This is a genomic window from Hydrogenophaga sp. OTU3427, from assembly GCF_038440225.1.
GTDB lineage: Bacteria > Pseudomonadota > Gammaproteobacteria > Burkholderiales > Burkholderiaceae_C > Hydrogenophaga.
Genome location: NZ_JASATI010000038.1, coordinates 1 through 43,987 on the forward strand (window position 1 = coordinate 1; position 43,987 = coordinate 43,987).

The window sequence follows — 43,987 nt, forward strand, 5'->3', positions numbered from 1 at the left end:
ATCCTGTGAGGCGTCGTCGGAGGTCTGGCCGTGGGGGCGGCGCCCCCCCCGCGCCCCACACGGGGGGGAGGGCCACACCCCCCCCCCCCCCCCCCCGCCCCCGCCCCCCCCCCCCCCCCCCCCCCGCCCCCCGCGCCGGCGGGGGGGGGGCTCGGGGGGGGGAAGGAGGTGCGGCGCCAGCCAACCCGAAACGAACCCCACCGACGCAATGCAAGCAAGGAGCAAAGAATGAAAAAGCTCCTCATCGCCAACCGCGCCGAAATCGCCCGCCGCATCATCCACACCGCTCACCGACTGGGCATCGCCACCGTGGCCGTGTTTTCCGACCCAGACGCCCAGGCCCAACACGTCAAGGAAGCCGGCCAGGCGGTCGCGCTGCAAGGCAGCGCCTCGGCCGACACCTACCTGCGCACCGACAAGCTGCTGGCCGCTGCCCAGCAGACCGGCGCCGACGCCATCCACCCAGGCTACGGCTTCCTGAGCGAAAACGCCGACTTCGCGCAGGCCGTGATCGACGCCGGCCTGACCTGGGTCGGCCCGTCACCGGCGGCCATCCGCGCGCTGGGCAGCAAGTCGGGCGCCAAGGCGCTGGCGCAGCAGCAGGGCGTGCCTTGCCTGCCCGGCTACTTCGGCGCCGACCAGCGCGACGAGACCCTGCTGCGCGAGGCCGAGCGCATCGGTTTTCCCGTCATGGTCAAGGCCGTGGCCGGCGGCGGTGGGCGGGGCATGCGCCTGGTGCACGACCGTTCCCAGCTGCCGGCGGCCCTGCAGAGCGCGCGCTCGGAGGCCCTCAGCGGTTTCGGCAACAGCGACCTGTTGATCGAGCGTGCGCTGCTGAACCCGCGCCACGTGGAGGTGCAGGTGTTGGCCGACGCGCTGGGCCACTGCATCCACCTGGGCGAACGCGACTGTTCGGTGCAGCGCCGGCACCAGAAGATCATCGAGGAAGCGCCCAGCCCGGCGGTGGACGCCGCGTTGCGCGAACACATGGGCGCCTGCGCCGTGGCGCTGGCCCAGGCGGCCGGCTACGTGGGCGCGGGCACGGTGGAGTTTTTGCTCGACGGCCAGGATTTTTTCCTTATGGAGATGAACACACGGCTGCAGGTCGAACACCCGGTCACCGAAGCCCTGACCGGCCTGGACTTGGTCGAGCTGCAACTGCGCGTGGCGCGTGGCGAGGCCTTGCCGCTGGCTCAGGCCGACGTGCGCTTGCAGGGCCACGCCATCGAGGTGCGGTTGTGCGCCGAGGACGAGGACTTCCACCCGCACACCGGCACGGTGGCGCGTTTTGTGCCGCCCGTGGCCAGTGCCTTCGAGCGCGCTGGCCTGCGCTTCGACCACGCGCTGGCCGAGGGCATGTGGGTCTCGCCTCACTACGACGCCATGCTGGGCAAGCTGATCGCCCACGCGCCCACACGCGACGAGGCCATTGCCCGCCTGCGCCTGGGCCTGGCGCAGACCGAGCTGCTGGGCTTGCCCACCAACCGCGACTTCCTCTCGGCCTGCCTGGACCACCCGGTGTTCCGGGCGGGCCAGGCCCTGATCCCGTTCCTGGCCGAGGCGGGCGAGGCCATCCGCGAACGCCTGCGGCTGCAGGAACGCGCGGCCCTGCCGGCGGCCAGCCTGGCGCTGGTGCTGCACGATGCGCCGGCCGGGCAGGCGCTGGGCTGCCGCTACCCGCGACCGCTGCGGCTGCGCCACCGGGCCAACACCGGTGCCAGCGAGTTGACCATCGGCGGGGCGGGGCGGGCCACCTGGCACGAGGGGCACACGCAGCACGCGGTGGGCTGGCAGCGCGGCGCGCCCGGGCGGCTGTGCGTGGCCATCGGTGGCGTGTCGCACCAGGTGTCCGCGGTGCGCGCGGGCGCATCGGCCCTGGACGGCGCGCCACGCTGGCAGCTGTGGGTCGATGGGGTGTCGCTGTGGCTGGACGACCTGTCCCTGCTGCCACGCCGCCAGGGCGGCGCTGGCGGTGCGGGCGAGGTCTTGCGCGCGCCTTTCAATGGCAAGGTGCTGGCCCTGCACGTGGCCGCGGGCGACGTGGTGGCCCAGGGCGCGCCGCTGCTGGTGCTGGAGTCCATGAAGCTGGAGCACAGCCTGAGCGCGCCCCACGACCTGATGGTGGTGGCGGTGCACGTGACGCCGGGCCAGCAGGCCACACCGGGGCAGGTGTTGATGGCGTTTGCCCCGGTGCCGAAGAAGAAGGAGGAGGAATGAACACCCCTGCGACAACCGAGGGCCTGAGCGCGGCCGAGCTGCAAGACCTCTACGACACCGTCGCGCGTTTTGCGCGCGAGGCCATCGCGCCCCACGTGACCGCCTGGGACGAGGCCGGCGAATTCCCGCGCGAGCTGTACCGCCGCGCCGCCGCGCTGGGCCTGCTGGCCATCGGCTACCCCGAGGCCCTGGGCGGCGCCCCCGCCAGTTACGCCATGCGCATCCCGGTCTGGGTGGCCCTGTGCCGCCATGGCGGCAGCGGCGGCGTGCTGGCCAGCCTGTTCTCGCACAACATCGGCCTGCCGCCGGTGGTGGCGCATGGGTCGCCTGAACTGCAGGCGCGTGTGGTGCCCGAGGTGCTGGCGGGCGAGAAGATCGCGGCGCTGGCCATCACCGAGCCCGGTGGTGGCTCCGACGTGGCGGCCCTGCGCACCACGGCACGGCGCGATGGCGACAGCTACATCGTCGATGGCGAGAAGGTTTTCATCACCTCGGGCATGCGCGCTGACTGGATCACCACCGCGGTGCGCACCGGCGAGCCCGGCCGCAAGGGCGCGGGCGGCATCTCCATGCTGCTGGTCCCGGGCGACGCGCCGGGCCTGAGCCGCAGCAAGCTGCAGAAGATGGGCTGGCTGTGTTCCGACACGGCCCACCTGCGCTTCGATGGCGTGCGGGTGCCGGCCAGCCACCTGCTGGGCCAGGAGGGCGACGGCTTCAAGATCATCATGAACAACTTCAACGCCGAGCGCTTCGGCATGTCGGCGGCGGCCCTGGGTTTTGCCCAGGCCTGCTTCGACGAGGCGCTGGCGTGGGCGCGCCAGCGCAAGACCTTTGGTGCCGCCTTGGTGGAACACCAGGTGGTGCGGCACAAGCTGGTGGACATGCAGATGCGCATCAGCTCCACCGAGGCCTGGCTGAAAGCGGTGGCGGCGCAGGCCGATGGCGGCGACACCGGCGCGGCCTGGGTGGCGCAGGTCTGCCTGCTCAAGAACCATGCGACCCAGACCATGCAGTTCTGCGCCGACCAGGCGGTGCAGATCCTGGGTGGCATGGGCTTCATGCGCGGCACCGTGAGCGAACGCATCTACCGCGAGGTCAAGGTCATGATGATCGGCGGCGGCGCCGAAGAGATCATGAAGGAACTGGCCGCGAGACAATTGGGCCTATGAGCAAGAACAGCAAGATCGAAACCGTTCCGGTGGACTTCGAACCCGAGTTCATCGACGGCGTGCGCGACATCTTCGAAGAGAAGATCGTCTTTAACAAGGTCCTGGGCCTGAAGGTCACCGAGATCCGGCCGCAATGGTGCAAGGGCCGCATCCTGATGCGCCCCGAGCTGGTGGGGCACTTCGCCTACAACCGGCTGCACGGTGGCGTGATCAGCGCGGTGCTCGATGGCATGGGCGGCCTGGCGTCGATGGCGGCCATCGGCGCGCGCCACATGGACGAGACGCCGGCCCAGCGTATCCTGCGCTTTGCCAAGCTCGGCACCATCGACCTTCGCATCGACTACCTGCGCCCCGGCATCGGCGAGTATTTCGACGTCCACGCCGAGGTGCTGCGCCTCGGCTCGCGGGTGTGTTCCACCCGCATGGAACTGCGCGGCCCCGATGGCAAACTGCTGTCCACCGGGGCGGGGGCTTATATCGTCTCTTGATGGGGCTTGCGAGGTGATGGGATGCGTGTTTTGTCGTAACATACAAGCATTTCCCGTTGTCCAGGAGGTCGCCATGGCCGTGCACACCTTTTCCAGCCGAGATTTCACGCGCGACGTGTCGGCGGCCAAGCGCGCGGCCGCCGACGGGCCGGTGTTCATCACCGACCGGGGGCGTCCCGCTTTTGCGCTGCTCAAGATCGAGGACTACCACCGCATGGCGGGGCACCAAGCGGCATCGCTGCTGGACGTGATGGATGGCATTCCGGGAGGCGAGGGCATGGACTTCGACCCACCCCGTTTGCAGTTGGCGCTCCGTGCCGCCGACTTGACCTGAGACACAGGGCGCGTGCATGTATCTGCTGGACACCAACGTGATTTCAGAGCTGCGCCAAGGCAAACCCAACCCTGCTGCCGCGGTACGCGCCTGGGCCGCCACACAACCGGCTCAACAGCTGTTTTTGTCGGCCATCACGCTGCTCGAATTGGAGCTGGGCATCCAGGCCCTGGAGCGCCGAACGCCCCCACAAGGCAGCGCCTTGCGCTTGTGGTTGTCGGGCGTGCGGGCCGCTTTTGCGGGGCGCATTCTGGCCTTCACGGAGCACACCGCGCCGCTGTGTGCGGCCCTGCACCTGCCCAACCCGCGTTCGGAGCGCGATGCGATGATCGCCGCCACGGCCCTCGAACATGGCTTCACCGTTGTCACCCGCAACACGCCAGACTTCGCCGGCACTGGGGTCGGTTTGCTCAATCCGTGGCTCGCCGAATGACTATGTGGCTGTCCTCGATGACAGTTGTGCAGGGGGCACTTCAGCCAAACACCTCGGCCCGCGTCAGCGGCAGGCCGGCCGCGTCCTTGGCCGAGAGCAGCGGCGCCATGCCGATGTCGGGCCAATGGATGCCGATGTCGGTGTCGTTCCAGGCCACACAGCGTTCGTGTGCGGGCGCATAGTAGTCGGTGGTCTTGTAGAGGAAATCGGCGCTGTCGCTGGTGACCACAAAACCGTGGCCGAAGCCGGGCGGCACCCACAGCTGGCGCTGGTTGTCCTCGCTCAGCTCCACGCCCACCCATTGGCCGAAATGGGGTGAGCCGCGGCGCAGGTCCACCGCGACGTCGAACACGCTGCCCCGCGCCACCCGCACCAGCTTGCCCTGGGGCTGCTGGATCTGGTAATGCAGGCCACGCAGCACGCCCTTGGCCGAACGGCTGTGGTTGTCCTGGACGAAGTGGAAGTCGGTGCCCGTGGCCTCGTTGAAACGCTGCTGGTTGAAGCTCTCGAAGAAGAAGCCGCGCGCGTCGCCGAACACCTTGGGTTCGATGACCAGCACGCCGGGCAGGGCGGTGGGGATGACGTTCATGATGCGGTGAGTGGGGTGACGGTGAAGGGTTGGGGCGGCAGGCCTTGGCGCCAGCGTTCGACCATGTGCCGATAGGCTTGCTCGATATGGCGCGCCGAGCGCGTGGTGTCGAACAGCGGCGCGGCGTCGCGGTTGTCGCGCAGGCGGCGTTGCAAGGCCTGGAGTTGTTCGGGGTGGGTGGCCAGCTGCCCGGCCAGGTGTTCGTAGTCGGACAGGCTGTGGGTGATCAGCTCGGGAAGGCCCACGGCGGTCAGCAGGCTGGCGGCGACACGGCCCGCGAAGGCTTGGCCGCAGCAGGTCAGCACCGGCAGGCCCGCCCACAGGGCATCGCTGGCGGTGGTGTGGGCGTTGCAGGGCAGGGTGTCCAGGAACAGATCGGCCAGACGGTGCCGCGCCAGATGTTGGCTCAGCGGCGCACGTGTGGCAAACACCAGGCGGTTTGCGTCCACACCTTGATCGGCGGCGGCCCGCCGCAGGTTCTGGCGCGCCTGTTCGTCCTCGCACAAGAGCCAGAGCACGCTGCCGGGCACGCGCAGCAGCAGGCGCATCCACACCTGGAACACGTCCGAGGTGATCTTGTAATGGGCGTTGAAGGAGGCGAACACGAAACCTTGCGCCGGCAGGCCCTCGTCGGTGCGGGCGGGGGTGTCGGTGCCGATGTGCCGAAGGCGGTCGTTGACCTGGTAGCTGTCGGGCAGCTGGGCGATGTGTTCGCTGTAGTGGGACTGGTGGGACCGTGGCGTCACCACCGGATCGCCCAGGATGTAGTCCACGCCCGCCATGCCCAGGGTGCCGGGATAGCCCAGGTAGTTGACGACGATGGGCGCGGGCTTGTGCTTGAGAATGCCGGTGCGCGCGCCGTGGGTGTGGCCTTTGAGGTCGACGGCGATATCGATTTCTTGTGCACACATCCAGTCCACCACCTGGGCGTCGCTCCAGCCGCTGACGTCGACGAAGGCATCGAAGGCCCGCTGCAAGCGCTGGCGCATGGGACTGTGGTCGTCCGGGCCGAAGGACAGCGCCACCCATTCGAAATCCTTGCGGTCATGTTGCTCGAACAGGCCGGCCATCAGGTGGGCCGTCGCGTGTTCGTGGAAATCCGCCGACAGGTAGGCCACCTTGATCCGCCCGCCTGCGCGGGGCGTGTGGTTTCGAGGGCGTGCGCCGCTGGGTGGGTCGAAGATCTGGGCACAGCGCAGTTGCAGCGCCGGCTGGTCGCAGCAGGCCAGCAGCACAAAGGGCTGGATGTGTTCCACGCCCGCGGCCAGGCCGGCCTCGACCATGGCCAGCCAGCGCGGCAGTCCGGTCCAGTCGCACAGGTGCTGCTTGGCCTGCACCAGGGCGCCCACGGCCCGAGGGTAGCGTTGGGCCATCTGCAGGTCGGTGCTGAGCAGGCGTTCCAGCATCTGGGCCGCAGGCGCGAACTGGCGCTGGGCCAGCATCTCGATGGCCAGGCGGTAGAGGGGGTGATCGGCATGGGGCCAGAGTTGCCGCGGATCGGTCCGATCGACCAGCTGCAGGCCGCCGGCACGGGCGGCTTGCAGCAGGCCCTGCTTCAGTGCCTGCGCCTGACCGTGGCCAGGGTCGATGGCCAGGGCCCGGTTCAGGTCGTCCAGGGCATCGGCCGGCAGCCCTCGCTGCTGCGCCATGGCGGCCCGGGTGCAATACGCACTCACGTACGCGGGATGCAGGCGCAGGGCCTCGTCACAGGCCGCCTGCGCGCCGTGGAGGTCACCGCTGGCCCTGAGGGCGTTGGCGAGGTTGTGGTGGGCGGTGGCGTCGCCAGGCTGGCTGTGAAGGCTGCGCTGGAGGGCCTGGACGGCTTGTGCGTAGCGGCCGGTGCTGGCACACAAGACGCCCAGCAGGTGCAGCGCCATGGCGTGGTTCGGCGCCGCTTGCAGCACCGCATGCAACTGGGCCTCGGCATCCGCCAGGTGCCCCTGCTTCTGCAGGGCCAGCGCCTGGCGCAGCCGGGGCAGGTGCGGGTCGTTGCCGTGCTGCATCGGCTGCGCTCAGAAGGTGTGAGTGGTCCGGGCGGGCATGAAGGATTTGTTCACACCTTCTCAGTGGCGGCCGTCTTTCAGCAGGCTGTGCAGGTACTGGCCATAGCCGCTCTTGGCCAGGGGCGCGGCCAGGCGCTCCAGCTGGGCGTCGTCGATGAAGCCACCGCGCCAGGCGATCTCTTCGGGGCAGGCGATCTTCAGGCCCTGGCGGCGCTCCAGCGTGGCGATGAACTGGCCGGCATCGAGCAGGCTGTCGTGGGTGCCGGTGTCCAGCCAGGCGTAGCCGCGTTTCATGATCTGCACGCTGAGCTGCTGCTGTTCCAGGTAGGTCTGGTTGACCGTGGTGATCTCCAGTTCGCCGCGTGCACTGGGCTTCGTGGCCTTGGCGATGTCGATGACCTGCTGGTCGTAGAAGTACAGACCGGTGACGGCGTAGTTGCTCTTGGGCACCGTGGGTTTCTCCTCGATGCTGCTGGCCTTGCCGGCGGCATCGAAGGCGACCACGCCGTAGCGTTCCGGGTCGGTCACGTGGTAGGCGAAGACGGTGGCGCCGGTGGCCTGTGCATCGGCCGCGTGCAGCAGGGGCTGGAAGTCGTGGCCGTAGAAGATGTTGTCGCCCAGCACCAGGGCGCTGGGGTGGTTGCCAATGAATTGCTCACCGATGATGAAGGCCTGCGCCAAGCCGTCCGGGCTGGGCTGCACCGCGTACCGCAGGTTGATGCCCCATTGGCTGCCGTCGCCCAGCAACTGCTCGAAGCGTGGGGTGTCCTGTGGCGTGCTGATGAGCAGGATGTCACGCATGCCCGCCAGCATCAGGGTGCTCAGCGGGTAGTACACCATGGGCTTGTCGTAGATGGGCAGCAGCTGTTTGCTGATGGCCAGCGTGGCCGGGTGCAGACGGGTGCCGGAGCCGCCGGCGAGGATGATGCCTTTGCGTTGGGTCATGGGAGTCCTCAGAGGATTTCGTCGAGCATGCGGGCGACGCCTTGTTGCCAGGCGGGCAGGCGCAAGCCAAAGGTGGATTGCAGCTTGCCGCAGTCCAGGCGGGAGTTGTGGGGACGGCGCGCCGGGGTGGGAAACCCCGAGGTGGGCACCTGGTCCACCTGATCGGGGCCGGCCTTGAGGGGCCGGCCGCTCGCCTGTGCGTGGGCCAGCACGAAACGGGCGTAGCCGTTCCAGGTGGTTTCACCGGCGGCGCAGCAATGGTAGGTGCCCGACAGCGTGGGTTGCGACAGGGTGGTGCGGGCCGCGTGGGCGGTGACGTCGGCCAGCAGCTCGGCGCTGGTGGGCGCGCCGAACTGGTCGGCGATGACGGTCAGCCGTTCGCGCTCGGCGGCCAGGCGCAGCATGGTCTTGGCGAAATTGCCGCCGCGTGCGCCATAGACCCAGCTGGTGCGCAGGATCAGGTGGTGGCAGCCGCTGGCCTGGATGGCCTGTTCGCCGGCCAGCTTGCTGCGGCCATAGACCGAGAGCGGGCCGGTGCCGTCGGTCTCGGTCCAGGGGCGCTCGCCGCTGCCGTCGAACACGTAGTCGGTGCTGTAGTGCACCAGCAGCGCGCCCAGGCACGCGGCCTCGTCGGCCAGCACGCCGGGGGCCAGGGCGTTGAGGGTGTGCGCCAGTTCCGGTTCGCTCTCGGCCTTGTCCACGGCGGTGTGGGCGGCGGCGTTGACGATCAGGTCGGGTCGCAGGGCGCGCACGGTGTTGCGCAGGCCATCCAGCCGCGACAGGTCGCCGCAGTGTGTGGGGCCGTGGCGGTCGAGCGCGGTGAGTTCGCCCAGCACGCTCAGGCTGCGCTGCAGCTCCCAGCCGACCTGGCCGTTCCTGCCCAGCAGCAGGATCTTCACGCGGCGGCCCCGTCTGGTGCCCCGTACTGCGTGGCGACCCAGTCGCGGTAGGCGCCGCTTTGCACGCGTGCCACCCATTCGGCGTTGTCCAGGTACCACAGCACCGTCTTGCGGATGCCGGTATCGAAGGTCTCGGACGGCTTCCAGCCCAGATCGGCTTCGAGCTTGCGGGCGTCGATGGCGTAGCGCCGGTCGTGGCCGGGGCGGTCCTTCACGTAGCTGATCTGGGTGGCGTAGCGCTGGCCATCGGCGCGCGGACGCAGTTCGTCGAGCAGGGCGCAGACGGTGTGCACGATCTCGATGTTGGGCTTCTCGTTCCAGCCGCCCACGTTGTAGGTCTCGCCCAGCTGCCCGGCCTCGAGCACGCGGCGGATCGCGCTGCAGTGGTCCTTGACATAGAGCCAGTCGCGCACCTGCTGGCCGTCGCCATAGACCGGCAGGGGCTTGCCGGCCAAGGCGTTGACGATCATCAGCGGGATGAGCTTCTCGGGGAAGTGGTAGGGCCCGTAGTTGTTGCTGCAGTTGGTGGTCAGCACGGGCAGGCCGTAGGTGTGGTGCCAGGCGCGCACCAGGTGGTCGCTGGCGGCCTTGCTGGCGGAGTAGGGGCTGTTGGGCTCGTAGCGCTTGGTTTCCGCGAAGGCCGGGTCGGTGGGCGACAGGCTGCCGTAGACCTCGTCGGTGCTCACGTGCAGGAAGCGGAAGGCGGATTTCTCGGCCTCCTGCAGCCCGCTCCAGTAGGCGCGCGCGGCTTCGAGCAGGCGGAAGGTGCCCAGCACGTTGGTCTGGATGAAATCCTCGGGGCCGTGGATGGAGCGGTCGACGTGGCTTTCGGCGGCGAAATGCAGCACCGCGCGCGGGCGGTGTTCGGCCAGCAGGCGGTCGAGCAGCGCGCGGTCGCCGATGTCGCCCTGCACGAACACGTGGCGCGGGTCGCCCCGCAGCGAGGCCAGGTTTTCCAGGTTGCCCGCGTAGGTGAGCTTGTCCAGGGTCAACACGGGCTCGTCGCTGTGGGCGAGCCAGTCGAGGACGAAGTTGGCGCCGATGAAGCCGGCGCCGCCGGTGACGATGATCATGGTGTGTGGGGGCCGGAGCCGCTGGAGGGGATGGGGGGGGCGGGCGGGGCGGCGGCGCCCAGCAGGGCGACGGCGACGGACAGGCCCAGGCCCAGGGCGTAGAGGTTGTGGGCCATGTTCACATTGGTGAGGCCGCCGGACGCATGCAGCAGGGCCACGCCCCAGAGTTGCTGGCTGGCCACCGGGTGCGCCTGTTGCAGCGCCAGCGCCGCGCCGACGATGCCCGCCACGCCCAGCAGCACGGCAGCCAGGCCAGGCAAGCCGTGGTCGAACCAGGCGTTGAGGTAGTCGTTGTGGAAATGGCCCAGGCTTTTCCAGATGCGGGGGTCGTTCTGCGCCGCCAGCGCCTTGATCGCGGTTTCGCGCTGGGCGATGCCGTGGCCCAGCAGCGGCGCCTCGGTGATGCCCTGCCAGGCGGCCTGCCAGAGGCGCAGGCGCGCGCCCACCGGCGTGTCGGGGTTGTTGTGTGTCAGGGCCAGCACGACGTCCTCGCCAGCGGCCCGCAGGCGCAGCGGGTCGGCCTGCCAGCTGGCGGTGGAGGCCACCAGCGCGAGAGCCACCAGCAAGCCGCCCGCGATCCATGCCGCGGCCCGGTGGCGCTGGCGCCAGGCCTGCCACATGCACAGGCCCGCCAGCCACACGGCCACCAGCATGGCGCTGCGCGTCCGGCTCAGGAACACGGCGAGCAGGCCCAGCAGCAGCGCGGCCGCCCAGAGGCGGCGCCAGCCCCTAGGCTGGCTGGTGTCCAGCACCGCCGGCGCCAGCAGGCACAACATGAAGCCCACCGTCGCGGCCCATGGGATGGCGTTGCTGGGCAGTTCGTTGCGTCCGTGGGTCAGGGCCACACCGAAGGCGACCACACAGGCCGATGCGGTGGCGTGCACCAGCCAAGCCGGGTGGTGCTGCCCGAGCGGACCTTGGCGGCTCAGCCACCACACCGCGCCGGCAGTCAGCAGCAGGCGAACGTTGTCCTGCAGGCTGCTCAGAGGGTCGTGCCAGCCCAGCATGGCGGCGCCGGCCAGCAGCGCTGCCAGGGCGGTGGCACCTACCCATCGCCGTGCGCCGCGGGCCGCCGGGCTCTGGGGTCTGGGCGGCTGGCGGCCGGCCTGGGTGACGCTGAGCAAGGCCGCCCCCAGGCACAGCGCCAGCCAGGCCAGGCCGGCCCAGGTTGACGACAAGGGTGTCAGGGCCCAACCCAGGGCGCCCACGGGCAGCAGCAGCCGCAGGCCTGCCGTGCGCAGGCCAGGCCAACGCGGGGCAAGCCGTTCAGGTGCGCTTGACGACATCATCGAACCGCCCCTGGTCGTAACGCAGTGCCGCGTAGCGGAAGAAGCTCTCCAGGCTCACGAACAGACAGTACAGAAAGCCCTGCGCACCGCACAGCATGCCCAGCTGCAGCACGTACAGGCGCACGAAGCAGGCGCCGCCGGACGCCATGCCCCGCAGCACCCCGCCGGTGAGGCCCAGGCGGGCGCGCTTGACAGCCCCGAGCTGGGTGTACTGCGCCAGCTTGAGCAGGCTGCCATAGATGGTTTCGCGCGAGTGGTGGAGCAGGGGCTGCCGCAAGCGGCGCTCGCGGCGGGGCGTGGCCAGCACCGACTGTTCGTGCACCACGCCCTCGAAGCGCAGCAGGTCGGCGCGTTTGAACAGGCGCGGCACCCAGGAGGTGCTGCGCATGCGGGTCAGCGCGCGGCCGAAGGCCACCTGGGTCCAGCGCACCGCCCACACGCCGTCCTCGCCCGTGCGCAGCACCCGCTGGATTTCGTCGCGCAAGGCGGGCGTGATTTCCTCGTCGGCGTCGAGGAAGAGCACGTAGTCGCCCCGGGCGTGTTCGATCTGGCGGTTGCGCTGGGTGGCAAAGCCCTGCCAGTCGCCATAGACCCACACCTCGGCGCCCAGCTGCCGGGCGATCGCGTCCGTGCCGTCGGCGCTGCCACCGTCCACCACCAGCACCTGGTCCGCGAAACGGGCGCTCTCAATGCAGGCGGTGATGCGTTTGGCTTCGTTGAGCGTGAGGATGGCAATGGTCAGGGTTGCCATCCGCAGCCTGTCAGATCGTGCGTCACTGCGGGCAACTCAATGCCCGTGCGCGACGTGTTCACCGGCCTTGAGCCGGTAGACGGTTCCACAGTAGGGGCAACGGACCTCGCCGGTCTTGGCCACGTCCAGGTACACCTTGGGATGGCTGTTCCAGAGCTTCATGTCGGCCAGCGGGCTGGGGCAGAACACGCCGCCGTGGGCGTTGAGGTCCTTGGCGGCCAGTTCGATGGGGGCGTTGGCGGTGGCTTGGCTCATGGTGTCGTCCTCAGACCAGGGTCAGCCAGTGGGCGTACTTGGGGTTGCGCCCGTTGACGATGTCGAAGAAGGCGTTCTGGATCTTCTCGGTGATGGGGCCGCGGCTGCCGATGCCGATCTCGATGCGGTCCAGTTCGCGGATGGGGGTCACTTCGGCGGCGGTGCCGGTGAAGAAGGCTTCGTCGGCGATGTACACCTCGTCACGGGTGATGCGCTTTTGCACAATCTCCAGGCCCAGGTCCTTGGCGATGTGGAACACCGTGTTGCGGGTGATGCCGTTCAAGGCGCCGGCCGACAGGTCGGGGGTGTAGATGACGCCGTTCTTGACCACGAAGATGTTCTCGCCCGCGCCTTCGGAGACGAAGCCCGAGCTGTCCAGCAGCAGGGCCTCGTCGTAGCCCTCGTCGGTGGCTTCCATGTTGGCCAGGATGGAGTTGGTGTAGTTGCTCACCGCCTTGGCCTGCGTCATGGTGATGTTGACGTGGTGGCGGGTGTAGCTGCTGGTCTTGACGCGGATGCCACGCTTGAGGCCTTCCTCGCCGAGGTAGGCGCCCCAGGCCCAGGCGGCGACCATCAGGTGGATGGTGTTGCCCTTGGGGCTGACGCCCAGCTTCTTGTCGCCGATCCAGGTCAGCGGGCGCAGGTAGCAGCTCTCCAGCTGGTTCTCGCGCACCACGGCACACTGGGCCTCGTTGACCTGTTCCTGGGAGAAGGGAATCTTCATGCGCAGGATCTTGGCGCTGTTGAACAGGCGCTCGGTGTGCTCCTGCAAGCGGAAGATGGCCGTGCCCTTGACCGTGTTGTAGGCCCGCACGCCCTCGAAGGCGCCGCAACCGTAATGCAGGGTGTGGGTCAGCACGTGGATCTTGGCGTTGCGCCAATCGACCATCTGGCCGTCCATCCAAATCTTGCCGTCGCGGTCGGACATCGAGGGGATCACTGACATGGAAATTGCCTTTGTGTTGAGACCGCCCGAACTGGGCGCAAAACCAGCATTTTAAGGCGACACCAACCCGCCGGCGGCAGGCCGGTGGCGCCGGTTCACGGCTGGGCGCCCGCCGGCTCGGAGGGGTCGCGCCACAACTCGGCGTAGGCGGCCGAGCGTGCGCGCAGGCGGCTGGCCCAGGCCTGGGGGCCCAGTGCCTGCACCAGCGGCTGGTGCGGCCCCGCGCGACCCAGACCAAGCGCCGGGGCGGCCGGCGTGGCATCGCCAGGCCGGGCCGACAGGGCGTTCACCACCAGCGGCAGGACGTCGAAGTGGCCCATCATCGCCAGCCGTTGCGCCGGCTGGCCGGGCGCGTGCAGCACGAAGAAGACATCCTGTGAGGCGTCGTCGGAGGTCTGGCCGTGCTGACGGCGCCAGCCCGGCGCCATCAGCGGGTGGTCGCCCATCACCACCACCACCGAACGCTCCAGCAGGCCGCGGCGTTCCAGGTGCGTCAGGAAGCGTTCGACCGCGGCCAGGCTGCAGTCGAAGATGGCGTCCATCGGGTCGGGCTTGCCGCCCGCGAGGGGCGGGGCCAGCGCGCTGGGGCAGGGCATGGGTGGCATCCCGCTGGGGCCGTGGGTGTCCAGCGTGAGCAGGTTCAGGAAAAAGGGCTGTGGGTCGGCCGCGAGGCGGTCGACCACCTGCTCGGCAAAAGCCAGGGTCTGGTGGTCGTCGGCGCCCCACCAGCCGTCCGGCCACCGGTAGCCCGGCGACGCGGCGGCGATGTCTTCGCGTCCCCGCACCTCGTCGAAGCCGTGGGCCCGCAGAAAGCCGGCCTTGCCCGAAAACGCCGGATCCGCGCCGCCGACAAAGGCCGTCTGGTAGCCGGCCGCCTTGAGCAGGTCGCCCAGGCAGATGGCATCGGCCAGCGGCCGTCCCACGTCGTCGAAATTGTTCTTGCCCGCCAGGCCCAGCGGCATCAGCGGCAAGGCACACTGGCTGGCCACCATGCCGCCCAGCGTCCACTGGGTGCCGGGCAGGGTGATGAAGCGTTCGGCCGAAAGCTGCCCGTCGCGCCAGCGGTCGAGCAGGCTGCCGGGCCGGACCCGGGCGCGCTGCAGCGATTCCACATAAATCAGCACCAGGTTGCGCGGCTCGCGTGCCAGCCGTGTCGCCAGCGCTGGCAGCGGGCGGACGTAGTGTTCGGCCATCCAGTCGCCGCTGGCGGCGGGCTGGAAATAGTCGCGCAGGTTGAGCGCCTGTGCCGTGTGCCGGGTCGCCGGCACCACCAGGGCCACGGCGGCGAGCACGCCCAGTCCCAGGGCGTGGCGGCGGCCCGGGCGCCAACGGTGGAGGCCGACGGCCACCGCCGTCACGAGCAGCGCCCACAGCAGGGGCTTGAGCACGAATTCCCGCGCGGTCGAGCGCATCAGCCCCGTGGGCACGCTGCTGACATCGTCCAGCGTGGCGTGGAACAGCACCTGCTCCATGCTCACGTCGCCAAAGTTGTCGACCACCCAGTAGGGCAGCCGGAAAAAGGCCATGGCCAGCGCCGACAGCACAAACACCACCAGCAGGCGGCGCCATGGCAGCGGGCCGGTGCCCTGTCCGCCAGGACTCATGGCGTCGGGGTGGCCGGCGCCTGCGTGGCCTCGTCGGCATCCGCGCGCCGGATGGTGTGATCCAGCAGGCGGCCATCGAGAAAACGCGCGGTCACGGCCGAGCCCGCGGGATCGGTCCAGCGGAAGACTTCGGGCTGGGCGTCGGGCTCGGAGAGCATTTCGCCCAGGCTGCCGGTCATGCCGATGACCTGGGTCAGGCGTTGGCCGGGCTTGAGCTTCACATGCAGCTTGAGCGCATGGGCCACCGTGCCCTTGGGTTTGCCCGCGGCTTGCTTGAGCACCCGCATCATCTGGCTGAACTGGATGGTCATCCAGAAAGCAAGCATGCTGAAGGCCAGCAACAAGCCCATGCCGCCGTACTGCCGCCAGGCGCCCCACATGACCAGGGCCATGGCACTCCACCAGGCGATGGAGCGGGCCCGGACCGGCCAAGGATGGGAAGTCAGAATTTTTTGCATCGTGAAATAGAAAATTTTTTCGAAACAGGCCTAAAGCCTGCGCTCAAGCGTCCGATAACTGGAGGGAACGGCGGTAATCCGCTGACTGTATCCGTCCAGCAAGGAGTCCATCATGCTGACCATATCATCGATAGGTGTAGGCCCCAGGCCCCTCCAGACCCCTGCCGCCAACGCGCCGCCGGTGGCCGCTGGGCGTCCCAGTGCCAGCGTCAGCCGCGACAGTGGGGCCGCGGTGGTCCACATTCCTTCGGGCGATGGCACGGGGGTGCAATCGGCCCCATTGCCCTCCAGCCTGCCCCCGGTCACGTCGCCGGCCGAGGCCGCCAACGCCGGCCTGCCGCAGAACGCCAGGGTGCTGGCACCCAAGGAGAGCGATGGCGGCACGGTGCGCTTCAAGGGCGAGCTGCCGCCCGAGCCCAAGGCCCCGGCCCAGGAGGCGCTGGAGCGGCAAATCGAAGAGTACATCCCCAATCTGTGGAAGGCCAGCCGCGCCGCCGTCGATGCGCTGGCATCCACGTCGGACGAGCGTGGGCCGGACTTCGCACCCACGGTGTCGCCCGATGTCAGGGACTTGCCCTATGCGGCGGGCGAGGTTGGCGGCAAGCCGCCGGCCACCCCGGGCAGCCTGCTGGATCTGGAGGTCTGAGCGCGTGCCCCCTGTCTGAGGGGTCGCGCGCACCGCGGTGCACATCAGATGCGGTGCCGCACGGCGCCACCCGAGGCACGGATGCGCTCGATCAGGGCGTCCGCGATTTGCAGCAGCGGCAGCACTTCGTTCGCCGCGCCGGCCTGGATGGCCATCTTGGGCATGCCAAAAACCACGCAGCTGGCCTCGTCCTGCACATAGTTGTAGCTGCCGGCGTCCCGCATTTCCTTCATCGCGGTGGCGCCGTCCGCCCCCATGCCGGTCAGCATCACCCCGTAGGCGTTGGGCCCCAGGACCCGCGCGGCCGACTTGAACAGCACTTCCACCGAGGGCTTGTGCCGGTTGACCGGCGGCGCGTCCTCCACCACGGCCACGTAGTTGGCGCCGCTGCGGTCGATGCGGAACTGCAGGCCGCCAGGCGCGATGTAGGCGTGACCAGGCAAGATGCGTTCGCCGTCGCGGGCCTCGGTCACCGCGATGCGGCACAGGCTGTTGAGGCGGGCGGCAAAGCTGGTGGTGAAGCCCGGTGGCATGTGCTGGGTGATCACGATGGCGGGTGCGTCGGCCGGCATGCGGACCAGGATTTCCTTGATCGCCTCGGTGCCGCCGGTCGACGAGCCGATGCAGATCACTTTTTCCGTGGACAGCCGGCCGAAGGGCTTGGCCATGGGCGCGGCGGATCCCCCGGTGGCGGCTGCACCAACTGGCGCCGGGGTGCTGGTCAGGCGTCGCACCTGGGCCTTGCTGGCGATGCGCAGCTTCTCGACGATTTCGTCACCCAGTTCGCGCAGTCCGGACGAGACGCCAATGCGTGGCTTGGCCACGAAGTCCACCGCCCCCATCTCCAGCGCCCGCATGGTGACCTCGGCCCCCTTTTCGGTCAGGGTGGAGACCATCAAGACCGGCATGGGCCGCAGCTTCATGAGGCGAGACAGGAATTCCAGCCCATCCATCTTGGGCATTTCGACGTCCAGGGTGATGACGTCCGGGTTCAGCTCGCGGATCATTTCCCGCGCGGCCAGCGGGTCGTTGGCCGTGCCGATGCACACCATGTCGGGCTGGCGGTTGATGATTTCGGCCAGCAGGCTGCGCACCAGGGCCGAATCGTCCACCACCACCACTTTGATCTTGCTCATGTCAGTATTGGATACAGGGCCTCTCGGAGCGCGGACACGCCACGGAGCAGGCCCTAGAACAGGTCGACCGAGCCGCCCGCGGTGGACTGCACGACCGTGGCGGCGTTGCCGGCGCGCTCCTGGCTTTCGAGTTTGTCGGGATGCGAGTGTGCCAGCCGTTTGACCATGGCCTTGCCGGTCACCGGGAAAAACACCACCTTTCGCGGGTAGATGTCCAGCACGTCCTTGGAGACGATGGGAATGCGCTCGGTCTGCAGGTAGTCCATCACGAACTTGGTGTTGCGCTCGCCCACGTTCATGGTGGTGAAGCTGGCGATCACCTGGCCACCGCCAAACACCTTGGCCTGCATGTTCTCGCGCCGCGCGCCCAGCTTGATCATTTCGTTGATCAGCAGCTCCATGGCGTAGGAGCCGTAGCGCCCCGAGGCGTCCAGCGGCGTGCCTTCGGGCAGCATGAAGTGGTTCATGCCGCCGATGCGGCGCTGCGAGTCCCAGATGCAGGCCGCGATGCACGACCCCAGCACGGTCATGATGACGATGCCTTCCTGCGACACGAAGTACTCTCCCGGCAGGATCTTGACGGCGTTGGTCTGGAAATGGTGGTCCTGGAAGAAGAACGAGGCCTCGCCCGGCTTGCGCGGTGCCGCCTTGAGCGTCTGCAGGTGGGCTGCGGTGTGGTGCATGTGGGCGCCCGGTTCTAGACTTTTTCGTAAACGGTCTTGCCGCGCAGGGCAAAGAGGGTGCGGGCGTCGCTGAAATTCTCGGCATGGCCCACGAACAACGTGCCGTGGTCCTTCATCACGCGGTGGATGCGGGCCAGCACCTGGCGCTGCGTGGCGGCGTCGAAGTAGATCATCACGTTGCGGCAGAACACGACGTCGAACTGCTCCTTGAGCGGCCAGTTGTCGTGGATCAGGTTGAGCGAGAAGAAGTCGATGTGACGCTGCAGTTCCGGCTTGACACGCGCGAAGCCCGCGTTGGCACCCTTGCCCTTGAGGAAGTACTTCTGCATCTGCGCCGTGCTCAGGCCCTTCATGCCTTCGAGCTTGTAGACGCCGCGCGCCGCGGTGTTGAGCACCTTGGTGTCGATGTCGCTGGCGTGGATGCGAAAGCGCCCTTCGCTGCCCAGCGCCTCGGCAAAGGTGATGGCGATGGAGTAGGGCTCCTCGCCGGTGGACGCCGCGCTGCACCAGACCTTCCACTCGTGGGTGGGCGGCTTGGAGCGGATCAGCTTGTCCAGTTCGATGAAGTGGTGGTTCTCGCGGAAGAAGGAGGTCAGGTTGGTCGTCAGGGCGTTGACGAATTCCTGCCATTCCGGGCTGCTGCCCTGCTGCTCCAGCACGTCCAGGTAGCTCTTGAAGCTGTTGTGGCCGGTCTCGCGCAGGCGGCGCGAGACGCGGCTGTAGACCATGGCGTGTTTGCCATCGTGCAGGCTGATGCCGGCGTGTTTGTAGATCAGGCCCTTGATGCGGGTGAAGTCGGCATTGGTCCAGACGAATTCGCGCCCTTGCGCGACCGGTCCGGTGTCGTCGTCTTCAGCCATGTCGTGTGTCCGTGTCCGGGTGGCGTGCGGTCATTGGCGGGTGCGGCGCACCAGCCCCGAGGTGTCCAGGATGAGCGCCACGCGGCCATCGCCCAGGATGGTGGCGCCCGAGATGTTCTGCACCTTGCGGTAGTTGGATTCCAGGTTCTTGATCACCACCTGCTGCTGGCCCAGCAGTTCGTCCACCATCAGCGCCACGCGCATGCCGTCGGACTCGACCACCACCATCAGCGAGTTGGCGCCGCTGCCTTCGCCGTTGCGCGGCACCTGGAAAATGCGGTCGATCTCGATCACCGGCATGTATTCCTCGCGCACCTTCACCAGTTGCGCGTCTTGCGCCACGGTGTTGATGTCGCCGGCCTTGACCTGGAAGGACTCGACCACCGAGGCCAGTGGCAGGATGTAGACCTCGTCGCCGACGCGCACCGACATGCCGTCCATGATGGCCAGCGTCAGCGGCAGGCGCACCTTCACGCTCATGCCATAGCCCTCGGAGGTGTCGATGTCCACCGTGCCGCCGAGCGAGGCGATGTTTTTCTTGACCACGTCCATGCCCACGCCGCGGCCCGACACGTCGGTCACCTGTTCGGCGGTGGAGAAGCCGGGCGCGAAGATCAGTTGCCAGACCTCGCTGTCCGACATGTTGTCCGGCGCCTCGATGCCCCGCTCGCGGGCCTTGTTGATCAGCTTCTGGCGGTTCAGGCCCTTGCCGTCGTCGCGCACCTCGATCAGGATGGAGCCGCCCTGGTGCGAGGCCGACAGCGTGATGGTGCCCGTCTCGGGTTTGCCGGCCAGCAGGCGGTCGGCCGGCATCTCGATGCCGTGGTCGCAGCTGTTGCGGATCAGGTGGGTCAGCGGGTCGGTGATCTTCTCCACCAGGCCCTTGTCCAGCTCGGTCGCTTCGCCGACCGTGACGAACTCCACCTTCTTGCCCAGCTTGCTGGCGAGGTCGCGCAGCATGCGCGGGAAGCGGCTGAACACCACCGACATCGGGATCATGCGGATCGACATCACCGATTCCTGCAGGTCGCGGGTGTTGCGTTCCAGGTCGGCCAGGCCGGCCAGCAGTTGCTGGTTGATCGAGGGATCGAGGATGCGGCTGTTCTGTGCCAGCATGGCCTGGGTGATGACGAGTTCGCCGACCTGGTTGATCAACTGATCGATCTTGCTCACCGACACGCGCAGCGTGGTGGTCTCCAGCGTGGCGGCCGCGGCCGGCTTGGCCCCCGCACGGCCGCCCTTGGCGTCGGCCGCGCCGGTGGCGGCCTGGATGGCGGCCTCGTGGGCGGCGGTGTGGCTTTCGTGCGTGTGCGGGTTGCCGGGCGCCCCTGCGAACAGGCCATAGCCCTGGATCAGGTCGTCGTTGCGGGTGACCTCGCCGGAATCGGAGCGGCTGTGGTCGGCGATCGGGCTGCCCGGTGCGCCGGCATACAGGCCATAGCCTTGTTCGATGTCGCCGCTGGGCGGGCGCTCGGAAATCGGGATCAGGCTCTGGCTGACAAACGCCGCCGGCGCGGGCGCAGGCGCCGGGGCGACGTCCAGCGGTTCCAGCTTGATCTTGTCCTTGGACACATGGAAGGCGAACAGGTCCAGCAGGTCGTCGTTGCTGCTGGCCGTGGATATCTCGAACACTTTGTGCTGGTTGTCGAAGGACTCGCCTTCGACCGTGCCCAGGCCCGCGATGTCGCGGAACAGTTCCTTGATCGGATCGGCCTCGTCGGCCTGGTCCAGCGGGCCGATGGTGGCCTTCATCCGGCGTTGGCCCGTGCCGGCAGCGGGGGCCGGAGCGGGCGCGGCCGCAGGTGGTGGAGGCGGCGGCGGGGCCTTGGCCGGCGCCGGCGCGGCGCCACCGCCGCTGGCCAGCACGCGGATGCGGGCGACCAGATCGCCCGTTTCCACCGGCGCCGCGTCCAGGCCCTGGTGGCGCGCCAGCAGGCCCTTGAGCACATCCGACGCTTCCAGCAGCACGTCCACCATGGGCGAGGTCAGGGTCAGCTCGTGGCGGCGCAGCTTGTCCAGCAAGGACTCCATCTGGTGCGTCATCTCGGCCACATCCTCGAAGCCGAAGGTGGCCGCGCCGCCCTTGATGGAGTGCGCACAACGGAAGATCGCGTTGAGTTCTTCGTCGTCGGGATTCTCGACGTCCAGCTCGAGCAGTTGCTGCTCCATCGTTTCCAGGTTTTCACCAGCTTCCTCAAAGAAGATCTGGTAGAACTGGGTCAAGTCAAAGCTGTCGTCTTTTTTGTCTTCTGTCATGGCGTTCGCACCGTGGGCTGTGGACGGAGGGCGGTGTGCCGTTCAGCGGATCACCTTGTTGATGACCTCGATGAGGCGGTGCGGATCGAAGGGTTTGACCAGCCAGCCGGTGGCGCCGGCCTGGCGCCCGGCCTGCTTCATCTGGTCGCTGGATTCGGTGGTCAGGATCAGGATGGGCGTGCTCTTGAATTTGGGGTGCTCGCGCAGCTTGCGCGTCAGGCCCAGACCGTCCATGCGGGGCATGTTCTGGTCGGTCAGCACCAAATCAAAATGCTGCGCCTGGGCTTTTTCGTAGGCGTCCTGGCCGTCCACGGCCTCCACCACCTTGAAGCCGGCCCCCACCAGGGTGAACGACACCATTTTGCGCATCGAAGCGGAATCGTCGACCGCCAGAATTGAGTGCATGAAAAACCTCGTTCTCGAAAATTAAAACAGCTCGATCGAGCCCGCATCCATCTCACTCTGGGTGACGGGATTGGGTCGTTCGGGCAAACACGTTTCGACCACGCCGATCTCGTCCTCTTCCAGCTCCATGGCTTCCTCGGCGAGTTTGTAGGCGCAGCCCTTGAGCACCTTGCCGGTGTGGACCAGCAGCTGGGTGGCCATGTCGTGGAATTGCAATTCGGTCACCGCCAGATGCAATGCCTGACCGATCTGCCGCGTTTCATCGTTGTCGCCATGCAGCGCCAGCAGGGCCTCGTTGGCGGCATTGAATCGTTCCAGCAGGTTGCCCGTGGCATGGTCCAGCAGGCCTTCGAGGCGCTTGAGGTCGTTCATCGCGACCAGCAGCGAATCTTGCAGATCGGCCACTGCCGACAAGCTGAGCGCCACCGTCGGCTCGGTGGAACGGTCCGGCATGGGCTCGAAGTGCGGCACATCGTCCGCCCGTGCCCAACGGCGTCTATCCTCGTGAGGGGAGGAGGCAGGTTCCATGGCGTGTTCAGTTGTATGGTGGGTTTGTACCAGACACGTCGTTGGGGCGAGCGGTCAAATTCGCGCCGCCTTGACTGCCATCAAATGCGCAGTTGATTTGAAAATAATCTTCATAATGAATGCCTCCCCTCTGCCTATCGGTCGTTATTTTGAATTTCTTTAGCATACTCCACCTTGAGGACAGCCTCGCCGACCACGAGTTGGTCGTTCATATTCTGGAGCGCAGTGGGGGGCATTTCAAGCTTTTTCACGTTGATACCCTGGCCGACTTTGAAACCGCCTTGCGGGGCGGCGGCATCGACCTGGTGCTGGCCGACTACCACTTGGCGGGTTTCTCCGGCCTGGAGGCCTGGGATCTGATGCGTGGCCTGGGACAGGATCTGCCTTTTATCCTGGTGTCAGGTGCCATTGGCGAGGCGGTGGTGGCCGACGCGATGGTGCGTGGTGTCAGCGATTACGTCGACAAGAACCGCCTCAACCGCCTGCCCATGGTGGTGCAGCGCGCGCTGGAGCACCACCGCATCAAATGCGAGCGGCAGCAGGCGGCCGACGAACTCGCGGTGTCGCGGCAGCGCCTGGCGGAGCTGACCGAACACCTGCAAAGCAGCATCGAACGCGAACGTGCCGACATCGCGCGTGAAATCCACGATGACATCGGCGGCTCGCTGATCGCCATCCGGCTCGACCTGGCCTGGCTCGGGCGCCATTCGACCGACGAAGCGACACGTTCGCACGTGGACGCGGCGCAGGCCATGGTGACCCATGCGCTGGGCGCCAGCCAGCGCATCATGCGCAACCTGCGCCCGGCGGTGCTGGACCAGGGGCTGATCGCGGCCATGGAGTGGCTGGTGCGAAGTTTCACCGAGCGCACCGGCATCCGCACCACCCTCAGACACGCGGGCGACATGCCGCGCCTGCCGCGGGAGGTGGAACTGGTGGCCTACCGCACCGCGCAGGAGGCCCTGACCAACATCGCCAAACACGCCGGTGCCACCGAGGTGCGGCTGGAGCTCAGCGACCTGGAGGGCCACCTGACGCTGGAGGTCAGCGACAACGGACAGGGCGCCGACGCCCAGGCGCTGGCCAAGGACAATGCCTTCGGGTTGATGGGCTTGCGCGAGCGGGCGCTGACCGTGGGCGGCTGGCTGGATGTGGCCAGTGCCGGGACCGGCAAGGGTTTGGCGCTGGTGTTGTCGGTGCCGCTGGACGGCGTGGCACCCGACGCAAGCGACAGTGAAACGGGAGATGAATCATGATCAAGGTCGTGTTGTGTGACGACCACGCGGTGGTGCGGCGGGGTATCCGCGACACCCTGAGCGAGGCCACCGACGTGCAGGTGGTGGGCGAGGCCGACAGCTATGCGTCCTTGCGCGAGGTGTTGCGCAAGCAGGCTTGCGACGTGTTGCTGCTCGACGTCAACCTGCCGGGGCGCAGCGGACTGGAGATCCTGGCCTCGCTGGCCGAGCAGGGGCCACCGGTCAAGTCGCTGATGGTGTCCATGTACCCCGAGGACCAGTACGCCATCCGCTGCCTGAAGGCCGGCGCCGTGGGCTACCTCAACAAGGCGGGTGATCCGGCCGAGCTGCTGGTGGCCGTTCGGACCGCGGCCCAGGGCCGCAAGTACATCACGCCGCAGATCGCCGAGATGCTGGCCAACAACCTGTCGGCACCCGAGCAGACCGAACTGCACGCCAGCCTGTCCGAACGCGAGCTGCAGACCCTGCAGAAGATCGCCTCGGGGCGCAAGCTCTCGCAGATCGCCGAAGAACTCATGCTCAGTCCCAAGACGGTGAGCGTCTACCGCGCGCGCGTGCTGGAAAAACTGGCCCTGACCAACAACGCCGAGCTCACGGTCTATGCAATAAGGAACGGACTGGTTTGACGGGAGGCTGAGGGCGAGGTTTCGCCGCCGGGCCGCCCCAAGGCGAAACAGCCCCCTCGGGGGGCAGCGACCCGCGCAGCGGCGGAGCGTGGGGGCGACATCTCACCTGCCGACGAAGGTTTCCGAGACGACCCGCATCAGGCCCATCACCGGCCCGTCCAGCAGCGGCAGCGTGATGGCGATGCCGATCAGGCCCACCGAGAGGGTGAGCGGGAAACCGATGGCGAACACGTTCATCTGCGGCGCGATGCGCGAGATGATGCCCAGCGCCACGTTGACGAACAGCAGCATGCCGATCATGGGCAGGGCAATCCACAGCCCATAGGTGAAGATGATGGCGCCCAACTCGTGCAGGCGCAGGGTGCGCAGCGACTCCAGCGCGTGGCCGCCGATGGGAAAGGTGGTGAAGCTGGCCTGCACCGCCTGGACCAGCATCAGGTGGCCGTTGAGGACGACGAACAGCATCATGGACATGTTGCCGAAGAAGCGTCCGGTCGCGCTGGTCTGCGCGTTGGTGGTGGGGTCGAAGAAGCCGGAGAAGTTCAGGCCCATCTGCAGGCCGATGATTTCACCGGCCATTTCCACCGCGGCGAACACGATGCGCACCGCCAAACCGATGGCCAGGCCGATGGCCACCTGCTGCACGGCGGCGCCAAAGGCGCCCGGTCCGTTGAGCGATATGACCTGCTGTGGCGGCAGCCCGGGCTGCAGGCACAGCGCGATCACCAGCGCCAGGCCCACCTTGGTGCGGGTGGGCACGCTGCGCGACGAAAAGATGGGCGCGCTGCCAAACACCGCCAGTACCCGCAGGAAAGGCCAGAAGATGGGCGACACCCAGGCCATGAGCTGGGCTTCGCTGAAGGTGACCATGTTCAGATCGCGTAGTCGGGTATCGAGAGCAGGGTCCGGCGGATGAATTCCACCAGCGTGGTCAGCATCCACGGCCCCATCAACGCGAACACCGCCACCGCAGCGATGAGCTTGGGCACGAAGGACAGGGTGGACTCGTTGATCTGTGTCAGCGCCTGAAACAGGCTGATGACCAGGCCCACCACGAGCACCGTGCCCAGCACGGGCGCTGCCACCATGAGCAGCATGAAGAGGGCGTTCTGCCCGATCGTGAGGACGGCTTGTGGGTCCATTTCAGTGATCCTGGCGTGAAGGGCGGGTTTCGCCGCCGGGCCGCCCCAAGGCGAAACAGCCCCACGGGCACGCAAGGCGCGGCTTTCCCGCGCGTGGGGCAGCGACCTGTGCAGCAGCGGTGGAGCGTGGGGGCCTCATACAGCGAAGCTGGCGGCCAAGGAGCCGATCAGCAGGTTCCAGCCGTCGGCCAGCACAAAGAGCATGAGCTTGAAGGGCAGGGCGACCAGCACCGGCGACAACATCATCATGCCCAGCGACATCAGGATGCTGGCGACCACCATGTCGATCACCAGAAAGGGGATGAAGATCATGAAGCCGATCTGGAAGGCGGTCTTGAGTTCGCTGATCACGAAGGCCGGCACCAGCACGCGGAAGGGCGCGGTGTCCACCGTGGTGCCGCTGGGCAGCTTGCCCAGCTTGGCGAACAGCTCGAAGTCCGACTGCCGGGTCTGGCGCTTCATGAAGTCGCGCATGGGCACCTCGGCGCGTTCGAGCGCCTGGTTGAAGCTGATGGTGTTGGTGCTGTAGGGCTGGTAGGCGTCCTGGTAGACCCGGTCCAGCGTCGGCCCCATGACGAAGAAGGTGAGGAACAGCGACAGGCCGACAATCACCTGGTTGGGTGGCGAGGCCTGCGTGCCCAGCGCCTGGCGCAGCAGCGAGAGCACGATGACGATGCGGGTGAAGCCGGTCATCATGAGCAGCACCGCCGGCAGGAAGGACAGGGCGGTGAAGAACAGCAGGGTCTGGATGGGCACCGAATAGGTGGTGCCGCCCGAGCCCTGACCCACCACCAGCGGGAGCTGCCCGGCAGGCGGCGACTGTGCCCAGCCCAGGATTGGCATGGCCGTGGCCAGCAAGAGGACCCAGCGCCAGTGGCGCGCGATGAGCAAGGCCGGCCTCATGGCGCGGGCGGCGCCTGGCGCGCGGCCACCGTGCCGTAGCTGGGCGTGGCCGGGGTGGTGCTGTGCAGGGTGGTGATCTGTCCGGGCGTGACGCCCACGGTCAGCAGGTGCCTGGCCTGGCTGCCGGGTTCGGTCAGTTCCAGCACCAGCACGCGCTGCTGCGGCCCCACGGCCAGTGAACTGATGACCCGGATCGCCTGCGCATCCGGTGTGCCGCCAATGGCGTAGCGCTGGCGCAGCCACTTCACGCCCCAGGCCGCCAGCACCAGCAGGCCCAGCAGCAGCAGGGCCGGGGTGAAGGAGGGCATGGTGTCGGGCGTCATTCACCAACTCCCGCAAGGGCATTGACAACGGGCGTTTCGCCGACGGGCCGCCCCAAGGCGAAACAGCCCCCTTGGGGGGCAGCGACCCGCGCAGCGGTGGAGCGTGGGGGTTTCATGTCTTGCTGACCCGGCGCAGGCGTTCTGAGGGTGTGACGATGTCGGTCAGGCGGATGCCGAACTTCTCGTTCACCACCACCACTTCGCCCTGGGCGATGAGGTAGCCGTTGACCAGCACGTCCATGGGCTCGCCGGCCAGCGCATCGAGCTCCACGATGGAGCCCTGGCCCAGCTGCAGGATGTACTTGATCGGCACCTTGGTCCGGCCCAGTTCGACCGAGAGCTGGACCGGGATGTCCAGCACCATGCTGATGTCGTTGTTGGCGTTGACGTTCGCGCTCTCCGCGCTGTCGAAGTGGGGTGCCCCGGTGGCGAAGTCTCCACTCATGCCGGCGCTGGACTGCTCCTGCAGCGCCTGCGCCCAGTCATCGGTCACGTCGTCGTCTTTGGGATCGTTTTCATTTGTCATAGGATTCTCCGGTCCACGACTTGTCTGGCGCGCGCAGCATCTGCTCGACCTTGAGTGCGTACTTGCCGTTGTGGGTGCCGTACTGGCATTTGACAATGGGCACGCCGTCGATGTGCGCCTCGATCAGGTTGTCGCGTTCGAGTTCGATGAAGTCCCCGACCTTGAGGGCCAGCAACTGCTCGACGGTGGCGTCGGCGTGGGCGAGTTGCGCGACCAGTTCGACCTCGGCCGCCTGGATCTCGTGGCTCAACAGCTTGACCCAGCGGCGGTCCACCTCGATCGCATCGCCCTGCACCGAGGAATACAACACGTCGCGGATGGGTTCCAGCGTGGCGTAGGGGATGCACATGTGCAGCGAGCCGGTGAGGTCGCCGATTTCCAGCGTGAAGCTGGTCGACACCACGATCTCGCTGGGTGTGGCGATGGTGGCGAACTGGGGCTGCATCTCGGAGCGTTGGTAGGCCAGCTCCAGCGGGTACACGCCCTTCCAGGCCTTCTTGTATTCCTCGGAGACCACCTCCACCAGCCGGTTGATCACACGCTGTTCGGTGGGCGAGAAGTCCCGGCCCTCGATGCGGGTGTGGAACTTGCCGGTACCGCCGAAGAGGCTGTCGATGACGCCGAACAGCAGCGTCGGCTCGCACACGATCAGGCCGTTGCCCCGCAGCGGGCGGATGGCCACGATGTTGAAGTTGGTCGGCACCACCAGCTCGCGCAGGAAGGCGCTGTACTTCTGCACCGCCACCGTGCCGACCGAAATCTCGGGGCTGCGGCGGATGAAATTGAACAGGCCCACGCGCAGGTTGCGCGCGAAGCGTTCGTTGATGACCTCCATGGTGGGCATGCGCCCACGCACGATGCGTTCCTGGCTGGAGAGGTCGTAGCTGCGCACCGCGCCGGTGGGCACTTCTTCCTTGGCGAGCTTCTGGCTCTCGCCGGTGACGCCCTCCAACAGGGCATCGATTTCGTCCTGGGAAAGGAACGACTCGCTCATGGCTACTGAACAATGAAGCTGGAAAACAACACGGCCTGGATCGGACTGGGCTTCTTGCCTTCATAGCCGAGCTGGCGCGACACCTCGGCGATGATGTCGTTGGCCAGTTGTTCCTTGCCCTGCACCTGCAACAGCTCTTCGGTGGTGCGCTGCGACAGCAGCAGCAGGATGCCGTTGCGTATGCTGGGCATGAAGGCCTTGACGGCATCGCCCGTTTTCACGTTGTCCACCTGCAGCGTGATACCCACCTGCGCGAAACGGTTGCCGCCCGGATCGGCCAGGTTGATCACCATGTTCTCCAGGGGCAGGAAGGTGGGGGGGGACTTGAGGTCCACGTGGGCCTTGGCGGGCGCGGCTTCACCGCCTTCCTCTTCGCCACCTTTTTTCTTCATCAGGAAGAAGGCCGCGCCACCACCGGCCACCACCAGCAGGATCACCACCGCAAGGATGATGATCAGCATCTTCTTGCCCTTCTTGGGGGCGGCTTCGCCTTCGGCGGCGGGGGCTTTGGTGGCCATGGGGGTTTTTTCCGGTGGGTGTTTCGCGGAGGTCAGGCGCTGCGGGCGGCGCCGACCGTGTGGCCACGATTATCACGGCACGCTGGCCGGGTGCTGGCGCTCACGCGGGTGGCGGTGCACATGGTCGTCAGGCGTAGGCGTCGAGCACCGCGTTGCTGGTCCAGTGGACCATGCGCCCCGGCGGCGGCGCCACTTCGGTGCCTCGGCCATTGGCCGCGCCTTGCATGCCCAGACCTCGGCCTGACGACTGCGAACCGTCCTGGGACGTCTGGCCATGGGGGTGCTGGCCGCCCGAGGCCTGCGCGTCGACCGACAGACTGGCCAGTTCGATGCCATTTTGGCCCAGCACCGCGCGCAAGGCGTCGGTGCCGTTTTGCGCGATCGCGGCACGGGTCTGTTCATTGTTGGTCAGGAACTCCAGGTGGGCCTGGCCGTCACGCAGCAGCACGCGCACGTCCATCGCATCGCCCTGGGCGCCGTGCACCGTCAATTGGGCCTGGCTCACCCCCTTGCCCAGCCAATAGCTGACCTGCTGGCCAATCTTGTCCATGGCCTTGTTCCAGGCGTTCTGCCAGGTCTCGGCCGGTGCCTGGGGCGCTTCGGCGGTGGTGGCGGCGTCGCGCTCGGTGCGCTGTTCGTTGGCCAGCGCGCCCACTTCGGCGGCGGCACCTTCGCCACCGCCGCCGGCCGCACCCTGACTGTCCACCGAGGCCGTGGCGCTGAGGGTGACGTCGTCCGATACGTCCATGGCGTCTTCGAGGGCCGCCGCCAGCGCGGTGGCCAGGCTGTTGCCTACCGTGCCGACGCTGCCGTCGCCGGGGGCTGCGCCCAGCGGCGCCAGACCCGAGGTGTCGGTTGCCTGCTGGGTGTCGCTGGTGCTGGCCGCATCCGCGGCGCCGGCCTGAACCGCGCGTGCGGACGTTGTTTCGCGTGCCGCCAGGGTCAGGGTGGACATGCCGCCGCGTGCGCCCCGGCCCGGCGGGCGGGCACGGCCGTCGGTGTCGTCGCTGGCGCGTGCACCGTCGTCGCTGCCGTGGTCGTCCGGAGTCTTCACCCGGGGGCCGTCGACCAGGCCGCTGGCGCCCTGGAGGTTGTCGAGGCCGTGGCTGGCGTCATCACTGCCTTGGTCGTTGTCCTGGGTCGTGGGCTTTTTGCGGGCCTCGGACAAGGACTCGGGCGTGGCGCTGTCCGCCGCCGCCGCGAGCATGTTGGCAAAAACCTTGCTGTCACCCGAACCCCGGCGCGCCTGGTGGCTGTTGCCACTGGCGACGCGGTCCTGCTGGGCGGTGCTGCTGGTTGCGCTGGTGCTGCCGACGGTACTCATTTCACGGTCTCCAGTTTTGCGCGAGCTGCTGGCGCCGGTGCACGTTGGCCGCCATCTCATCGTTGCGTTTCTGATCCTGGCGTTCCAGGTGCTGCTGCTGTTCCATTCGCTTGCGCTCCACGTACTTGCTCAAGGAGGCCAATTCGCGCTCGGCCAGGTGCACCACCTGTTCGCAACGCGCCACTTCGGCCACGAGCTTGGCAATCACATCGTCCTGAAACCGGACTGCTTCATCAATGCGTGCCATGAACTGCCGATGATGGTGCAAGAGCTGCGGCGTGACGCCTTGACTAGCGCGGTGTTTCCAGCGCATTTCTGCTTCGACCGAATAGTCCTGCAGCTGGCGCAGCTGCTGTTCGGCGTGGTCCTGCGCCTGGCGCGCCTGTCCCAGCGCGCGCAAGGCGTCGTCGCGGCGCATGGTGTTGACCTCCACCACCCGGTCGAAACTGTCGAGGTTTGCCATGTTTTAGCCCCGGACGCCTGCCGTCTTGCGGCCACGGCCAGCGGGTTCGTCGCCCAGGGTCTCGGTGAGTTGCGCCACGCTGGCGTCGAAGGTGGCCTGCTCCTGCATGCCCTGCATCAGGAACTTCTGCATGGCAGGGAACAGGACGATGGCCTTGTCGGTTTCGGGATCGCTGCCGGCCGCGTAGGCCCCGAGCTGGATCAGGTCGCGGGCCTTCTGGTAGCGCGAGTAGTACTGTCGGAAGCGCCGTGCCGCGTCGAAGTGCTGCGGCGTGACAACGTTGTGCATCACCCGCGAGGCCGAGGCCTCGACGTCGATGGCGGGGTAAACCCCCGATTCGGCCAGGGCACGTGAGAGCACGAAGTGGCCGTCCAGGATGGCCCGGGCGGCGTCGGCAATGGGGTCCTGCTGGTCGTCGCCTTCCGACAGCACGGTGTAGAAGGCGGTGATCGAGCCCTTGCCGTCCGGTCCGTTGCCGCTGCGCTCCACCAGCTGGGGCAGCTTGGCGAAACACGAGGGCGGATAACCCTTGGTGGCCGGCGGCTCGCCGATGGCCAGCGCGATTTCGCGCTGCGCCATCGCGTAGCGGCTCAGCGAGTCCATCAGCAGCAGCACGTCCAGGCCCTCATCGCGGAAGTTCTCGGCAATGGCGGTCGCGTAGTTGGCGCCCTGCATGCGCACCAGGGGGGGCGCGTCGGCGGGGGCCGCCACCACCACCGCGCGCTGGCGGTCCTTGGGGCCCAGGATGTCCTCGATGAATTCCTTGACCTCGCGGCCCCGTTCGCCGATGAGCCCGACCACGATCACGTCGGCCTTGGTGAAGCGCGCCATCATGCCCAGCAGCACGCTCTTGCCCACGCCCGAGCCGGCGAACAGGCCCAGGCGCTGGCCCCGGCCCACCGTCAGTAGCGCGTTGATGGTGCGCACACCGGTGTCCAGCGCCTGGCGCACCGGCGCGCGGTCCATCGAGTTGATGGGCGTGCGCTCGATCGGCAGCACATTGATCTGCTTGAGCGGGCCCATGTGGTCCAGCGGGTGACCGTGCGAATCGACGACGCGTCCCAGCAGGCCACGGCCCAAGGGCAGGCGCAGCACGCCACGGTCGTTGGTGGGCAGGGCGCGCACCTCCTGGTCCAGGCGGGGCTGCGGACGGTAGGGCGCCAGGGGTTTGACCAGCGCGCCGCTGGACAGGCCCTGCACGTCGCCGGCCGGCATCAGGAAGGCGCGGTCGTTGGCGAAGCCCACCACTTCGGCCAGCACTTGGTTGTCGGGGCCGCCGTCGATCAGGCACTGCGAGCCCACCGGGACGCGCAGGCCCTGGGCTTCCAGCACCAGACCCGCCAGCCGGGTCAGTCGGCCACTGACTTCCAGCGGCGTGTGCTGGCTGGCATAGATGTGGGCCAGGCGCAGGAAATTGTCCCAGCGTTCCGGCGCGGCATGGGGAGGCCGGGGCTCAGTCATCGCTTCGCTCCGGGGTGTGCCAGTCGGCTTTCATGCCGATGTTGGCCACGGCGCGCGCCCAGCGCTTTTCGATGCTCGCGTCAACGGTGCAGGCGACGGTTTCCACCACACACCCACCGGCGCTGAGCTTGTCGTTCGCCACGAACATCACCTTGCCTGCCTCGGTCCACTCACCCAGGTGGTTCTGCATCAGGGCCAAGTCCATGGGGTTGAGGCGCACGGTGCGCTGCAGGTGGTCGTCCACCGTCTGCGACAGCGCCTCGGCGATCACCGCCTTGAGCACATCCTGCGGCTGGGTCAGTTCGCCGCGCACCACCTGGCGCGCCAGGTCGCAGGCCAACTGCAGCAGCTGGTCGGCCAGGCGTTCGTCGGCGTGCTGCAGTTCCAGTTCGGCGTTCTTGAGCAGCAGGCCCAGGCGGCGGGCGGCGTCCTCGGCCGTGCGGCGCAGCGGAGCGTCCAGCGCCTCGCGGGTGGCTTTTTCACCGGCTTGCCGGCCCTGCTCGAAACCTTCCTCGAAAGCCTGCTGGCGCAGCAGCTCCAAGTCGGGGGCAGGCAGTTCAGGTGTCGATGGTTCCGGCTCGGGTTCCTCGACCTTGCCCTTGGGCGGCCTGCCGTCCATGGACTGAAACTCCCAGGCCGCCACGACCTGCACTTCTTCGCGCGGGATGAAGCGGTGGTAAGGCGAGTTCTTGGTGTTAGACGAAGCTGTCATCGCCACCTCCGGCCAGCATGATCTGGCCCTCGTCTGACAGGCGCCGCACCAGCTTGAGGATGTCCTTCTGTTGTGCCTCGACCTCGGACAGGCGCACTGGCCCGCGTGTCTCCAGGTCTTCGCGCAGGCTCTCCGCCGCTCGCGAGGACATGTTGGAGAGGATTTTTTCCTTGAGCTCGCCGCTGGCGCCCTTGAGCGCGATGACCAGGGTGTCGGACGACACCTCCTTGAGCACCAGCTGCACCGCCTTGTTGTCGAGCTTGAGCAGGTCCTCGAAGGTGAACATCTTGTCCATGATCTTCTGGGCCAGATCGCCGTCGTTCTCGCGGATGGAGTCGATCACGCTGGCTTCCAGGCTGGTGCCCATGAGGTTGATGATCTCGGCCGCTGCCTTGACGCCACCCAGCGAGCTCTTGCGGATCTTGTCGCCACCGGCCAGCACCTTGTAGAGCACCTCGTTGAGGTCTTTCAGCGCCGCCGGCTGGATGCCTTCGAGGGTGGCGATGCGCAGCATCACCTCATTGCGGGTGCGCTCGGTGAAGTTCTTGAGCACGCCGGCGGACTGTTCAAAATCCAGGTGCACCAGGATGGCGGCCAGGATCTGCGGGTGCTCGTTGCGCAGCAGTTCGGCCACCGACAATGGGTCCATCCACTTCAGGCTTTCGATGCCGGAGACGTCGCCGCCCTGCAGGATGCGGTCGATCAGCAGCGAGGCCTTGTCGTCGCCCAGGGCGCGCTTGAGCACCGCCCGCACGTAGTTGTCGGTGTCGGACACCAGCAGGCTCTGCGAGGCCGCCTCGTGGGTGAACTTCTCCACCACCTGATCCACCTTGTCCTTGGTCACCGCGCGCATGCGGGCGATCGTCTCGCCCAGGCGCTGGACCTCCTTGGGCGAGAGGTGCTTGAACACCTCGGCCGCTTCCTCTTCGCCCAGCGACATGAGGAAGATGGCGGCGTCCTGCAAACCTTGTTCGGTGTCCATGGAAAGGGGGCTGTGTGCGCTGTCGGTGGGTAAGGATCGGGCTCAGGTCGGCGCCACCGCACCGCTGCTTTCGCCGTTGACCCAATTCTTGATGATATTGGCGACCGCGACCGGATTTTCCTTCGCGAGGCGACGGGCGTCTTCCAGGCGCAGCACCTCGGGGGCATCGGCGCTGACCGTGGGCGGCAGCAGGCCGGGGCGCTCCGGCGCTTCGTCCAGCATCGCCTCGAGCTGCGAGCCGGCGGCGCCGCTCGCGCCAGCGCCTTCGGAGGCCAGGCGCGCCTGGGACGGGCGGCGCATGTCGCGCAGCGCCGGGCGGATCACGCCCATGAAGATCACCAGCCCGAGCAGGACCATGCCGACCGGCCAGGCCAGGCTCTGCGCCAGGTCGCGGTTGTCGGAGGCCTTCCACCAGGGCACATCACTGACGGGGCTCTTGGCGCGGCTGAAGGGCGAATTCATCAGATTGACCGAGTCGCCGCGGTCCTGGCTGAAGCCAATGGCCTCGCGTACCAGCGCGGTCATCTGCTCAACCTGAGCCGCGGGCAGGGCCTCGGTGCTGGTGTTGCCCTTGGCGTCGGTCACGGTGCGGTGGTTGACCACCACGGCGGCGCTCAGGCGGCGCACATTGCCGGTGGCGCCCCGGGTCACACGCACGGTCTTGTCCACCTCGTAGTTGGTGACCTGTTCCCGGCGCTTGAGGCCGGTGCTGGCCGCCGTGGCGCCGTTGGCCGCCGTCACGCCCACGGCGCCGGGCTGGCCATTGATGGGGGCTGTGGAGGGGGCCGGTGGCTGGTTGCTGACCGCGCCGGGCGCACCGGGCGGGGGCAGGGCGCCGTTGCCGTCGGCGGCTTCTATGGTCTGCTGGCTGCGCACAGCGCTGGGTTCGGTGCCCTGATTGGGTCGGTGCTGTTCCTGGGTCTGTTCGGTCATCGAGAAGTCGACGTCGGCGGTGACTTGGGCGCGCACGTTCTCGCGCCCGACCAAGGGCTCCAGCAGGTCCATGATGCGGCGCACGTAGACCTGCTCCAGCTGTTGTACGTACTGCAGCTGCTGGGTGTCGACGCTGCCGGCCTGGCCTTCTGCTGGGTTGGAGAGCAGGGCGCCGGTCTCATCGAGCACGCTGACCGCCTTGGGGTTCATCTCTGGCACGCTGCTGGCAACCAGGTGCACGATGCCTGCGATCTGGGCGCGGTCCAAAGTGCGCCCAGGGTGCAGGGTCAGCAGCACGCTGGCCGAGGGCTTTTGCTGCTCGCGGAAAAAGCCGTTCTGGTTGGGCAAGGCCAGGTGCACGCGCGCATCGGCCACCGACGACAGGGCCTGGATGGAGCGCGTCAGTTCGCCTTCAAGGCCACGCTGGAAACTCAGGCGTTCCTGAAACTGGGTCATGCCCAGGCGGTTGTTGTCCATCAGCTCGAAGCCGGTGATGGAGCCTTTGGGCAAGCCCTGCGAGGCCAGGCGCAACCGGGTGTCATGCACCTTGTCGGCCGGCACCAGGATGGCGCGGCCGCCGTCGGCGTGCTTGTAGGGCACGTTCAGCGTGGTCAGCTGGGCGATCACGGCGCCGCCGTCCTTGTCCGACAGATTGGCGAACAAGACCTTCCAGTCGGCTTGGCGGTTCATGTAGAAAGCCACCATCAGCACGGCCAGCAGCGCCAGGGCACCGCCCACCAGCGTGAATTTGCGGCGGTTGTCCAGGCGCGTGAAACCCTCCAGCAAGGCGTTCTGTGGCGCGGCGGGGCGAAGGTCGACTTCGGCAACGGCGGTGTTCATGGTGGCGATGATGAACCAAAAAAGACGGGGCAGGCCCGCGTTGGACGGATTATCAAAGTCGATCCGACCGAACTAAAGCCCGAAAAGGACGCGATTTCGTGGCTTTATCAAATTCAAGTTTTGGCGTCACCTGCCTACCATTGCGTCACCGAATTGGATCGACTTGGGAGCACCTCCATGGACATGCGCATCACCCCCTTGACGCCTCAGGCGTTGGGCGCCCTGGCCAAGGCGCGCCTGCAGCAGGCCGAAGGCACCGCCAACCCGGTCGCCGGCGGTGGATTTTCCGACGCCTTCAAGACCGCGCTGCAGTCCGTCAGCAAGGCCCAGAACGAGGCCAGCGAGATGCAGACCCAGGTGCAGATGGGCAACCCCAGCGTCAGCTTGGAAGAAACCATGCTGGCCATGCAGAAAGCCCAGATCGGCTTCCAGGCCACGCTGAACGTGCGCAACCGCATGGTGCAGGCCTACACCGACGTGATGAACATGCAGGTTTGATGTTTTGCAGCCCCAACAACAACGCCCGGCTTGACCGGGCGTTGTTGTTTGAAGGGGCCAGCCCCGGGAACGGGCTTGGCTGCTCAATGCAGCGTCACGCTGGGCAACTGGCTGGGCATCATGTCTTCCATGCTGCTCAGCCAGGGTTCGGCCAGACTGCGGATCTGCGCGTCATAGCGGAGGATGCTCAGCATGATGCGGTTTTTCTCGGCGCGCTGGTCGGCGCTCAGCACCTGGCTGCGCGACTCGTGGCGCAGCTGTTCGATCAGCACCGCGCAGGCGCCTTCGAGGCGCACCACTTCGTCCCAGTTTTCCATGCGCGCGGCGGTCAACATCTGCACGCTGGTGCTTTCAATGGCTTTGTAGTAGTCGATCAAGTTGTGGCTCATGGTCAGACTCCAGCAGGGGCGGCAACACGGCCGTAGGCCGCCACGCTGGCGTAGGCACCCACTGGGCGCCGGGGAGCGGCTGCGGAGGCCGCCTGGGTTGGGGCAGGCGTTGCGGCGGCAGGTGCCAGGTCGACCGGGCGCTGCGCCATGCTTTCGGGACGCATCTGTTGCCAGGCTTCCAGCAGAGGGGCGATCAGATCGACCACTTCCACCAGCATGCCCACATCATTTTTCGCATTGGCCTGGACCAACCGGATCACCGCGTAGTCGTAGAGGCTGGCCAGGTTGCCGGCGAGTTCGCCGCCATTGTCGTGGTCCAGGCTGGTGATCAGGCCTTCCTGGATGATGCGGATCGCGTGATCGATGTGCTTGATCTTGAGCTGCACGTCGCCTTGCTGGATGGCGCCGCGGGCCTTGTTGATGTTCTCGATCACCGCCTCGAACATCATGTTGACCAACTGGTGGGGGTCATTGGCTGCGGCCCGGGTTTGCAGTCCGACCGACTGGTAGGCCGATGCGGCATTCAAGCGATGTGGATTCATGGTGCCCGTCCTTGAGGAGTCTTTGCAACATTATCGGCAGAGTATGGGCCAACTTGACCGCGAATTGAAGTGGCAAAAGCCACCAAAGCCCCCCGCTTTTGTGCTCCGTGCTCCTCAAGATGTAAGCGAGCTGGCCGATAGGGATGGCGTTGGCGAGATACGCCGGATACCCCTTGGAAGGCCTGGAGATGACAAGCATAAACACCGTGTCCGCGCCGTCCGCGTCCTACGGCGGTGGCACGTCGGTCAGCCAGCCGGCGGGCGAGTCTGCCACGGCCGTTCTGGTGTCCAGTGCGCCCGCCCCGGGGACGGTATCGATTTCCGCCCAGGCCTATGCCCTGTCCAGCACGGCGGCGGTAGCGGACACCCTGGTCCCGCTGGTCACCAGTTTTTCGCCTGCCGACGGCAGCAGCGGCGCGCTGACCACGGCCAATGTGGTGCTCAAGTTCAACGAGGGCATCCAGCGTGGCAGCGGCCTGATCACTCTGAAGGACGGCAGTGGCAGGGTGGTCGAAACCTTCGATGCCGCCAGCAGCGACCGCATCACGATCACCGGTGACACGCTGAGCATCAACCCCACCAACGACCTGGCCTACAACACGCAGTACACCGTGGGCTTCGCCAAAGGCACGGTCCAGGACCTGGCCGGCAACCAGTTCGCGGGCGCCGGCAGCTATGACTTCCGCACCCGGATGGACACGGACGGGCCGACCGTGTCCCGTTTCTCACCAGCCGACGGTTCGACCGGCGCACTGACCACCGCCAACGTGGTGCTCAAGTTCAACGAGGCCGTCCAGCGCGGTTCCGGCGCGATCACGCTCAAAAACGCGGCGGGCCAGGTGGTCGAGGTGTTCGATGCCGCCAGCAGCGACCGCGTCACCGTCACCGGCGACACACTGAGCATCAACCCGACCCGGGACCTGGACTACAACACGCAGTATTTCGTCAGTTTCGGTGCCGGCACGGTCAAGGACACGCTGGGCAACGCCTTCAAGGGCACCAGCACCTACGATTTCCGAACCCGTGTCGACACCGACGGCCCGACCGTCACACGCTTCACGCCAGCCGACGGATCGACCGGCGCGCTGACCACGGCCAACGTGGTCCTCAAGTTCAATGAAGCCATCCAGCGTGGCGCCGGGCAGATTGTCCTGAAGAACGCGGCGGGACAGGTGATCGAGACCTTTGACGCAGCCCGCAGCGACCGCATCACCATCAGCAACGACACGCTGACCCTCAACCCCACCAAGGACCTGGACTACAACACGCAGTATTTCGTGAGCTTTGGCAGCGGCACGGTCAAGGACGCGCTGGGCAACGCCTTCAAGGGCACCAGCAGCTACGACTTCCGTACCCGGCGCGACACCGACGGCCCGACCGTCACCCGCTTCACCCCCGCCGATGGGTCGACCGGAGCCCTGACGACGGCCAACGTGATGCTCAAGTTCAACGAACCCATCCAGCGCGGCTCGGGGCTGATCACCCTGCGCACCGCAGCGGGCCAGGTGGTCGAGACCTTCGACGCCTCGCGCAGCGACCGCATCACCGTCACCAACGACACCCTGGTCATCAACCCGACGCAAGACCTGGCCTACAGCACCCAGTACTTCGTGAGCTTCGGTGCTGGTACGGTCAAGGACGTGCTGGGCAACGCATTCAAGGGTGTCAGCAGTTACGACTTCAAGACCCGGGCCGATACGGATGCGCCCAAGACGGTCCGCTTCATACCTGCCGACGGCGCCACTGGCGTGCTGCCCTCGGGCAACGTGAGCGTGAAATTCAACGAGACCGTGGTGCGTGGCACCGGGCTGATCACGCTGAAGACGGCGTCTGGCCAACTGGTTGAAACCTTCGACGCGGCGAGCAGCCGCGTCAGCGTTTCGGGCGACACGCTGACCGTCAACCCCACCCGGGACCTGGCCTACAACACCTCCTACGTGCTGTCGTTTGCCGCAGGCTCGGTCAAGGACGTGGCGGGCAACGCCTTTGCCGGCACCAGCAGCTACGACTTCCGCACCAAGATCGACACGGTGGCGCCGACCGTGGCCCGATTCACGCCCCCCGACGGGGCAACCGGCGTGGCCCTGGGCGCGAACGTGGTGGTCCGCTTCAACGAGGAGATCCGGCTGGGCACGGGCACGATTTCGCTGAAAACCGCCGCCGGCCAGCTGATCGAGCGTTTCGACGTCGCCAACAGCGCACGTGTCAGCGTCAATGCCGACACGTTGTCGATCAATCCGACCAGGGACCTGGGCTACAACACCCAGTACGTCGTCAGCTTCGACGCCGGCACGGTCAAGGATCTGGCCGGCAACGTGTTTGCCGGCACCGGCAGCTACGATTTCAAGACCCGGCTGGACACCGATGCGCCCACTGTCACCAGCTTTTCGCCGGTCGACGGGGCGGTGGGAGCCGAGGTCGCGACCAACCTGGTGCTCAGATTCAATGAGGCGGTGCAGCGTGGCACGGGAGTGATCACGATCAAGACCGCGGCTGGCCAACTCATCGAGAGCTTCAACGCAGCCACGAGCAACCGCATCTCCATCAGCAACGACACGTTCACGATCAACCCGACCCAGGACCTCGCGCACGACACCCAATACATCGTGAGCTTCGCGGCGGGCACGGTCAAGGACCTGGCCGGTAACAGCTTCGCAGGCACCAGCAGCTACGACTTCAAGACCAAGCCCGCGCCCGTGACACCGGTGGTCAGCCAGTTCCACATCGAAGTCGACTACAGCGGCGACCCGGCCTACCAGACCTATTTCAACCAGGCGGCGGCCATCTGGCAGAACGTCATCGTGGGTGACCTGCCCGACATCAACGGCATCGACGACATCCGGCTGACGGCGTCGGTGGTGAGCATAGACGGTGCTGGTGGCACGCTGGCGCAAGCTGGGCCGACACAACTGCGTGGCAGTACCTACCTGCCCTTCATGGGCAACATGCAGTTCGACAGCGCCGATGTCGCCAACATGGCGCAGTCGGGCACCTTGTTGCGTGTGATCCTGCATGAGATGGGGCATGCCCTGGGGCTGGGGTCCCTATGGTCGCTCAAGGGCCTGAACGCCACGCCTGGCCAGTACACCGGCGCTCAGGGGGTGGCGGCCTACCGAACCTTGTCGGGCAATGCGGCGGCGACCTTCGTGCCGCTGGAAACCCAGGGCGGATCGGGCACGGCCAACGTGCATTGGGCCGAAAGCGTGTTCGACCGCGAACTGATGACAGGTTATGCCGAGAGCAACAGCAACATGCCGCTGAGCCGTCTGACCATCGCAGGTCTGGCCGATCTGGGCTACACGGTCAACTTCCAGGCCGCCGAGGCCTATGCGTTGGGGCCCGCCTTGCAGGGTCTTTTCTTCGACGATCAAGCCTGAGTCTGAAGGCCGCGCGCAAGCAGGGGCGCTGCGGTCAGCCTTGCAGCAGCTGCAGCACGCCCTGCGGCACCTGGTTGGCCTGGGCCACCATGGCCGTGCCGGCCTGCTGCAGGATCTGCGCGCGCGACAGGGCCGCGGTTTCGGCCGCGAAGTCGGCGTCCATGATGCGGCTGCGGGAAGCGCTCAGGTTTTCCGAGGCCGTCGACAGGTTGGAGATAACCGATTCGAAGCGGTTCTGGATGGCACCGAAGGTGCTGCGCAGTCCACTGATCTTGGTCAGCGCCGAGTCGATGCGCACGATGGTTTCGTTGGACGAGGACACCGTCAGGACATTGGTGTCCGACAGGTTGCCCGAGTCCGGCAGCACCGGCACGCCGACCGATCCGAAGCCCATGCTGGCCGCCAGGTTGCCGTCGACCGTGATGGCGTAGTTGGACGACAGGCGCAGTTGACCGTCGACCACGTCGGCGGCGATGCCGGTCAGTTCGCGATTGATGATTTCGGCCAGCTGGTTGGGCGTGTAGTTGCCGGCCGGGAAGTCGTAGGTCTTCTGCTCCGTGCCCAGCCCGATGCTCACGCTGAAGTCGCCGGTGGCCAGCGTGATGGAGCCGCTGGCGGTGCCTGCGGTGCCGACGCCGTTGACGAAACCCGCGCTGTAGGCGGTGGGGTCGGCGTTGCTGATCGTGACGGCGGCAGAGCCGTTGGTGTTGTTGGTGATGGTGATGTCGTTGCCGCTGGTGTTGGTCACCGTGTAGCCGCTGCCCAGCTGGGTGCCGATGGCGGTGGCCAAGTCGGCCGCCGTGGCGTAGTTCTGGTCCAGGGTCACGGCGATGCCGTCCACCTGGAAGGTGGCGTTGGTCGAGGTGATGGCCGGTGCGCCAGCGGTGGACACCGGGGCCGTGGGCATGGTGGTGTCGGTGCCGCCGCCAATGGTGGAGGTGTTGGCCGCGTTGTCCACCTCGCTGTTGATCACCACCGCGGTCGACCCGGCACCGGTGCTGGTGCGACTGATGGTCATGTTGCCGCTGCCGTCGATGGCCACCGAGAACTGACCCGCCGCCGCCGCGTCCAGCTGGGTCTGGATGGCGGTTTGTGCGGCGCTGAAGGAGCCATAGTCCTGGTCGAGCACGATGTCGATGTCGGTGGCGCCGTTCTCGATCTGGAAGCCGCCGTTGTTGGCCGCCACGGAGGCGGTGCCGGCGTTGCCCGGGCTGTTATAGATGCCGCCGGCGTTGGCGGCCGCATCGGCGAGCGTGATCGCGATCGCTGCCGGGGCGGTGCCGTTGGTGATGGTGATCTGGTTGCCGGTGGCAACGGCCGTGTAGGTGGCGTAGGCGCCGCCTGCGGTCGTGAACTGGGTCGTGAGCGCGGCGGCCAGGCCGTTGGCGTCGGTGTAGTTCTGGTTCAAGGTCATCGCCAGACCGTCCACGCTGAAGGTGGCGTTGGCCGGGCCTGCGGTGGAGGTGCCGCCGGTGTTGGCGAAACCGGCGGTCAGGGCATTGGCATCCGAGTTCAGGATCTGGACGCCGGTGTTCGACCCCACATTGCTGAAGGTCAGCGTGCCGGCGTTGTTGGTCACGGTCACGTTGCTCAGGCCCGCGACCGCCTGGATCTGGCTTTGCACCGCGGCGGCCACTCCGGCCGCGCTGCCGTAGTCGGCGTTGAGCGTGATACCCACCGTCACGGCGCCGATCTTGACGTCGAACTGCGCCAGATCGCCAGCGCCAGAGAAGTCGCCAGCGTTGGCGCCGCCCAGCGCCGTGGCGTCGATCGGGCCCTGGGCGTTGAAGCCCGAGCGGTAGTCGAAGGCGGCAGCCGTGAACTGCACGTTGCCGGGGGTGCCCACCACCGTCGCGGTGCCGAAGTTCACGCTGTCCAGGGTGGTGGTCACGCGGCCACTGGTGGCGGGCGTGCCGCTGAGACCGAAGTTCAGCGTGCTGGCGGTCAGATCGATGGAGCCGCCGGTGGCGCCGCTGCCGATGGGCGACGACATGGTCATGGCGATTTCACCGATGGAGCGGGTGCGGGTGCTGGACGGCAGGTCCAGACCGATCACCTGCCCGGCGTCGGGGCCGACCTGGAAGGTGGCGTTGCCAAAGGTGCCATCCAGCAGCTTGCGGCCGTTGAAGGTGGTCTGCGAGGAGATGCGGTCCACCTCGGCCAGGCGCTGTTGCACTTCCTGGTTCAGGGCCACACGGTCGGAATCGCTGTTGGTGGCGTTGGCCGATTGCACCGCCAGCTCGCGGATGCGCTGCAGGTTGCTGGTCAGCTCGGCCAGCGCGCCTTCACCCACCTGGGCCAGCGAGATGCCGTCGTTGGCGTTGCGTATGGCCTGGTTGAGGCCCCGGATCTGGGTGGTGAAGCGCTCAGAGATCGCCAGGCCGGCGGCATCGTCTTTCGCGCTGTTCACTCGCAAGCCCGACGACAGGCGCTGCATGGCGACCGCGAGCGCACTCTGAGACATGTTCAGATTGCGCTGAGCGTTCAGCGACATGATGTTGGTGTTGATGGTTTGCGCCATGTTCGTACTCCGCAAGGGTGATACCGATGGCACAAATTCTGAAGTTTTCCCGCCCCGACAAAAGCGGAAGTAAAGGGGGGAAACCGGGCTTTATCCGGGCGTAAAAAAGCCTGCCCCGGTGCATGGCGGCAGGCTGTTGCGCTGGGCGCAAGCCGCTGGATCAGTTCGATTTCTGGCTGTTCCAGGTCGTGATTTGCTGGGTCACGTAGGCGTTCAGCGAATTCAGGCTGGCAATGGTCCCATCGAGCCGCGAGTATTGGGCCAGCAGCCGCGCCTCGGTGCGCTCGATCTTGTCGTTCATGCGCTCCTGATCCTTGGTATTGCGCTGGATCGCGTTCTGGATCGCAGTGTAGCGGCTGGCGACCCCGCCACTGGCGCTGAGCATGCCCTTGGAGAAGGATTCGATGCGCACCGCCAAGCCCCCAGCAGCGTTGCTGAAGAAGTCTTCCAGTTCCTGGGGGCTCTCAAGTGCTTTGGTCAGCTTGGTCTCGTCGATCTTGAGCGTGCCATCCAACTGGAAGGCCACCCCCATGTCGGACAGTCGGCCAAAGCTCGAGCTGGCGGGGCCTCGGTCCGAGAACAGCCGACGCAGCGCACCCTGCAGCCCGGTGGCGGTGGAGTCGCCCTGCAGCGTGCCAGCGGTGTCGGTGCCAGGCTCGTACTTGGTCATCTCGCGCAGGGCGGAACTCAGGGCGTTGTAGGACTGCACCAGGGCCGTGATGTTGGATTTGATGCTGGCCGTGTCCTGCGCGACCTTGACGTTGACGGCGCCGGTGGTGACCTGCAGGAAATTCAGCGTCACGCCGGGCACGGCATCGGTGAGGGTGTTGTTGGTCGAGGTCACCGCCACGCCATTGACGGTGGCCTGGGTGTTCAGGGCCTCCTGCGTGCGCGTCATGCCCGCCCCAGCCACGGCCGGGTTGTAGCGCAGGTCTTCCAGGTCGCTGGCACCGGTGCTGCGCAGCCGGAAAGCGGAGGCCACGCCGGTGGCGTCGGATTTCAGGATCATGCGCTCGCCGGAGGCGTCCTTGAGCACGGTGGCACTCACGCCGGCGTTGCTGGCGTTGATCTTGGCCACCACATCGGTCAGGTCGTCACCCGCGGCGATGTTGACGTTGACTGCCGCGGCGCTGCCAGCGGTGAAGCTGCTGCCACTCCAGGTGCCCAGGTCTATGGTCAGCTGGCCAGCGCCGAAGGTTTTGCCAGCGGTGAAGACATTCGATGCCGCCGCCTGCGCCTGCGCCAACTGGCTCACCTGGACACTGAAGCTGGTGGCCTGGGCGGTCGTGGTGTTGACCGAGCCCGACACCGCGGCCGTGTTGCTGGAGGAAAACGACAGGCCGTCCCAATTCGCAGGCTTGGCCAGTTTGGCCGCCTGGTCCTGCAGGTTGGCCATCTGGGATTTGAGCTGCCCAAAGGCTGACAGCTTGGCCTGGTAGCCGGTGGCTTGTGTGGTCAGCTGGGTCAGGGGCTTCTTCTCCAACTCCATGAGCTGGGAAACGATGCCCTTGATGTCCAGGCCGCTGCCTATGCCGGGTGCTGAAATCGCCATGTGTTGCTCCTCAAGTCAGCGGTCGGTCTGACTGCCTGCCACATCATGTCACCAATGACCGTGTCGCAAAAGCCGAAAAAGCGGGCCCGTTTTTAACCCGCCCCGCGGGGCCACCCCCGGCGGCGGGCACAAACCACC

General features: G+C 67.1%; 44 protein-coding genes. 10 read left to right on the top strand and 34 right to left on the bottom strand.

Annotation, left to right across the window (positions count from 1 at the left end; genetic code table 11):
• The first annotated feature begins 228 nt into the window (after window positions 1-228).
• The 5 genes from AAHB17_RS18525 to AAHB17_RS18545 all read left to right on the top strand — a co-directional run bounded on the left by AAHB17_RS18525 (window position 229) and on the right by AAHB17_RS18545 (window position 4,641).
• Window positions 229-2,217: an acetyl/propionyl/methylcrotonyl-CoA carboxylase subunit alpha gene (locus tag AAHB17_RS18525; RefSeq protein ID WP_342132248.1), complete on the top strand. Its 1,989-nt coding sequence runs from the start codon at window positions 229-231 to the stop codon at window positions 2,215-2,217.
• The gene (locus AAHB17_RS18530; protein ID WP_342132250.1) at window positions 2,214-3,386 is read left to right on the top strand and encodes an acyl-CoA dehydrogenase family protein; all 1,173 of its coding nucleotides are present in this window, start codon (window positions 2,214-2,216) and stop codon (window positions 3,384-3,386) included. The genes AAHB17_RS18525 and AAHB17_RS18530 overlap by 4 nt, the downstream gene beginning before the upstream one ends.
• A complete protein-coding gene (locus AAHB17_RS18535) occupies window positions 3,383-3,874 on the top strand; it encodes a thioesterase family protein (protein ID WP_342132252.1) in 492 nt (163 codons plus the stop codon). Before AAHB17_RS18530 ends, AAHB17_RS18535 begins: the two co-directional genes overlap by 4 nt.
• Before the next feature lie 73 nt (window positions 3,875-3,947).
• The gene (locus tag AAHB17_RS18540; RefSeq protein ID WP_342132253.1) at window positions 3,948-4,208 is read left to right on the top strand and encodes a type II toxin-antitoxin system prevent-host-death family antitoxin; all 261 of its coding nucleotides are present in this window, start codon (window positions 3,948-3,950) and stop codon (window positions 4,206-4,208) included.
• A 16-nt stretch (window positions 4,209-4,224) separates the two neighbouring features.
• A complete protein-coding gene (locus AAHB17_RS18545; RefSeq protein WP_342132255.1) occupies window positions 4,225-4,641 on the top strand; it encodes a type II toxin-antitoxin system VapC family toxin in 417 nt (138 codons plus the stop codon).
• A 40-nt stretch (window positions 4,642-4,681) separates the two neighbouring features.
• Here AAHB17_RS18545 and rfbC read toward each other — a convergent pair whose 3' ends face one another.
• The 11 genes from rfbC to AAHB17_RS18600 form a co-directional block, all read right to left on the bottom strand.
• A complete protein-coding gene (gene rfbC, locus AAHB17_RS18550; RefSeq protein ID WP_342132256.1) occupies window positions 4,682-5,230 on the bottom strand; it encodes a dTDP-4-dehydrorhamnose 3,5-epimerase in 549 nt (182 codons plus the stop codon).
• Complete coding sequence (locus AAHB17_RS18555) at window positions 5,227-7,233, bottom strand: O-linked N-acetylglucosamine transferase, SPINDLY family protein (protein ID WP_342132257.1); 2,007 nt, start codon at window positions 7,231-7,233, stop codon at window positions 5,227-5,229. The genes rfbC and AAHB17_RS18555 overlap by 4 nt, the downstream gene beginning before the upstream one ends.
• 60 nt (window positions 7,234-7,293) lie before the next feature.
• The gene (rfbA, locus tag AAHB17_RS18560; protein WP_342132258.1) at window positions 7,294-8,178 is read right to left on the bottom strand and encodes a glucose-1-phosphate thymidylyltransferase RfbA; all 885 of its coding nucleotides are present in this window, start codon (window positions 8,176-8,178) and stop codon (window positions 7,294-7,296) included.
• Window positions 8,179-8,186: 8 nt separating this feature from the next.
• Window positions 8,187-9,077, bottom strand: a complete 891-nt coding sequence (gene rfbD / locus AAHB17_RS18565) for a dTDP-4-dehydrorhamnose reductase (RefSeq protein ID WP_342132259.1) — start codon at window positions 9,075-9,077, stop codon at window positions 8,187-8,189.
• Entirely contained in the window at window positions 9,074-10,150 is a 1,077-nt protein-coding gene (gene rfbB, locus AAHB17_RS18570; protein ID WP_342132261.1) for a dTDP-glucose 4,6-dehydratase, read from the bottom strand. The genes rfbD and rfbB overlap by 4 nt, the downstream gene beginning before the upstream one ends.
• Window positions 10,147-11,439: an O-antigen ligase family protein gene (locus tag AAHB17_RS18575; RefSeq protein WP_342132262.1), complete on the bottom strand. Its 1,293-nt coding sequence runs from the start codon at window positions 11,437-11,439 to the stop codon at window positions 10,147-10,149. The genes rfbB and AAHB17_RS18575 overlap by 4 nt, the downstream gene beginning before the upstream one ends.
• The gene (locus tag AAHB17_RS18580; RefSeq protein ID WP_342132264.1) at window positions 11,417-12,190 is read right to left on the bottom strand and encodes a glycosyltransferase family 2 protein; all 774 of its coding nucleotides are present in this window, start codon (window positions 12,188-12,190) and stop codon (window positions 11,417-11,419) included. The genes AAHB17_RS18575 and AAHB17_RS18580 overlap by 23 nt, the downstream gene beginning before the upstream one ends.
• A 36-nt stretch (window positions 12,191-12,226) precedes the next feature.
• Window positions 12,227-12,445, bottom strand: coding sequence for a zinc-finger domain-containing protein (locus AAHB17_RS18585; protein WP_342132265.1), 219 nt, complete (start codon window positions 12,443-12,445; stop codon window positions 12,227-12,229).
• A gap of 10 nt (window positions 12,446-12,455) precedes the next feature.
• Window positions 12,456-13,391, bottom strand: a complete 936-nt coding sequence (locus AAHB17_RS18590; protein ID WP_342132267.1) for a branched-chain amino acid transaminase — start codon at window positions 13,389-13,391, stop codon at window positions 12,456-12,458.
• Between the two features lie 95 nt (window positions 13,392-13,486).
• Window positions 13,487-14,995 carry an LTA synthase family protein gene (locus AAHB17_RS18595; protein ID WP_342132268.1) on the bottom strand — a complete coding sequence of 503 codons (1,509 nt, stop codon included), beginning with the start codon at window positions 14,993-14,995 and terminating at the stop codon, window positions 13,487-13,489.
• On the bottom strand, window positions 14,992-15,387 hold the full coding sequence (locus tag AAHB17_RS18600) for a glycerate kinase (protein WP_342132269.1): 396 nt from the start codon (window positions 15,385-15,387) through the stop codon (window positions 14,992-14,994). The genes AAHB17_RS18595 and AAHB17_RS18600 overlap by 4 nt, the downstream gene beginning before the upstream one ends.
• Window positions 15,388-15,565: 178 nt before the next feature.
• On the opposite strand from AAHB17_RS18600, the gene AAHB17_RS18605 reads away from it, so the two are divergent.
• Window positions 15,566-16,099, top strand: a complete 534-nt coding sequence (locus tag AAHB17_RS18605) for a hypothetical protein (RefSeq protein ID WP_342132270.1) — start codon at window positions 15,566-15,568, stop codon at window positions 16,097-16,099.
• Between the two features lie 44 nt (window positions 16,100-16,143).
• Here the strand turns inward: AAHB17_RS18605 and AAHB17_RS18610 are convergent, their stop codons facing one another.
• From AAHB17_RS18610 to AAHB17_RS18635, 6 genes are read right to left on the bottom strand one after another with little or no spacing between them, the layout of a single operon-like run.
• Entirely contained in the window at window positions 16,144-17,235 is a 1,092-nt protein-coding gene (locus AAHB17_RS18610; RefSeq protein ID WP_342132271.1) for a protein-glutamate methylesterase/protein-glutamine glutaminase, read from the bottom strand.
• A 53-nt stretch (window positions 17,236-17,288) separates the two neighbouring features.
• The gene (gene cheD / locus AAHB17_RS18615) at window positions 17,289-17,918 is read right to left on the bottom strand and encodes a chemoreceptor glutamine deamidase CheD (protein WP_342132272.1); all 630 of its coding nucleotides are present in this window, start codon (window positions 17,916-17,918) and stop codon (window positions 17,289-17,291) included.
• 14 nt (window positions 17,919-17,932) lie between these two features.
• Window positions 17,933-18,778, bottom strand: a complete 846-nt coding sequence (locus AAHB17_RS18620) for a CheR family methyltransferase (RefSeq protein ID WP_342132273.1) — start codon at window positions 18,776-18,778, stop codon at window positions 17,933-17,935.
• Window positions 18,779-18,808: 30 nt separating this feature from the next.
• Window positions 18,809-21,034: a chemotaxis protein CheW gene (locus AAHB17_RS18625; RefSeq protein WP_342132274.1), complete on the bottom strand. Its 2,226-nt coding sequence runs from the start codon at window positions 21,032-21,034 to the stop codon at window positions 18,809-18,811.
• A gap of 42 nt (window positions 21,035-21,076) precedes the next feature.
• A complete protein-coding gene (locus AAHB17_RS18630) occupies window positions 21,077-21,439 on the bottom strand; it encodes a response regulator (protein ID WP_342132275.1) in 363 nt (120 codons plus the stop codon).
• Window positions 21,440-21,460: 21 nt separating this feature from the next.
• The gene (locus AAHB17_RS18635; RefSeq protein WP_342132303.1) at window positions 21,461-21,892 is read right to left on the bottom strand and encodes a hypothetical protein; all 432 of its coding nucleotides are present in this window, start codon (window positions 21,890-21,892) and stop codon (window positions 21,461-21,463) included.
• Between the two features lie 194 nt (window positions 21,893-22,086).
• Between AAHB17_RS18635 and AAHB17_RS18640 the strand changes: the two genes are divergently transcribed.
• Both AAHB17_RS18640 and AAHB17_RS18645 read left to right on the top strand, forming a co-directional pair.
• Complete coding sequence (locus AAHB17_RS18640; RefSeq protein ID WP_342132277.1) at window positions 22,087-23,223, top strand: ATP-binding response regulator; 1,137 nt, start codon at window positions 22,087-22,089, stop codon at window positions 23,221-23,223.
• The gene (locus tag AAHB17_RS18645; RefSeq protein ID WP_342132278.1) at window positions 23,220-23,849 is read left to right on the top strand and encodes a response regulator transcription factor; all 630 of its coding nucleotides are present in this window, start codon (window positions 23,220-23,222) and stop codon (window positions 23,847-23,849) included. The genes AAHB17_RS18640 and AAHB17_RS18645 overlap by 4 nt, the downstream gene beginning before the upstream one ends.
• Window positions 23,850-23,951: 102 nt before the next feature.
• On the opposite strand, the gene fliR is transcribed toward AAHB17_RS18645, so the two are convergent.
• The 13 genes from fliR to fliF all read right to left on the bottom strand — a co-directional run bounded on the left by fliR (window position 23,952) and on the right by fliF (window position 34,970).
• Window positions 23,952-24,719 (bottom strand): flagellar biosynthetic protein FliR, encoded by a 768-nt coding sequence (gene fliR / locus AAHB17_RS18650; RefSeq protein WP_342132279.1) that lies wholly within the window; start codon window positions 24,717-24,719, stop codon window positions 23,952-23,954.
• 2 nt (window positions 24,720-24,721) lie between these two features.
• The gene (fliQ, locus tag AAHB17_RS18655; protein ID WP_342132280.1) at window positions 24,722-24,991 is read right to left on the bottom strand and encodes a flagellar biosynthesis protein FliQ; all 270 of its coding nucleotides are present in this window, start codon (window positions 24,989-24,991) and stop codon (window positions 24,722-24,724) included.
• Between the two features lie 135 nt (window positions 24,992-25,126).
• On the bottom strand, window positions 25,127-25,834 hold the full coding sequence (gene fliP, locus AAHB17_RS18660; protein ID WP_342132305.1) for a flagellar type III secretion system pore protein FliP: 708 nt from the start codon (window positions 25,832-25,834) through the stop codon (window positions 25,127-25,129).
• 56 nt (window positions 25,835-25,890) lie between these two features.
• Window positions 25,891-26,217, bottom strand: coding sequence for a flagellar biosynthetic protein FliO (locus AAHB17_RS18665; protein ID WP_342132281.1), 327 nt, complete (start codon window positions 26,215-26,217; stop codon window positions 25,891-25,893).
• 112 nt (window positions 26,218-26,329) lie between these two features.
• Complete coding sequence (gene fliN, locus AAHB17_RS18670; RefSeq protein WP_342132283.1) at window positions 26,330-26,743, bottom strand: flagellar motor switch protein FliN; 414 nt, start codon at window positions 26,741-26,743, stop codon at window positions 26,330-26,332.
• Window positions 26,733-27,737 (bottom strand): flagellar motor switch protein FliM, encoded by a 1,005-nt coding sequence (fliM, locus tag AAHB17_RS18675; RefSeq protein WP_342132285.1) that lies wholly within the window; start codon window positions 27,735-27,737, stop codon window positions 26,733-26,735. Before fliM ends, fliN begins: the two co-directional genes overlap by 11 nt.
• A gap of 2 nt (window positions 27,738-27,739) precedes the next feature.
• The gene (locus AAHB17_RS18680) at window positions 27,740-28,255 is read right to left on the bottom strand and encodes a flagellar basal body-associated FliL family protein (RefSeq protein ID WP_342132286.1); all 516 of its coding nucleotides are present in this window, start codon (window positions 28,253-28,255) and stop codon (window positions 27,740-27,742) included.
• A 127-nt stretch (window positions 28,256-28,382) separates the two neighbouring features.
• Window positions 28,383-29,579, bottom strand: a complete 1,197-nt coding sequence (locus AAHB17_RS18685; protein ID WP_342132287.1) for a flagellar hook-length control protein FliK — start codon at window positions 29,577-29,579, stop codon at window positions 28,383-28,385.
• Between the two features lies 1 nt (window position 29,580).
• On the bottom strand, window positions 29,581-30,042 hold the full coding sequence (gene fliJ / locus AAHB17_RS18690) for a flagellar export protein FliJ (protein WP_342132288.1): 462 nt from the start codon (window positions 30,040-30,042) through the stop codon (window positions 29,581-29,583).
• Between the two features lie 3 nt (window positions 30,043-30,045).
• Entirely contained in the window at window positions 30,046-31,503 is a 1,458-nt protein-coding gene (gene fliI, locus AAHB17_RS18695; protein ID WP_342132289.1) for a flagellar protein export ATPase FliI, read from the bottom strand.
• Window positions 31,496-32,215: a FliH/SctL family protein gene (locus AAHB17_RS18700; protein ID WP_342132290.1), complete on the bottom strand. Its 720-nt coding sequence runs from the start codon at window positions 32,213-32,215 to the stop codon at window positions 31,496-31,498. Before AAHB17_RS18700 ends, fliI begins: the two co-directional genes overlap by 8 nt.
• The gene (gene fliG / locus AAHB17_RS18705) at window positions 32,199-33,197 is read right to left on the bottom strand and encodes a flagellar motor switch protein FliG (protein ID WP_342132291.1); all 999 of its coding nucleotides are present in this window, start codon (window positions 33,195-33,197) and stop codon (window positions 32,199-32,201) included. Before fliG ends, AAHB17_RS18700 begins: the two co-directional genes overlap by 17 nt.
• A gap of 42 nt (window positions 33,198-33,239) precedes the next feature.
• Window positions 33,240-34,970, bottom strand: coding sequence for a flagellar basal-body MS-ring/collar protein FliF (gene fliF, locus AAHB17_RS18710; RefSeq protein WP_342132292.1), 1,731 nt, complete (start codon window positions 34,968-34,970; stop codon window positions 33,240-33,242).
• Window positions 34,971-35,147: 177 nt separating this feature from the next.
• On the opposite strand from fliF, the gene fliE reads away from it, so the two are divergent.
• The gene (gene fliE, locus AAHB17_RS18715) at window positions 35,148-35,468 is read left to right on the top strand and encodes a flagellar hook-basal body complex protein FliE (RefSeq protein ID WP_342132293.1); all 321 of its coding nucleotides are present in this window, start codon (window positions 35,148-35,150) and stop codon (window positions 35,466-35,468) included.
• An 83-nt stretch (window positions 35,469-35,551) separates the two neighbouring features.
• Here the strand turns inward: fliE and AAHB17_RS18720 are convergent, their stop codons facing one another.
• Both AAHB17_RS18720 and fliS read right to left on the bottom strand, forming a co-directional pair.
• The gene (locus AAHB17_RS18720) at window positions 35,552-35,857 is read right to left on the bottom strand and encodes a flagellar protein FliT (RefSeq protein ID WP_342132294.1); all 306 of its coding nucleotides are present in this window, start codon (window positions 35,855-35,857) and stop codon (window positions 35,552-35,554) included.
• A 2-nt stretch (window positions 35,858-35,859) separates the two neighbouring features.
• A complete protein-coding gene (fliS, locus tag AAHB17_RS18725; RefSeq protein WP_342132295.1) occupies window positions 35,860-36,399 on the bottom strand; it encodes a flagellar export chaperone FliS in 540 nt (179 codons plus the stop codon).
• A gap of 188 nt (window positions 36,400-36,587) precedes the next feature.
• Between fliS and AAHB17_RS18730 the strand changes: the two genes are divergently transcribed.
• A complete protein-coding gene (locus tag AAHB17_RS18730) occupies window positions 36,588-39,776 on the top strand; it encodes an Ig-like domain-containing protein (RefSeq protein WP_342132297.1) in 3,189 nt (1,062 codons plus the stop codon).
• Between the two features lie 34 nt (window positions 39,777-39,810).
• On the opposite strand, the gene AAHB17_RS18735 is transcribed toward AAHB17_RS18730, so the two are convergent.
• Together AAHB17_RS18735 and fliD are read right to left on the bottom strand one after the other, a co-directional pair.
• Entirely contained in the window at window positions 39,811-42,297 is a 2,487-nt protein-coding gene (locus tag AAHB17_RS18735) for a flagellin N-terminal helical domain-containing protein (protein ID WP_342132300.1), read from the bottom strand.
• A 160-nt stretch (window positions 42,298-42,457) separates the two neighbouring features.
• Entirely contained in the window at window positions 42,458-43,849 is a 1,392-nt protein-coding gene (gene fliD, locus AAHB17_RS18740) for a flagellar filament capping protein FliD (protein WP_342132301.1), read from the bottom strand.
• Window positions 43,850-43,987 lie beyond the last annotated feature (138 nt).

Bases quoted from the DNA above. Each gene is read 5' to 3' on its own strand.
- AAHB17_RS18525 (WP_342132248.1), top strand. From the start codon at position 229: ATGAAAAAGCTCCTCATCGCCAACCGCGCCGAAATCGCCCGCCGCATC.
- AAHB17_RS18530 (WP_342132250.1), top strand. From the start codon at position 2,214: ATGAACACCCCTGCGACAACCGAGGGCCTGAGCGCGGCCGAGCTGCAA.
- AAHB17_RS18535 (WP_342132252.1), top strand. From the start codon at position 3,383: ATGAGCAAGAACAGCAAGATCGAAACCGTTCCGGTGGACTTCGAACCC.
- AAHB17_RS18540 (WP_342132253.1), top strand. From the start codon at position 3,948: ATGGCCGTGCACACCTTTTCCAGCCGAGATTTCACGCGCGACGTGTCG.
- AAHB17_RS18545 (WP_342132255.1), top strand. From the start codon at position 4,225: ATGTATCTGCTGGACACCAACGTGATTTCAGAGCTGCGCCAAGGCAAA.
- rfbC (WP_342132256.1), bottom strand. From the start codon at position 5,230: ATGAACGTCATCCCCACCGCCCTGCCCGGCGTGCTGGTCATCGAACCC.
- AAHB17_RS18555 (WP_342132257.1), bottom strand. From the start codon at position 7,233: ATGCAGCACGGCAACGACCCGCACCTGCCCCGGCTGCGCCAGGCGCTG.
- rfbA (WP_342132258.1), bottom strand. From the start codon at position 8,178: ATGACCCAACGCAAAGGCATCATCCTCGCCGGCGGCTCCGGCACCCGT.
- rfbB (WP_342132261.1), bottom strand. From the start codon at position 10,150: ATGATCATCGTCACCGGCGGCGCCGGCTTCATCGGCGCCAACTTCGTC.
- AAHB17_RS18575 (WP_342132262.1), bottom strand. From the start codon at position 11,439: ATGATGTCGTCAAGCGCACCTGAACGGCTTGCCCCGCGTTGGCCTGGC.
- AAHB17_RS18580 (WP_342132264.1), bottom strand. From the start codon at position 12,190: ATGGCAACCCTGACCATTGCCATCCTCACGCTCAACGAAGCCAAACGC.
- AAHB17_RS18585 (WP_342132265.1), bottom strand. From the start codon at position 12,445: ATGAGCCAAGCCACCGCCAACGCCCCCATCGAACTGGCCGCCAAGGAC.
- AAHB17_RS18590 (WP_342132267.1), bottom strand. From the start codon at position 13,391: ATGTCAGTGATCCCCTCGATGTCCGACCGCGACGGCAAGATTTGGATG.
- AAHB17_RS18595 (WP_342132268.1), bottom strand. From the start codon at position 14,995: ATGAGTCCTGGCGGACAGGGCACCGGCCCGCTGCCATGGCGCCGCCTG.
- AAHB17_RS18600 (WP_342132269.1), bottom strand. From the start codon at position 15,387: ATGGCCCTGGTCATGTGGGGCGCCTGGCGGCAGTACGGCGGCATGGGC.
- AAHB17_RS18605 (WP_342132270.1), top strand. From the start codon at position 15,566: ATGCTGACCATATCATCGATAGGTGTAGGCCCCAGGCCCCTCCAGACC.
- AAHB17_RS18610 (WP_342132271.1), bottom strand. From the start codon at position 17,235: ATGAGCAAGATCAAAGTGGTGGTGGTGGACGATTCGGCCCTGGTGCGC.
- cheD (WP_342132272.1), bottom strand. From the start codon at position 17,918: ATGCACCACACCGCAGCCCACCTGCAGACGCTCAAGGCGGCACCGCGC.
- AAHB17_RS18620 (WP_342132273.1), bottom strand. From the start codon at position 18,778: ATGGCTGAAGACGACGACACCGGACCGGTCGCGCAAGGGCGCGAATTC.
- AAHB17_RS18625 (WP_342132274.1), bottom strand. From the start codon at position 21,034: ATGACAGAAGACAAAAAAGACGACAGCTTTGACTTGACCCAGTTCTAC.
- AAHB17_RS18630 (WP_342132275.1), bottom strand. From the start codon at position 21,439: ATGCACTCAATTCTGGCGGTCGACGATTCCGCTTCGATGCGCAAAATG.
- AAHB17_RS18635 (WP_342132303.1), bottom strand. From the start codon at position 21,892: ATGCCGGACCGTTCCACCGAGCCGACGGTGGCGCTCAGCTTGTCGGCA.
- AAHB17_RS18640 (WP_342132277.1), top strand. From the start codon at position 22,087: ATGCCTCCCCTCTGCCTATCGGTCGTTATTTTGAATTTCTTTAGCATA.
- AAHB17_RS18645 (WP_342132278.1), top strand. From the start codon at position 23,220: ATGATCAAGGTCGTGTTGTGTGACGACCACGCGGTGGTGCGGCGGGGT.
- fliR (WP_342132279.1), bottom strand. From the start codon at position 24,719: ATGGTCACCTTCAGCGAAGCCCAGCTCATGGCCTGGGTGTCGCCCATC.
- fliQ (WP_342132280.1), bottom strand. From the start codon at position 24,991: ATGGACCCACAAGCCGTCCTCACGATCGGGCAGAACGCCCTCTTCATG.
- fliP (WP_342132305.1), bottom strand. From the start codon at position 25,834: ATGCCAATCCTGGGCTGGGCACAGTCGCCGCCTGCCGGGCAGCTCCCG.
- AAHB17_RS18665 (WP_342132281.1), bottom strand. From the start codon at position 26,217: ATGACGCCCGACACCATGCCCTCCTTCACCCCGGCCCTGCTGCTGCTG.
- fliN (WP_342132283.1), bottom strand. From the start codon at position 26,743: ATGACAAATGAAAACGATCCCAAAGACGACGACGTGACCGATGACTGG.
- fliM (WP_342132285.1), bottom strand. From the start codon at position 27,737: ATGAGCGAGTCGTTCCTTTCCCAGGACGAAATCGATGCCCTGTTGGAG.
- AAHB17_RS18680 (WP_342132286.1), bottom strand. From the start codon at position 28,255: ATGGCCACCAAAGCCCCCGCCGCCGAAGGCGAAGCCGCCCCCAAGAAG.
- AAHB17_RS18685 (WP_342132287.1), bottom strand. From the start codon at position 29,579: ATGAGTACCGTCGGCAGCACCAGCGCAACCAGCAGCACCGCCCAGCAG.
- fliJ (WP_342132288.1), bottom strand. From the start codon at position 30,042: ATGGCAAACCTCGACAGTTTCGACCGGGTGGTGGAGGTCAACACCATG.
- fliI (WP_342132289.1), bottom strand. From the start codon at position 31,503: ATGACTGAGCCCCGGCCTCCCCATGCCGCGCCGGAACGCTGGGACAAT.
- AAHB17_RS18700 (WP_342132290.1), bottom strand. From the start codon at position 32,215: ATGACAGCTTCGTCTAACACCAAGAACTCGCCTTACCACCGCTTCATC.
- fliG (WP_342132291.1), bottom strand. From the start codon at position 33,197: ATGGACACCGAACAAGGTTTGCAGGACGCCGCCATCTTCCTCATGTCG.
- fliF (WP_342132292.1), bottom strand. From the start codon at position 34,970: ATGAACACCGCCGTTGCCGAAGTCGACCTTCGCCCCGCCGCGCCACAG.
- fliE (WP_342132293.1), top strand. From the start codon at position 35,148: ATGGACATGCGCATCACCCCCTTGACGCCTCAGGCGTTGGGCGCCCTG.
- AAHB17_RS18720 (WP_342132294.1), bottom strand. From the start codon at position 35,857: ATGAGCCACAACTTGATCGACTACTACAAAGCCATTGAAAGCACCAGC.
- fliS (WP_342132295.1), bottom strand. From the start codon at position 36,399: ATGAATCCACATCGCTTGAATGCCGCATCGGCCTACCAGTCGGTCGGA.
- AAHB17_RS18730 (WP_342132297.1), top strand. From the start codon at position 36,588: ATGACAAGCATAAACACCGTGTCCGCGCCGTCCGCGTCCTACGGCGGT.
- AAHB17_RS18735 (WP_342132300.1), bottom strand. From the start codon at position 42,297: ATGGCGCAAACCATCAACACCAACATCATGTCGCTGAACGCTCAGCGC.
- fliD (WP_342132301.1), bottom strand. From the start codon at position 43,849: ATGGCGATTTCAGCACCCGGCATAGGCAGCGGCCTGGACATCAAGGGC.